This is a genomic window from Hyphomicrobium sp. DMF-1, from assembly GCF_027886585.1.
GTDB lineage: Bacteria > Pseudomonadota > Alphaproteobacteria > Rhizobiales > Hyphomicrobiaceae > Hyphomicrobium_C > Hyphomicrobium_C zavarzinii.
Window position 1 is genome coordinate 1143691 of sequence record NZ_CP115706.1, and the last position, 57509, is coordinate 1201199.

Genomic DNA, 57509 nt, shown 5'->3' on the forward strand with positions numbered 1-57509 from the left:
GATCTGCTCCGGGGGCACGACACCGGCGAGGAGCTGCTCGACCTCGTTGGCGGTCGCGACGAGATCGCCGCCCGTGCGCAGGCTCATCGCGAATTCTTCGATGAGGGCGTCGAGCGTCTGCTTCGAGACCGCGCCGAGATCGGTCGCGGTCTGGGCGATGAGTTTGATGTCGTCTTCGTCGAAGTGCTTCAGAAGGCGCGAGGCGACCTTCTTGTCCATGGAAAGGAGAAGCGCGGCCACCTTCTTGGGGCCGGTCAGCTCGACGTTCTCGACGTCGTCGCCACCTCTGCTGGATCTTCTCTCGGCCTGCACCGGGCTCATCAACCGCTCAAGGGGCCACTGCTGCGGAGCGCGATCGGTTTTTCATCGACCCGCGCTCCAAGTCTTCCGTGAGACCGGTGCATCGCGCTCCGGAGAGGTCCGAAGCGAGCACGGCCTAGGCACCGTTCCTCCACGGGCCGCGTCCGGCCCGCTCCATCGCGGCTTGTAGATCACACAACGCGATCGAGACGTTCTTCGTGCTGGACGGAAGCCTAGCCAAAAGACTTGCTCGATTTGCCTTGAGCGAAGCTTGTGGGGGAGGGTGTGCTACAACTCGAAACGCGTGTTCTGAACGGAGCTGTGGCCCGGTTTCCCGGGCCACGTCAGATCAGCCAAAGCGCTGCCACGTCACGGTGACTTTGGTTCCGACCGGCACGCGCGGGTAAAGATCCAGCACGTCCTCGTTGTACATGCGAATGCATCCCTTGGAGACGGCGGTGCCGATGGTCCAGGGCGCGTCGGTGCCGTGGATGCGGTAGGCGGATGCGCCGAGATAGAGTGCGCGTACACCCAGCGGGTTCTGCGGATGGCCGCCCGGCACCCAGCGAGGCAGGCGCGGGTTCTCGCGCAGCATGGTGGGCGTCGGCGTCCAGCTCGGGTTCACCGCCTTGTTCGAGACACTCGTCACGCCCGACCAGCGGCTCTGCTCACGCGGTACGGCGATCGGGTAGCTGATGGCTTCGCCCCGCTTGTGGATCCAATAGAGCTTCCTGTCGCCGAAGGAGACGATGATCTGGCGCGGCTCATACTTCGAACTGAAGCCAACGACCGAGCGCGATCCGCCATCCCAGAGGAACGAGAACAGGTCCTGGGCGGATGCTTGCGTGGGCGTGAACGAGGATACGGCCAAGGCCATCAAGGCCAGCAAGGCGAAACGCGGTGTCGAGGGCAGGCGCGAACCTCGATCTCTGGAACGCTCGATCGTCATGCGAAAGGTCTCCCCCTTCGGTGTTGCGATGGACCCTCAAATTGCCGTGGCGGGCACGGTTTCCCGTCCGGTGTCCGGCGCGATGTCAGATAGGGTGCCTGGGAGGCGTTGCGGGCGCAAGCCCGTGCTACCCCGTAATCGGCATCACTTCCTGCCGAATGTGTTGCAAATATGCATCGTTGTGAAGCCGTCTATCGCGTCGGCGGAGCCGGGCGGATGTTCGAGTGCTGGTGGGTCAGAGAAGGCGTGGCTGGCGTGGCTCGCGACAGTCACCCGCGTGCTGTCTCAGCCAGTGCTCGATCACCGCGATGACGTGGTCGACTTCGGCGGCACCGAGCGGATGGCCTTGGCCGATGCCGTGCCATTTTTCGAGGCATCCCCGGCAACAGGTGGCTGTTGCGTGCTGGGCGATGAAGACGGGATGGCTTTTAAACGGTGTCTGCTTGCCGTCGTTCTCGGGAAAGGCGGCGGCGAGGCGCTTTCGGATGAAGCCGCGGGCTTGCTCCAGGATGCCTTCGAGGCCATGGGTTTCGAGATAGGCCCGTTCTTCAGCGCGAAGTTTGAACCTCTGTCGAAACGGCGACTTCGACAGACGCGCCAGAATATCCTCGATGTCCTGCATGGGACGCGATCCGACAAGGTGTAAGAGGGAGACTAAGCGCTCTCGGCCGCCTCTCCAAGTCTGCAGCTTCAAGTGGCGGCGGATTGGCACCATTCGCGCCAGCACTGACGGTAGAGCCTTTCCATCGCGCGGGTGAGCCCTTCGACATCGCCGAGCGCCGATCGTTCGCAGCGGGCTCGCAATCCGGCTCTCACTGCGGCGAGACCTTCGAGATCGCGCGCTGCGCGGGCCGCCTTGTCCACGTAGTCCTGGTCGTCGCGTGCGATCCAGCCGTGGAGATCCAGTGCTCCGAGCAGACTCGCTCCGAGGCGTCCGACCGGCGGACGATCGGTGAGCGTCAGCACCGGCACGCCCATCCACAAGGCTTCGAGCGAGGTCGTCCCGGCGTTATGCGGAAAGGGATCGAGCGCGATGTCGATCTCGTTGTAGGCGGCGAGCACGGCGGCATGGATGGGCGTATCACGGAGATCCAAGCGCGCGGCGGGGATGCCGTGCGCGAGAAAACGCCGGCGCACATCCTCCTGCGTTCCGGGGGAACCGAAAGGCTTGTTGTCGAGACGCAGGCGGCTGCCGGGGCAGGCGCGCAGGATGTCCGACCACACGCGCACGACGCGATCGTTGAGGCGGATGGGGCGGCCGAAATATCCGAATGTGACGTGGCCGTTTCGCAAGGCGGGAAGCGGTCCCACGGGAGGCATCGTCGGGGGAGGCTCGTAGGCGACGAACGGGCGATCCAGGTGGCGGGGCCGCTCGCTGATGAAGGCCTCGGAGCCGGCCGGCAAAAGGTCTTTGTCGGCGATGAGGCCATCCATCGCCAAGAGCCCCGTCGTGGTGCCGGTTCCGATCACGTAGGAAAGCTGCACGGGCGCGGGTTTGCGCGCAAACACCAGTTGGCGGTTGCCGGGCGAATGTCCGGCGAGATCCACCAGCACGTCGATCCGGTCCTGCTCGATCTGCGCGGCGACACGCTCGTCGGGCAGGCCCGTGATCTGCACCCAGTTCGAGATTCCCTGGAATTTGCGGCTGGTCTCGTCGACGTGACGCACATCCGCGTAGCAGTAGATGTCGACGGCGTTTCGATCATGCCGGGTCATCAGCGGGAGCATGAACACGGCGACCACATGATTGCAGAGATCCGGCGAGACGTAGCCTACCCGCAGACGGCGCTCGGGCTCCGGCGTGTTGGCATGGCGCGCGAGCGGCCGCGCGACGGGCTTCGCGTAGGCGGTATCATAGGCGGCCGAGGCGGCGCGAAGCGCGGGAGCGCTCATTTCGGGATCGTAAGTGAGGCAGATCAGCAGGCTCGAGTGCAGCTCCGGATCGGGCTGACGCGCGAGGGCCGCGCCGTACACCTGTTTGGCATCGGCAAAGCGGGCAAGATTGGCGAGCGTGCTGCCGAGGTTTCTCACCGCACCGACGTTGTAGCCGATGTCCAGCGCTTTCCTGAACGATTGAGCGGCGGCGATCAGATCGCCTTGCCGAAACTGAGCGTTGCCAAGGGTGACATAAACCTGAAGCGAGGTGGCGCCGTTGGCGATTGCGCGCCGTGCCATGGTCTCAGCGGCCGTGTAGTTGCCCAGATCGACGAGCACGTTCGCGTAGTTCGCGGCCGCATCCACAAAACTGGAATCGATCGCAAGCGCGCTCTCGTAGGCGTTCGCGGCCTCGGTGAGCTTGGCGGTGGCGCGATAGGCGGCGCCGAGGTTGTTCCAGCCAGATGCGGTGGGGTTGAGCGTAATGGCCCGCTGCAGGGCCTCGACGGCGCCGTCGTAATCGCGGCGTTGATAGTGCACGATGCCGAGGGTGAAGTGGGCGAGATCCTGGATGCGCCCTTGCGCGAGGAGGCTTTGCGCAAGCCTCTCCGCTTCGTCGTAGCGCGCGCCGACCAGGAGCGAGGAGAGCTGGACCGCTTCGTTGTCCGTCATGAGGAGGGCCGGGCTTCCTTTGCCGCCAGAAGACGAGACGGCGAGAATCAACCCGCCATCTCATCCTCCTAGTAGAGCACGAACTCCGCGATTGGAATCAAGCCGTCGCGGAGTGTGCTCCGGGCGCCTGGCTGCTCAGGCGTCTCGCGTTCGCGGCAGAGCCCGCTTTGCGAGCGTCGCTGCGTGATTACTCGGCAGGCTTTTCCTCGCTCGCAGGCGCGGCGTCGGGAGCCGGGGTGTCGGTGGAGGTCGTCGCCGAGCTGTCCGCCGGAGCTTCGGCGGCGGGCTGTGCATCATCGGCGAAGGCCGGAGCGCCATAGAGAGCCGCCGTCATGAGCGCGGCGAGTGCAACCGTTAGGACAGTCAGTTTTCTCATAGTCTGTCTCCTGTTCTAGGGTGTCGCCGACTATGTCGCAGCGGGTTTACCCTGGTCTGGAGGCGACCTTACAAATCCCGTAATGTGGATTGCCGTGAGATGATGCGCGGCTCGCTGCGTTACGGTCTTTGCGGAAACGTGATCGAGACCTTGAGGCCCGGGGCGTTGTCGATCAGGTCGATGCTGGCGCCGTGCAGGTCCGCGATGGCGCGCACGAGGCTGAGGCCGAGACCATGGCCGGGGCTCGAGCGCTCGCGTTCCAGCCGGTAGAAGCGCCGGAAGACCTTCTCATGCTCATCGGACGGGATGCCGGGGCCATTGTCGGCCACCGTAAGGTTGGGTTTGCGCGGATTTCCGGAGAGCGACAACTCGATGGTGGTTCCCGAGGGGCAGTGCTGGATCACGTTCTCGATGAGGTTGGCGACGAGCTGGAGAAGAAGCTCGTGGTCTCCGCGAATGGTGAGCGCTGCGGCTTGCTGGGCGTTCCATGCGAGGTTGAAGCCGCTGTCCTCAATGACTGGCGCGTAAGCCTCCGTCGCGTCGTCGAGCACCTTACGCAGGTCAATGTCGACGAAGCGCGCGCGCCGGTCGCCTGCTTCGAGCTGGCCGATGTTCAGAAGCGCTTCGAAGGTGGAGACGATGCTGTCCACCTCCTCGATGGCGCCATCGAGGATGGGCTTGATTTCGGAGTTGGCGGGCTCGGCATCGTAAGCGCTCTCGAGCTGCTGGCGCAGCCGCGTCATGGGGCGCTTGAGATCGTGGGCGATGTCGGTCGAGGATTGGTTGGCGCTTTGCACTAGGCGTTCGAGCTGGGTCAGCATCGCGTTGATGCGCTGGCCCACTTCGTCGAGATCGTGCTGGGACAGCTTGATGGGAACGCGCCGATCGAGCTCGCCGGCGGAGACGGCCGAAAGCGTGTTGGCGATGTCGTCAATGCGCCTTTGCGCGCCGCGCGCGAGGTAGATGCCCGATCCGACGCCCAGAATGACGGTGGCGAGCAGGCCCCATCCCAGGCTGCGCATCAGGATCAGCCGTGCCTGCTGCACCTCGCGGTCGCTGCGGCCGATCAGCAGCATGCCTTTTGAGACCGGGGTCCAGAGAGCGAAGAAGCGATCGCGGCCGGTTCCGTTCCCGGCGATGTCGGGCAGGTGGGAGCGTTCCAGCACCCGCCAACCTTCGAACGGGCGTTCGGTGCGGATGTTGCCGGCGACAATGGCGCCATTGGAGTCCTGGACGGCAAAGATGCTGTCGGCGTCGCGGACGGATTCCGCCTCGTCGACGACGACGCTCACCAATTCGTCGAAGCCGTAACGCCGGTCTATGGCCAGGAGCGCGTCTCGCGTGTGCACGACGCGCGCCCGCACGCTGTCCTCGAGGCCGGCTGCGAGGTGCACGATCAGAACCGCGAACAACGCCGTGACGCTGACCGTGATGATGAGGGTGAACGCGACGGCAGAGCGGACCTGCGTGCGCCGGAACAGATCACGGACTGTCATTGATGGAATAGCCGCTGCCGCGAACGGTGTGGATCAAGGGCTTGGCGAAGGGCCGGTCGATCTTGGCGCGCAGGCGCGAGATGTGCGTTTCCACGACGCTCGTGCGCGGGTCGAAATGGAAGCCCCAGACGCGCTCGAGCAGCATGGTGCGTGTGACGACACGGCCTTTGTTGCGCATGAGCGTTTCCAGGAGCACGAACTCCTTGGGCTGCAAGTCGATGCGCTCTTGGCCCCGTTTCACGACGCGGCTACCGACGTCGAGCTCGAGGTCACCGGCTCTGAGGATGTCTCCCTCCGACCGCATGGGCGCACGCCGTCCGAGGGCGTTGACGCGGGCGAGCAGCTCCGCGAAGGCGAACGGCTTCACGAGATAGTCGTCGCCACCGACGTCGAGACCTTGCACGCGATCGTTCACCCCGCCAAGGGAGGTGAGGAACAGGATCGACACGTGGCTGCCGGCAGTTCGCAACGTGCGGGCCAGCGAGAGGCCGTCGAGGCCCGGCAACATGCGGTCGAGGATCACGATGTCGTAGTTCTCGCGAATCGCGAGCGCGAGGCCGTCCTTGCCGTCGGATACGACGTCGATGGTATGCCCCGCCTGGATGAGCCCCCTCGAAACGTAGCGCGCCGTCTCCTTGTCATCCTCTACGAGAAGCAGACGCATGCCGGAACTCCCTGGGTCGCGACGTGGTCCTGCCATCCCTGTGGCGCGCATGTCCATCGCCTCTTCTTTCCGCGTCTATAGCACCAATCCGGCGGTGCCAAGACCGCATCTGGCCCGGGGTAGCCGCGCGTGCACGACCGGCTTTCCCGGGGTTGGGGGCCGTCCCAAGTATCTGACGGACCCAAGGTTTTCCGCGTCGCCGTGATGGCGGACCAGCGCCATCGAAGTTACGGCATATGAAAAGAGCCCGAACACCTTTTGGGGCGTTCGGGCTCTGACACCCAGCAAGGTTGGGTGCCTATTCCGGGCAGCACTCGAGGGGGGACCAATTTGTTCAGGAGCTGGCTGTGGGCAACACGAGGAAGCCCACACTCAGTGACCGCCCGACCCTGATCCTAGGGGGCCATTCTTACCCCCGTATGTCCCATACTTTACAATTCCCGTAAGCTCACCATTCCGTCTGAGTGCCGTCTTGGTCGTCCGCTAGATTGCCTCCGGTTTTGCTCAAGGGGAGCTTTGCGGTCGGGATATGTGTGGCCTCGATCGCCCCGGCGGGCGACATCATTCTCTCGGTATTTTCAAACATCACAGATGGGGAACAGGGATGAAGTCTCAGGGCGTTGTCCGCGTGCTCAAGCTTGCCGCGGTGGGGTTGGTGGCTGCGGTCAGCTTCGCGAGCGCGAGCGTTGCGCGCGAGTGCAAAACGGAGCCGATCGTGGCTGAAGGCGAGCCGGCCCTCTCGAAGAACCTCGGCGCGTATCAGAACTCGCTCTTTGCGTGGCGCCGCGCGGTGGCCGAGAAGGTGGGGCCCGAGTTCAACTCGTGGCGCTATGCAGACGCGCGTACCGTGGATTGCAACGAGGTGAAGACCCCGAAGGGGCAGCGCTGGGTGTGCAAGCGCAAGGCGATCCCCTGCAAGGATACGCTCTCAACCGTGCTTTCCGGTGAAAAGCTCGAAAAGTTCACCTGTAAGGGCGAGGCAGTCTCCTCCTATGGACGGCGGGAGAAGACGGAGGCGGAAGCCATCAACCAGGCCAAGTGGGCCTGGCGTCTCGATGTCCGCAAGAAGTACGACGAGAGCTGGGCGAAGTGGGATGTCGCCAAGGATGCCGATCACGACTGCCGCAAGATCGGCACGAAGTATCAGTGCATCGGCGTCGCGACACCCTGCAAAGAGAAATAGTCTCAGCCAACACAAGAGGTCCCGCCCGGCAACGGGTGGGACCTTTTCGAGCGCTTAAGCTCTTCGAGGCCGATCACGCCGCGGGAGGCGCGGCGGCCAGATCTCCCTCTGACGGCGTAGAGACGGTCTCCGCGTTCTCCGCGAAGCGCGAGATCACGAAGCCGATCAAGGCCAGCAGCAGAATGAGCGGCAGATTGCGGCCGACGCCCCTAACGATGCTCGGCAGTGCTGCCGGCGCCGCAGAGGCAAGGAACGCTTTCACCTCTGGTGTCAGCAGATCGGAGGCATCGGGTCCGGTGCTCTCGGCCGTGCCTTCGGAGGCGGTCGAGGGTTCCGCAGGCTGGCTCTCAGCCGGGCGTGCACCCGTGTTTATGACGGCCATCGTCACAAGCCCGATCAGGGCGAAGAGCGCCGCCATGATGGCGTAGGCCGTGACGGAGCCGTAGATCTCGACAAGCTTCACGGTGAGGGCGGCGGTGGCGAAGCCGCCTGCAATGACCAGGGGGATGGCGATAGCCGCGCGCCCCACATACTTTGCGACGACCGAGTCGATTGTGGATTCGGCGCGCCTGAAGAGGCCTTGGAACATATCGCGCATCTCCCCGGATTGCTTTCGACGTTATCTTCGTGCGCTTAAGATTTCCAAAGCGCGCCGATGATGAAGCCGAGGCCGGCGGCAACGGCCAGCGTGGTGAGCGGCTGCTCCTTCACCGACTTGTCGACAGCGGTCTTGAAGTTCTCGGCGACGACCTGCACTTGCTCGGTGGCCTGACGGCCTTGGTCGGCGACGTTCTGCACCACGCGCTCGATCTGCTCGCCGGTCTTCTCGGCCAGGTTCGCGGCCTTGTCGGCGAGATCGTCGGCGGCATTGCGGCCGTAATCGCTCGTGGCGCGCGTGCTCGTGCTCGAGGTTGATTGTGCCATGGGGTGGAGCTCCTTGTGTATGTGGGACGGCCTTTGCGGCCTGCGCGTTCAACGCAGATCCCCGTCACTTGGTTTCATGCCGGCAGCTCGGGTGCGTCCTTAGGGAAGAGATGGCGGAACGTGACGGTGGTGGTCATCAGAATGGGCACCGCGACGAAAGCGCCGATCGGTCCCCACATCCAAGTCCAGAAGCCAATGGCGAGAAACACGGCGAAGGGGTTCATGGTCATGCGTTTGCCCATGAGCGTGGGCGTGATGAAATGGCCTTCGACGGTGGTCATGGCGATGTAGATGAGAGGTGCGACTAACGCTTCGGAAATGCTGGGGAAAGTGAACAGCCCTATGAGGAACAGCACGGCCACCATGATCACGGGGCCGACGTAGGGGATGTAGTTGAGGACCGCAGCCAGCACGCCCCAGAGCAACGGGTTCGGGAGGCCGGCAGCATAGGCAAGGATCGTGGTGGCGAGACCTAGGCAGGCGTTCACGATGGTGAACGTGCCGAAATAGACGGTGGTGTTGCGCTCGATGTCAGACAGGATCTTGAGTGCCGTCAGGCGCGCATCGCGGTTCGGCAGGATCAGGACGGAACGTGCTTTGATCTGCTTCTGATAGATCATGTAGAAGATGAGGGCGCCGATGAAGAGGATGCCTTGCGTGACCGCAGGCGTGAGGATGCTCACGATGCCGCCGACGATGTTGGTGCTCTCCTCCACATGAAGGCCGGTGCCCGCCTGGCCGGTGGCCTGACCGATGGCGCCAAGGATCTCTTTCAGGAACTCCAGCGGCTGCGCCATGGACTGAAGCTTTTCCTTGATGAGCGCGCCGAGCTCGGTCGCGCGGCCGAGCCAATAGGTGAGCGGCAGCGACAAGAGGGCCACGATGGTGAGCACGACCGCCACCATGGCAAGCGCCACGATCAGGACGGATGCGCTCCGCGGGAGCCCGCGTTTCTCCATCCAGGCGACGACGGGGAGCAGGATGTTGGCGACGACCCACGCGAGGATGACGGGAACGACCACCTCCTTCATGAGGTAGAGGGCCGCGAGGGTGGCCAGCGCGAACAGGCCCGTCACCGACACGTTCGCAACCAAGGCCCATGTCTCCTCGGTCGTGCGCTCGGCCCGCGCGTCCTCTTCGGCTCGCGCGCGTTCGCGTGTCTCGGATGGTACCTCTGCGATCATCGCCATGGGGCCGCTCCCGTAGTTTTTTCTGTTTTCTGCCGGTCCGCGCTGATCATGGGGGGCGTCCGGAGCGGGCGGGCTCTCTCTTGAAAGAGCCTGCGATGGCGCGGCCCGCGCCGCTGGCCTGGGACCACACGGATTTCCATGTCCATTTGTCCTTGAGATCGTGAAGGCAACGAAGCAGCTGCGCGCGCATGGCTTCGGGGACCGCGTCTGCGATGCGTTGCCAGAGCTGCTCGACGTTGTAGGGCGCGCCGGGATCGAGAAGGCTGACCGGTACGGTTTCGTCTGCTGCAAACCCGAGGTCGGCCGAGGCGGCGGACACCGCGTCGCGGATATTGCGCGCCTTCTCGCGATCGTCGGAGAGAAGCGCATAGGGCGGGTTCCACTCGCCAAAGGGACGCAGCCGGTCGATGTGGGTGGTGACGAGGATAAGAGGTGGCCGCCTGCGGTTCAGGCGCGCTGCAAAGTGAAGCCGCAAGGTTTCGAGCGCCTTTCGATCGATCTCACGGTCGGCGCGATGGGCGGCAACGACCCACAGAACGAGGTCGCAATCGGCTGCCCGCTCCATCAATTCCTCGAGCATCTTGGGATCGGTTCCGATGCCGGGGCTGTCGATCAGAAATGCGGCGGGAAAACCTTCGCGTTCGAGCACATAGGCGGTAAACGCCGAGGTGGCGGGCAGCGTGTCCGTCGCGGCCTTGACCTCGGTGGCGAGGGCGTTGACCAGGCTCGACTTGCCCACTCCCGTCTGGCCAGCAACCAGAATGCGAAGCGGCTCGGCGCGGATCTGGCTCATGGCGGCTTGATCGGCGGCGGTTTCGTCGGAGACGTGGGCGGCGAGCGCTGCCGATGTCACGCGCAGGCGCCCGCCGTAGAGATCGATCGCGGCGCGTCCGATCTCTGCGACGTAGATCTCCATGAGGCGGCGCGTAACCGCGTCCCGCCCCCATTGCATCATGGCCTTGGAAAGCTGCTCGCGCGCCTCCTGGACGGCGGCTGTGGCTGGATTTGCGAGCCTGATCACGCGCCACACATCGTAGACGCGCTCAGCCGTCTCGAGGAGGCCGCGCCGTCTGTAAAGCGCGCGAACCTGGGCGATCGTGAGCCGGTCGCCGAATGGAACGCTTTCCAGCATGAAGACGCGGAGCTTTCGGCTGACACGCTCGATGATGGCGAGCGCTTCCGGTGTCGTGAATTGCCAGAGTGGATCGCTGCGGCCGGGATGAAGGCGTTTCGCCACGGTCTCGATGGCATCCTGTCCGAGCTTGAGAAGGCCGCCGGTGGTGGTGATCCGGGCCGGGTCGGTGCGGCTGGCGAGCGCCTGAACGTCCATCCAGGCTTGCTCCTCGAGCGGGGACCAGCCGGGATCGGGCCGTGTCGCCGCCTCCTCCGCGGCTGCAGTTGCGGGGGTTTCCTCTGCGATTTCCGGTGCCTTCGGAAGCAAGCGGCGCTGGGCCAGATAGACAGCCAGGACAGCGGCCAGCGCGAAGCCGGTCCAGTAGAGCAGATAGCCGTTCTGCCAGAGCCAGATGCTGCCGAGCGGAATGAGCGACAGGGCCGGGATCAGAAGGCCGAACGCGATGAGAATGAGAGAGGCCGTTCGGCGCGCGCTGCGGTTGCCGGAGGGGGTGCTCATGGCTGTGCCCCGCGATCCCGGTCCGCAAGCCGACGCTCCTTCGCCATACGGAAGGCGTCGCGCAGGGCCTGCTGGTAGATGGCGGCAACGCTCTTCGTGTCGGTGTTGCCGAGGCGGCGGCCATGGAGGTAGGCGACGGCGGCTTTGCCGAGTGCGTAAGTGACGGCAAAGCTCGCGGCTGCCGAGGCGGCCGCGCCCGCGGTTTGGCCATAGACCGGCAGGAATTTCGCGAGCTGGCGGACGCCGATTCCCGTTGCGACGCGTGCGAGCGTGCCCGCTCCCAAGGCTGCGGTCAGCTCCGCGTAGGCGCGCCGATCCCACGCGATACCATAGAGGCCGCCGAGCTGGCTCAGCATACGCGCCTGGATGGTGGAGGCGGCAATGGCACCGGCAACCGGGATGGGGACGAGGTCACTTCCGGCGGCGGCCATGGCATGACCCATTACGATTGGATCGGCCGAGCGTGCTTTTGGATCGGCCTCGAAACCGGGCATCGCCGACAACGCAGCGAGCATGCCGGCGGGGGCGACGCCAGCGAGGGCTTCGGTGAGCGCATCGAGCCCGTAGTCGCTGGGCGGGAGCCTGTCGTCGGATCGGGTGAGATCGACGGGGACGAAAAGAAGCGGGCCTTTCCCGGGAAGGTCATCGAAAAGCGTGCGCTGATAGGCGAGGCTGCGCATGAGGTCCGTCGGAATACGCTCGACGGCTTCCCGTGGCGATCCCGCCTCGAAGGGATAGGGGAGGATATGGCCCTCTCCTGGCCGGTAGGCATCGTGAAGGCTCGTCTGCGCAACGACGATGGGCCAGTCCGGATGGCGCGCCCGCACCTTGCGCAGGGTGTCGACCACGGCACCCTGGCTCGGGTCCATGGCCCGCATGGTTGTGAGGATGAGGTGAGCATTGGCCTCGTTGAAGGCCAGATCCTCGGCGGGATCGTAGGCGGATTCGCCGAGGCCGCGGGTGTCGAGGAAGCGCAGGACCGGCGTCTCGGCAGGGAAGGCGTAGATGCGCGAGGTGCGGGTGCACGGGCGGAAGCCATCGCCGATCTCGGCATCCGTGCTTTGGGTGATCGCGCGGATCACGGAGGTCTTGCCGCTCTGAACCTTGCCGAGCAGCCATACCACCGGGGCGTTGAGGCGGGCGGTTTCGGCGAGTGTAGACTCAACCGTTGCGCCGGATGAGGTGCCTGCATGTGCCTTGGCGCCGTTCACGCTGTCCTTGCCTGACGCGCTTTTCTCCTTCGACGAGCCGGGCAGCACGCCCCTCAGCGCCGCAGCCCATCTTGTCATAGGGATGCCTCTCACCCGAAGAGTTGTCCGAGACTGCCGCTTGGTCCGGCAGGCCGCGCGGTGACCGAATGAACGCCCCAGGACGCGAGAAGTTCCCGGGGCGTGGGCCGTCAGGCGGTCTTGGGGTGGAGTCTAAGACTTCGATTTTGTCTTCAGGAAGTCGATGATCAGCTTGCGCTGCTCTGCGTCAGCCACGCCCGCAAACGGCTTCATCGTGGTGTTGGATGCGAGCGCGGTGGGGTCGGTGATGAACTTGTCGAGGGTGGCTTCGTCCCAGGTCATGTCGCTGGTGAGGCTACCCGAATAGTTGGCGAAGCCGTGGACTTGGCCCGCCTTCGCGCCGAAGATGTTGTGCAGGCTCGGACCGAGGCGGTTGTCGCCGGGATTGGTCGAATGACAGTTGCGGCAGTGGGTATTGAACGCAACTTGGCCGGCGTCGTCTCCTGCGCTGCCTGCGGCAAAAACCGGGGCGTACCAAGCGAGACCTACAACCAGGGGGAGGAGTGCCTTGTGCATTCTTGGCTCCTTTTTCTTGGTTATTTTCCCTGAACACCGGCGCGGGGGCATCGGTTCCGCCGTTGGCGGAACTTCACAAACCTACCCGGGCTTTCACGCGGCGCGGCGTCGCCTAAGCATTGCTTAGCGAAAGCACATCTGGGATATGTGCTCGGGCGGAGGCGCAAGGGATCAGGCTCTCGATGACGAACACCGTGTTTCACGTGCTCAAAAATCGTGTGCCTGAAGTCGCTGGCGCGGCTCTGATCCTCATATTTGCGATGACCATCTGGCTAGGGACGCGGTACGTCAACCAGGCCCATTGGGTGCGCCATACGCTCGAGGTCGAGACGCGGATTTCCGAGATCTGGTCGCTTTTGCAGGATGCCGAGATTGGGCAGCGCAGCTTCATCCTGACGGGCGATGACGCGTTTCTCACTCCGTTTCTGGAAGCCAAGGCGAAGCTTCCGGACAAGCTCGCGGACCTTCGCGTGCTCGTGGGAGACAACTCGGACCAGGCCAAAGCCGTGGCGTCGGCGCTTCCGCTCATCGGCAAGCGCATCGAGGTCGCCGACCAGACGATCGAGCTACGCAGGAACAATGGGTTCGAGGCGGCGCTCGCGAAAGTGCTCGACCGGCAGGGCCTCGAACTGATGACCGATCTGCGGGAGCGCTTTCGCAGCATGAGGCGCGAGGAGCAGAACCTGCTCGATGCGCGTGAGGACGCGGCCGATCGGACCATCGCCACCTTACTCGTCGCCATTGCGCTCGGACTTTTCGCAACACTCGGCGCGCTTGCGGCCTGGATCGTCAACACACGCAGGAGTGCTGTCGAGATCGCGAACGCAAATCAACTTCTCAAAGCTTCGATTGCGGAGCGAGAGGCGGCGGAGCTTCAGATCCGCCAGATGCAGAAGGTGGAGGCGATCGGCCAGCTGACGGGTGGCATCGCGCACGACTTCAACAACATGCTGGCCGTGATCGTGAGCGGTGTGGGGCTCGCGCAGAAGCGCCTCGCAAAAGGTGAGGCCGGGGCAGAGGCGTTTCTCGCCGGAGCGCTCGACGGAGCGAACCGGGCCGCGACGCTCGTCAAAAGACTGCTTGCGTTCTCACGCCAGCAACCGCTCGCGCCCAAGCCCATCGACGCCAACAAGTTCGTGGCCGGAATCTCCGAGCTCATCTCGCGTGCGATCGGAGAGGCGATCAGCATGGAGACCATCCTGGGCGGGGGCCTATGGCTGACCCATGCCGATCCCGTGCAGCTCGAAAGCTCGCTTCTCAATTTATGTGTCAATGCGCGCGATGCTATGCCCGAGGGCGGCAAGCTCACCGTGGAGACGGCCAACTGCCACCTCGACGATCGCTATTCGCGCCTCCATCCCGGTGTTCCGGCCGGCCAGTACGTGCTGATCGCGGTCACCGATACAGGCACGGGCATGTCGCCGGAGGTTATGGCGAAAGCCTTTGATCCATTCTTCACCACCAAGGAGCAGAGCAAAGGCACCGGGCTTGGGTTGTCGCAGGTCTACGGCTTCGTGAAGCAGACCGGGGGCCATGTGAAGGTCTACTCGGAGATCGGGCAAGGCACGACCATCAAGATCTATCTGCCTCGCTACTATGCCGGCGAGGCCGAGCGGGCCATCGAGGAGACGTCGGGCGAGCGCCAGATCGGAGGCACGGAGACGATCCTGCTCGTGGAAGACGATGCGCGTGTGCTGGAGCTCACTGCGGCCGGCTTGCGCGAACTCGGCTATACCGTGCTCGAAGCGCGCAATGCGAGTGAGGCGCTGGTCCAGATCGGAAATGGCAAGAGCGTCGATCTTCTTCTGACCGATATCGTCATGCCCGAAATGAATGGCCGGAAGCTCGCCGACCGAGCTCTTGAGTTGCGGCCCGATCTCAAGGTCATGTTCATGACCGGGTTTACGAAGAACGCCGTCGTCCACAATGGCGTTCTGGACGCTGGCGTGCACTTCCTCGCCAAACCGTTCACGCTCGAGGAGCTGTCGAAAAAGATCCGCGAAGCGCTCGAAACCCTGCGAACCTGACGGCGACGACAGGCTTCAGGTGTGGGCGAACATCTTTGCAGGCTGGCACGTGTAGCGCGTGACGTAGAAGTTTGGGTGCGCCTCCACCCATTTCGCGCCTTCTATCTGAGACGCGACGAGGCACCCCATCATTCCGACGTGCTCTTCGAGCTGAATAGGGTTCTCCTGCCTGCATGAGGCTCCGACGAGAACCGAGCATACCGTGAATATCAACTCATACATTGGGGCGCTCTCCAGCCTGTTGCGGCTGGCCGGGTAATCGCGGGCGATCAGCTTTGGTTCCCGTATATGCCAACGGAAGACTGTTCAGCATGGGGCGCGCGCGGAACGGAGTGTGCACGCTGACCGTTCTCTAGGAAGATGCTCACTAGAAGAGGAGTGTACGCTTTGCTGTTGCGCTATCGCAAAACGCGAGCTGATCCTCGGTGGCGCGCTTTTGCCGGATCAATTGCGCTTTGCGCATTCTTCGGCCCTGCCGCCGCGGTCGCTCAACCGTCGCCTTCTGGCGCGCCTGCTTCGCCGCCCGAGGTAATGGAGCCGCCATCCGAAAGCCCGGCACCACCGCCCGATCCAAGCACCGGGGGCGACAAGCCGAAGGAGCCGCTGTCGAAAGAGCTCAAGGAAGGAGAAGGCGTTCTCGAGCCGCCGCGCGGAATCGATCCGAAGATCCAGAAACCCATCCCCGACGACTTCAAAGGCAAGATGCCGGTCATCCCGCCCCCGAGCGATACAGGGGACCCGCCTCCGCCTCTGCCGCGGAAATGAGACAACTCAAAAAACAAAGAAAACCGCGGCTGGTCATCCAGCCGCGGTTTAGTTCCGCCGCGCGTTCGAGGTTTGACGAGGAGTTGCGACCCGGTTGCTATTTGGCGGGTAGCGCTCCTTCGGGTGCGGCCGGTGCCGGTCCGCTGCGGCGGAGATAACGCTCTCCGATGTTCAGAAGGATCGGTGCCGCGATGAAGATCGACGAGCTTGTGGCGAGCACGAGACCGAAGAGAAGCGTCAGCGCGAACTCCCGTAGCGCGGGGCCGCCGAATGCCGCGAGCGGGGCGATCGACAGGAACAGAGCGAGGGATGTCCCGATAGTGCGGGACAGCGTCTCGTTGATGCTCTTATCGACGATCTCGCGAAGCGGCGTGCGCTTGTAGCGGACCAGGTTCTCGCGGACGCGATCGTAGACGACGACCTTGTCGTTGATGGAGAAGCCCATGATGGTGAGGATGGCCGCGATCGAGGTCAGGTTGAACTCGAAGCCCGTGAGGGCAAGAAAGCCAACCGTCTTCGTGAGATCGAGGAACATCGTCACGATCGCGCCCACTGCGAACGGCCACTCGAAGCGGAAGGTGATGTAGGCGAACATGGCCACGGCGGCGAGGCCGAGAGCCCACATTCCATCACTCAGCAGCTCGGCGCCGACCGAGGGGCCGACCACCTCCACGCGGCGGATCTCCGTTCCGGGCGCTGCTTTCTGCACGGTCTCGCGTGCGGTCTGCAAGGCGGCCTGCTGCTGTTCGGGCGTTCCCTGCGGATGCTCGAAGCGCAACAGCACGTCATCCGGGCCGCCGAAGCGCTGGACCTGGACCGGGCCGAGGCCCGCATCGGCTAGCGCGCTTTGCAGCGTGGGTGCATCCGCGGGGGCCGGCGTCTTCGCCTCGATCACCACGCCGCCCGCGAAGTCGATGCCCATCTTGAGGCCGGGGTGGAAGGCCAGCCCCAGAGACGCAAGGCTGATGGCGGCCGATACGATGAGGCCCGTGTAGCGTGCCTTCATGAACTGGATGGTGGTATGATCGGGGAAGAAGCGGAAGCGCGTCCCGATGCTTAAAGACTTCGGGCGCGCGTACTTGATCCACGTTGCGGTGAGCAGGCGGACGAGCACGATGGCCGTGAAGATCGACACGACGATGCCGAGGCTGATGGTGACCGCGAAGCCGCGAATGGCGCCCACGCCCACGACGAACAAAATGAGCATCTTGATGAGCGTGGTGATGTTGGCGTCCATGATGGTGGTGTAGGCGCGACGGAAGCCGGTCTCGATCGAGGAGATCACGCCGTTGCGTTTGGTCAGCTCCTCCCTGGTTCGCTCGTTGATCAGGATGTTGGCGTCGACTGCCATGCCGAGCGCCAGCAGAATGCCCGCCATGCCTGGCAGGGTGAGGGTTGCGCTCATCATCGATAGGCCGGCGATGGTAAGGGCAAGGTTGGCGAAGAGAGCCGTGGCGGCGAACAAGCCGAAGCGCCCGTAGGTGGCGATCATGAAGCCGACGACAAGCGTGAAGCCCGCGATTATCGAGTAGAGACCCGCCCGGATCGCGTCCGCGCCAAGGCTTGGGCCGATGGTGCGCTCCTCGACGATGGTGAGCGGCGCGGGGAGAGCGCCCGCGCGCAGCAGCACGGCGAGATCGTTTGCCTCCTCCACAGTGAAGTGTCCGCTGATCTGGCCTTGTCCGCCGAGGATCGGCTCGCGGATGACCGGGGCGCTGATCACCTTGTTGTCCAGCACGATCGCGAAGGGCTCGCCCACGTGCTTCGTGCTCGTGTCGGCGAAGCGGCGGGTGCCGATGGAATCGAGACCGAAGTCGACCACCCATCCGCCCGCGTTGCGATCCATTGCGGCGTTGGCGCGGGTGAGGTTCATGCCGTCCACCTCCACGTGGCGGCGCACGGGAAGCTTGGCGGTGCCTTCGGCCTTGTTGGCCATCGGCAGCATTTCGATATCGGGACCGGCGGCCGTGCCCTCCGGCGCGACGAGGCGGAAGGTCATTTTCGCCGTCGAGCCCAGCAGGCGCTTGATGCGGTCCGGGTCGGAGACGCCGGGCAGCTCGACGAGGACGCGGTTCTGGCCTTGACGGGCTACGACCGGCTCGTTGACGCCCGTTTCGTCGATACGGCGGCGCACGATGGAAATCGACTGTTGGATGGCTTTGCTCGAGAGATCGAGCACGCCTTGCGGATCGAGCGTCAGGGTGATGATCGCGCCGTCGGTGGTGGTGACGAACACGGGCGCACGCGAGGGGCCGTCCACGCGTTCAGCCAGGATGTCTTTCATGGCTTGTCGAGCGGCGCCCATGTTGGCGGCGTCCGTCAGGGTCACCGTAACGCTATCCTTGCCGGAGACCACCGAGGTGAAGGGGACACGGGCTTTGCGGAGCGCCTCGGCCGTGGAGGAACGCGCGCTTGCGATCCGTTCCTTGATGACGGAGTTCATATCCACCTCGAGCAGCAGATACGAGCCGCCCTGGAGATCGAGGCCGAGGTTGATGCGAGGTTGAGGAACCCAGGAGGGCAAGACGCCGGGCTTTATGAAGTTGGGGATGCTGAGCAGGACGCCGAGCAGGCACACGCCCAGGATCAGCAGTGTTTTGAAGCGCGAGAAATGAAGCATTGTCGCATTCCGATATGGCCGACACCGCCGGGAGGCGTGCTCCGGGCGGTGGGCGGGAAATTGGCTATGTCAGGTAAAAAGGCGCAGCGGGCCGATCAGGCGACCGGCTCAGGCGACAGGCGGTGCGCGGCTGCGCCCATCGCGAACGAGCGCGACGGCGATGGGCAAACGAAACGCGCCGGGCAAGGCCAGACAAGTTTCGCGGGGCCAAGGATCGAAGCTTTCGCTGCGTGAGAGGGCGGCGTCGGGGGATGTGCCGCCGACGCTGGCGTCCGGGTTGGACGCGTCGAGCCGGACGGAGGCCGACTTGCCGGCAGTGCGGGCATCGAGGCCGTGATCCGCAATGGAAATGCCACCCGCCGTGCTGGTGGCAAAGCCGAAGCCGGATGCGAAGCCAGCGAGCGCACCAAGGACAACCGCCAAAATGGCGGCCCAGGGGCTGCGGGTTTTCTGCCGGCTTGCGGGGCTTTGCGTCACGGCCAGGGGTCCAACTTCACGATGCTTCCAACATAGGCCGGTTGCGGGAAATAGCTAGGGAGGGATTGAGCGCAGGGGGATGGCGCTCCTGCAAGTCTCTGGCGGATCAGAGATGTTTGTTGAGCATTGGTGCGTTTGGATGCGCTTTCTGGGTCGCCCGGCCCTCGATGCGAAGGCCGCTTTCTGATGCCCGCAGAGGTGCGTCGATGCAACTCCTGGGCGCGTCTCCGATATCGAGAGTTTGCCGCCGGGGGGCGAGCCAGGAACACCGGCGCTGGTCAACAAGTCCGGACTATTATATTATGTCCATAATTTAATTCGGCTTGTGCCACGCTGATGACGAGTGGCGGACGAGGGGCCTATGATGGACGCCGCACGGGGCGATTTGCAATTCTTGGACACGATGCGAGGGCGCGGGCTGTGATCTCGAACGCGCTTGCGGGTGTGCTGCGCCGCCATGATATCCATTACGGATGGGTGGTGGTGGCCGTTACGTTTCTCACCATGCTGGTCACGGCCGGTGCGGTCGGTGCCCCCGGCGTTTTCATCGAGCCCTTGGAGAAGGAATTCGGCTGGCGACGCGATGAAGTGTCGGCTGCGCTCGCGGTTCGCTTTGCGCTTTTCGGTTTGATGGGGCCGTTCGCCGCCGCGTTCATGAACCGCTTCGGCGTGCGCCGGGTGGTGCTGGCTGCCCTCTCCCTCATCGCCGCTGCGCTCACGGCCTCGCTGGCCATGAGCGAGATTTGGCAGCTCGTCGTGCTCTGGGGCGTCGTTGTCGGCATCGGTACCGGTCTCATGGCGATGGTGCTGGGCGCGACGGTTGCGATGCGCTGGTTCTCGGCTCGCCGCGGCCTGGTGCTCGGTCTGCTGGCGGCAAGCTCGGCGTCGGGGCAACTCGTCTTTCTTCCGCTGCTGGCGCGCCTTACCGAGGCTCTCGGGTGGAGGACGGCGCTGGGCGTGGTGTGCGGTGCCCTGCTGTTGACTGCGCTGGCGGTGCTGGCCCTGATGCGGGATCGCCCTCGGGATGTGGGATTGCCCGCTTATGGCGAGAGCAAACCCGACGAGCGTGAGGTGCCGGTTTCCGGAGGGCTCGGGCAATCTCTTCTCGCGCCGCTCCTAATCCTGCGGGAGGCTGTGCGTGTTCCCGTCTTCTGGGTGCTCTTCGGCACGTTCTACATCTGCGGCGTGAGCACCAACGGGTTGATGCAGACGCACTTCATTCCCTTCTGCGGCGACTTCGGGCTGGTTGCGACGAGTGCGGCCGGTCTGCTCGCGATGATGGGTGTCTTCGATTTTTTCGGAACGCTTGGTTCGGGGTGGTTGTCCGACCGGTTCGACAACCGGTGGCTTCTGTTCTGGTACTATCTCTTGCGCGGGCTCTCGTTGCTCTACCTTCCTTTCAGCGATTTCACGATAGTGGGGCTCACGATATTCGCCTTGTTCTATGGGCTCGACTGGATCGCGACTGTGCCGCCCACGGTGAAGCTCACGGCCGAGCGGTTCGGAGACGGCAAGGCCAACATCGTGTTCGGCTGGATCTTTGCGGGACATCAACTGGGGGCGGCCTCGGCCGCCTATGGCGCGGGTCTTTCGCGCACCGTCTACGACACCTATTTGCCTGCGTTTTTCGTGGCGGGTGGTCTTTGCATCCTCGCCGCACTGGCATTTGCAGCGCTCAGAAACTCCGAGGGGCCGCGCCGAGCGCCTCTCGCAGCCTGACAGGCAATTGATCTCGCGCAGGGCGACGTGCCGCATATATTGGCAGGATCATAAATAGCGTGTGCTATTCGGCGGCGATGATCGCGGCCCAAAAATAAGAGGAGAGGAAGCATGCCCCGCGTTTCCCGCAAGCAGGCGGATCAGCACCGGATCGACGTCATCCGCGCGGCGTCGCGGCTTTTTCCGCAGCATGGCATCGATGGGGTCAGCGTCCCGTCTCTCATGGCGGAGGCCGGGCTTACGCACGGCGCGTTCTATGGTCATTTCCAGTCCAAGGAAGCGCTGGTCGTCGCAGCGTGCGACGAGGCGTTCGAAGCGAAGCGCAAGTACTATGACGATCTCATTGCGCGTCATGGCTCCGACGCCGAGGGGCTGCGGGCAGCATTCATCAAGCGCTACACGCGGCTCAGCCACCGGGACGAGCGGGCGGAAGGCTGTCCGATTGCGGCGCTCTGCGGGGATATAGCCCGCAATGAGCGCAAAGGGCCAATCCGGTCTGCGTTCGCGGCGGGTGTGATGTCGCTGATCGACAGGCTGCCTCAGATCCTGTCGCGGCGAAAAAAGAAGGCTTCGCGGGAGGAGGCGCTCACGACTGCCAGTATGCTGGTCGGAGCGCTGGTGCTGGCGCGCGCGACGGAAGGGCATGCGATCTCCGAGGAGTTCCTGTCCGCCACGCGCAAGGCGCTGCTGGAGAGCTAGGGGCCTGCGTGTGAGGGACCGGCTGTTTTCCTCCTTTGCGGTTTTCCGTCTTGCCTTGGGGATTTCGATTGCGGTTTCCCCGGTTGCAGGTATTTTCATGATGCTGATAATCTTTTAGGGCTCACATTCTGTCGAATGTTCGAGAGATCTATGCTGGGGGCAAGATGATTTTCGGGCTGGAAGGGTTCACGCTTTTTCACGTTGCGCTGAGTCTCGTGGGTATTGCCGCGGGTTTTGTGGTCGTCGGCGGCTTTTTGTCGAACGAGCGGCTTGATGGCGCGACACATGTATTCCTTGCGGCGACGGTGGCGACGAACGTGACAGGCTTTGGATTTCCGTTCGTTCAGCTGCTGCCTTCCCACATCGTAGCGCTCATTTCGCTGGCGGTGCTCGCTGTTGCGGTCTATGCGCGTTACGTCGCTCAGTTGTCGGGTGCGTGGCGCGGGATCTACGTGGTGTCGGCTACGCTCGCGCTCTATCTCAATGTGTTCGTGCTGATCGTGCAGACGTTCCTCAAGAACCCTGCGCTTTCGGCGCTGGCCCCGACGCAATCCGAGCCTCCATTCGCCGCAACTCAAGGGGCGGCGCTCGTTCTGTTCGTGCTGCTCGGGATTGCGTCGCTTCGCAGGTTCCGGGTGTCAGGGGCCTGACAGACAAAGGGGCAGTCAAACCTCGCCGAGGAGGCGCGGCGCCCAGTCTTCGACAGCGTGTTTCTCGATGCGGCGTGTGGCCAGCGCGCGCCATCCGGCGGCGAGCTCTGCAATCTCCGCCATTTTCGCCAGCTCGTCGTAACGGCGCGTGTCGCGGTAGAGCAGCGTGATCAGCCGCGAGAGCGGCCAGGTCTCGTGCATGCGCTCGACAAGCCTTAGCTCGTCTCCGGGATTTGCCTCGCCTTCCTCGATCACGCGATAGTACCAACCGGTGCGGCCGCTCATTTGCGTCAGCATCGACATGTCGCGGCGTGAAAAGCGCGCGTTGAGCTTCCAGCAGGGCTGCCGTCCCTGGCTGACCTGAAGCACGGCTGATCCGAAGCGCACGATGTCGCCGATGTGGACGTTCGATTCCGTCCATCCGGTGGTCGAGAGGTTCTCACCGAATGCGCCGGGCGCGCCGAGAAGGGCGTGCTCGCCGATCTGTGCTTTCCATGCCGCATAGTGATCGAATGGATAGTGATGGACCGCCTTCTCCGGGCCGCCGTGGTTCTTCTGATCGGCCTGCTGGTCGCCAGCGAGGCCTGTCCGTGTCACGCGCCATGGGCCGTCGAGCGGCGTTTTGGCGATGGCGCTCATCCGCTCCCGCTCATCGACGGGCGCGATGCGTCCTGCGAGGACTACGGGCGCAACGGCGGGAAGTTCGGGTATTCTCGTCTCGCTCACGTGCGGCACTCCAATTTCGGACGGTCATCATAAGCCAAAAAGGACCGGCACGCGGGGTGCCGGTCCAAGTTGCTCGCAGGCCTAACCCTTGTTGGAGGAAGCGCTATGGCAGCGAGTAGACGGAGAGTGTTCCGCCAAGAGCCGTGAACTCCTTGAGGCCCGCATAGTTGCCGACCGCGCCGAGGCCGTCGGTGGGCTTGTCGAGACCTGCCGCCAAGCCGATGCCGGCCCAGCCGCCAACGCCCGAGAACACGCCGATGTACTGCTTGCCCTTGTGGCTGTAGGTGAACACGTTGCCGATGATGCCGGACGGGTTGCGGTGCTTGAACAGCTCGTTGCCGTCCTTCTGGTCGCGGCACTTGAGGTAGCCGTCCAGCGTGCCGTGGCAGAAGATGCCGCCGGCAGTGGCCAGTACGCCCGACCACACCGAGAAGCGTTCGTCGTGGCTGTAGACGATCTCACCCTTGCCGGCATCCCATGCGATCACATGGCCCGTGTTGGTCTTGCCTTCGGGCGGGAACATCGAGAGCGTGGCGCCGACGTACGGCTGTCCCGGTGTGTACGAGACCTTGAAGGGCTCGTAGTCCATGCAGACGTTGTTGATCGGGACATAGAAGAGACGCGTCTCCGGCGAGTAGGCAGCCGGCTGCTGATCCTTGAAGCCGAGCGCGGCTGGGCAGATGTTCTTCGTGTTCACGTCCGCGCCGTTGAGGAACGTCGACTTCGAGGCGACGACAGTCGGTCTGCCGTAATTCGGCTTGGACTTGTCCATCTCGACGCCGCTCGACCAGTTGAGGTCGGGATCGTAAGGCTTGGCGACCAGCAACTCACCATTGGTGCGGTCGAGCGTGTAGCCGAAGCCGTTGCGATCGAAGTGGACGAGGGCCTTGTGCGTTTTGCCCGCGACTTCCTGGTCCACGAGGATCATCTCGTTGATGCCGTCGTAATCCCACTCGTCAAACGGGGTCATCTGGTAGGCCCAGGCAGCGACGCCCGTGTCCGGATTGCGGGCGATGATCGACATCGTCCACTTCTGGTCGATCTGCTTTCCATCGGGTCCCGCGCGCTGAGCCGGGTTCCAGGTCGAGGGGTTCGCGGTACCGTAGTAGAAGAGATCGAGCTCCGGATCGTAGGAGAACCATCCCCATACCGAGCCGCCGCCGATCTTCCACTGGTCGCCAGTCCAGGTCTTGAGGGAGCTGTCCTTGCCGACCAGCTTGCCGAGCGAGGTGGTCTTCTGGGGATCGAACAGGATCTGATCGTCGGGACCGACGCTATAGCCGCGCCAGGCCCGCTTGCCGGTCTTGATGTCGTAGGCCGTGATCGAGCCCTGGATGCCGAACTCGGCGCCCGAGATACCGACGATCACCTTGTCCTTGATGACGACGGGTGCGGCAACGCCGGTCTCGCCCTTCTTGGGATCGCCGTTCACGACCTTCCAAGCCTCCTGGCCGGTCTTGGCGTCGAGTGCGACGACTGTGGTGTCGGCCTGGTAGAGGAAGATCTTGCCTTCAGCATAGGCGAGCCCGCGGTTGACGGTGTCGCAGCACATCACGCCGATGACCGAGGGATCCTGCTTCGGAGAGTACTTCCAGATGATCTTGTTCTCGTCGTCGAGGTTCAACGCATAGACGACGTTCGGGAACGGCGAGTGGAGGTACATCGTGCTGCCGATGACCAGCGGCGTTCCCTCGTGACCGCGCAGCACGCCCGTCGAGAAGCTCCACGCGACCTTCAGGTCGCCGACGTTGCTCGTGTTGATCTGATCGAGAGTGGAAAAGCGGTGATTTGCGTAGTCACCGGTTTGCAGGGCCCACTGGTTGGGATCCTTGCTCTGCTTCAACACATCGTCGTTGGCGATGGCTGGCATGGCCAAGGCGGTCGTCAACAGCAGCGCCGCGGCGCCGACTGATCTGGACATGATGTTTCCTCCTAGACGTTTCTCAGGATTTTCTTGTCCTGGTCACGGGCGCTTGGGTGTGGGCGACTATTTTCTTTTGAAATCCGCGAATCCTGCTGGAAGCGGCAATTTTCTTATTTCCGCTTCATTTCCTGTTTCTCGCTCCGCCGTTCCCGAATTTAATTCGGAAATGACCGGACGATGATTTCGCGGCTTCTGCCAAGTGTTCCCACCCATTGTGCCGTGGCGTGGCAACCATAGGCTCGCGGCTTGGCTCTCACCTAGGGCCAGGGAGAAAACGACTGCTGGTGCCATCTCTCCTTGCCCGTGGCCTCTCCGGAGTGTCGCCAACAAGTTTGAAGGCGGAGCGTTATCGTCTGGGCAAAAGACCGATCAAACCGAGAATAAATGTTTCTGTACAGGGTATTATCCCGGGATCTGTGCTGTTCTTACGGCGCAGGCAAGGCGCGGTGGCTCTACCCGCTGCGTGAGGCGTGGCTCTATGGAATTGATGGCCACTCGCACTACTATGGTGCCAATGCGGAACTCGGTTCTGCGATCTGCCGGGGAGCTTTCCAGCCGTGACATTGCCGCTCAGACTTCAGCGTGAGGGCGAAATCAGCCTGCAAATCCAGATTTTTGAGCAGGTACGCGGGATGATTTTGGAAGGGAGGCTTCGCCCTGGAGAGCCGCTGCCTGCTACGCGTATTTTGAGCGAGCAGCTTGGTGTTTCTCGAAACACCATTAGTCTCACCTACGAGCGTTTAATGGCGGAAGGTTATATCGAATCCCGCAAAACGCGCGGGACGTTCGTGTCTTTGCAGATTCCTGAGGATGTTCTCTATACGGCTACGCATGGCGAAGCGCGCTCCGTCTCGCGAAAAGTGCGCCGCCCGTCGAAGGTGATGCAGCGCGAGTTTCGCGCGCAGATGCTCGTCAATCCTCATCGGCGCAAGCTGACGGCCGACTTCTGGGTCGGCCGACCCGATCCGAACTCGTTTCCGCGCAAGGCGTGGGCGACACTCGTCCACCGGCGGCTTCAGTCGGCAGGGTCGGCGCTCACCGAGTACCGGGACGTCGCGGGGCTGATCGACCTGCGTCGCGCGATCGCCGACCGGCTGCGGCCGGCGCGGAGCATTGTCGCGAGCCCGGACCAGATCCTGATCGTGGGCGGAAGCCAGGATGGTCTCAATCTCGTGAGCCGGATGATCCTGGAGCCTGGCAGCACGGCGGTTGTCGAGTCGCCCTGCTACCAGGGTGCTGCGTTTCTGTTCGAGAGCTTCGGCGCGAAGCTTGTGCCCGTCCGGATCGATCATCGCGGGCTCGATTGCAGCCAGCTGCCAAACATCCGGAATGCGATCGCCTACGTGACGCCCTCGCACCAGTATCCGCTCGGCGTTACGCTGTCGCTCGAGCGGCGGCTCGAGTTGCTGGCATGGGCGGCGCAGACCGGCTCCTATATCGTCGAGGACGACTACGATAGCGATTTCCGGTTTCACGGGGCGCCGATCGCGGCTCTCAAGGGGCTCGATCGCGCGGATCGTGTCATTTATCTCGGCACGTTCTCCAAGTGCCTCGGCGCGGGGCTCCGTCTTGGATACGTGGTGGTGCCGAACGATCTTATTTCACGCGCGCGTCAGGTCAAAACGCTCATGAACAACGGGCAGCCGTGGCTCGAGCAGGCTGCGCTTGCCGATTTTATGACCGGCGGCGGGTTCGAACGGCATGTCCGGCGCATCCGCAACCTCTATCTCGCGCGGCGGAACGCGCTCGTCTCCTCGCTACGCCGGCATTTCAACGAGAGCGAGATCATCGGCGACGAAGCAGGCATGCATCTGGCGTGGCGGTTGCCCTCTCATTTGCCTTCGGCCAAGGAGGTCGAGGAGATCGGACTCGCGGCGGGTGTGGGCGTCTACACGCTGGCCTCTGGAGCGGCCATCAATTTCGGGCCAGTGCCGGAGGGAGACCGTTATCTCGTGCTCGGGTTCTCCTCGCTCAGCGAGCGGGAGATCGAGGCCGGCATCGCGAAGCTCGCGGAAGCGCTCTCCTGATACAAAAATGGCCGGGTCATGAGATGACCCGGCCAGTCCGCTAGGTGCTCCGTCTCAGGCTCAAGACGGGAGCTGGAAGTAGTAGTGGCCGAAGAGGACGATGGCAGCGCCCGCGGCGAGTGCCAGGTAGGGCAGGATGCCCGCACGTCTCTCGCCGAGATCCTGGCTCTTGAGATCCAGGTCGATCAGCATGTGATCGGGGAAGCGTCCCTTGTCCTGCACGTAGTGACGGAACAGGAAGACGGGTATGATCAGCAATCCGAACGCCAAACCGTACCAAAGCGCGTTGGGATTGCCCCAGACCTTGGCGCCAACGCCCATGAGGAACAGGTTGAAGAAGCCGAGTCCTGCGTTGACGGCGATCAGCCAGTTCGGTGCCCGGTAGGGGCGGGGAATGTTGGGGCTGTCGATGCGGTGGATCCACGTCGCCTGAAGGTTCAGGAAGATGAAGATCATGTAGCCGACGTTCGAGATGGAGAGGATCAGGTAGTACGCCGTCGCGTCCGAAGCCGCGAACGTAAGAAGACCGAGGTTGAAGATGAGATCGGTCCACATGGCGCGCGTGGGGGCGCCGTGCTCGTTGGTGTGGGCGAGGTACTTCGGCAGCCAGCCATCGACGCCGCCCTGATAGAGCGTGCGGGAGGAGCCGGCCATCGCCATCTGGATCGCGAGGATGAGCGCGAGGATCATCATCATCTCCAGAAGATGGGTGATGATCTGCGAGCCACCGCCGACCATGTGGCCCATGGCAGCCGCAACGCCGGTGCCGTCCACGATACCGGGCTGCGTCATGCCCTCGAGGCCGAGGTATCCCTGAAAGGATGCAGCAACCAGCGTGTAGAGCAGGACGCAGAGAAGACCAGCGGCGATGATCGACTTCTTGGTATCGGAAGCCGGATTCTTGAACTCGCGCGTGTAGCAGACGGCCGTCTCGAAGGCGTAGGTGGACCAGCCGGCGATGAACAGAGCGCCGAGGAAGAACGTCCAGCCGCCGTTGTTCCACTCGCCGTTCGGAGGCACGAGCGGCGTATAGTTCTGGTAGTTCACGCCGCCGTTGAAGTAGGGAACGATGCCGACGATGAGCATCGGGATGACGACGAGAAGGCCGATCGCCATCTGAACGCGCGCGGTGCCGAGCACGCCGCGATGCTGAATGGCGAAGGTGATCAGCATCAGCGCCGCGCCGATGAAGAAGGTCGGGCCGATCTCGATGTTGGCAAGGCCGAAGAACGAGAAGCTCGCAAGCGTCATCGTGCGAAGAGCGGGTGTTGCCGCTTCCGTCACGGCCGCGATGGCGAGCTTTGCAGCTTCCTCGGCGGATTTGCCGTCGATGGCGGCGGCATTGGCTGCGTTCTTGAGCCAGGCGAGAACCTCAGGCGAGTCCGCGCCGAACACGGGGATGGGCGCGATGGCGTTGAGGATGTAGCCGGCGGCGATGGCACAGCCGAGCGATAGCACCGGCGTCCATGCATACCAATTGCACCAGACCGACAGCGGCGCGATGAGCTTGCTATAGCGCAGCCATGCAGCCGAGCCGTAGACGGCGGCGCCGCCCGACTTGTTTTTGAAGAGGCCTGCGATCTCGGCGTAGCTGTAGGCTTGGAGGAAGCCCATCACCACGGAGATCGTCCAGACGAGGAAGGCGAGCTTGCCGGCCGTTGCCCCCATGCCGCCGATTGAAATCAGAACGAGCGCGGGCACACCGCTCGCAATCCAAAACGCACCCTTCCAGTCAATTGTTCGGTGCAACCCGCCGAATTCATCGCCGGCAAAAGCAGTGTTTGCCTCCGGCTTTTTGTTCGCCACGTCCTGCATGAATCGCTCCCTATGCTCCCCTTCAGGAGGAGTTATTGATGAAGTGTTAGTGCGAGGCATACTGCCGCAGAGTTGCCTCTGATGCAATAAATTTGCATACCCTGTATGCAAATTTATTGCCCGTCAGGTAACTGGACTGTGCGCTGCAGCATCGGTTGCCAATCCGGAGCAACGCTGCATTATGGGAGCAGCCCCCTGCTTCGCGCGGCAAAGTTCGTGCGTTTGCAGTACGTTTGACTCATCTCAGGCAAGGCACGACATGGCAAAAACCAAAGTCCGGCGGGCTCCTTCGCGACGTCATAAACTTGCGGAAGGCCAGCCGGCTGCGAAGGCGGACGCGCAGCACGACACGGCGAACGTGCCGTTGGAAAAGCGCATCGGAGAGGTATTCAAGCAGCTTCGGCTGGCTGCGAACCTCACGCTTGCCGATCTCAGCACGGGGGCGGGCATGTCCAGCGCCATGCTGAGCCGGATCGAGAATGGAATGGCGACGGCGAGTCTCGATTCTCTCGAGCGGCTGTGTCACGCGCTCGGCATCGGGCTTTCGGATCTGTTCAAGCAGACCGATAGGAAAGAGGGCACGGCGCAGCTCGTCAAGCGCAGCGAGCAGATGGAAGTCGTGCGGGTCGGTACGAAGTACGGCTACACTTACAAGCTTCTCTCCTACGACAAGGGGCCGAAGAAGCTGTTCGATCCCTTCTTCATCGAGATGGACAAGAAGAGCCAGTCCTATCCGCGCTTTGCCCATCCCGGCACCGAGTTCATCTACATGCTGCAAGGGCGGGTGGAGTACCGGTTCGGCGAGTACACGTATCTGCTCGAGCCGGGAGATGCCTTCACCTTCTCGGGAGACGTGGTGCATGGCCCGGAGAAGCTGCTCGACGAGCGGGCGAAGTTCATCTCCATCATCATCTATGGCGAAGAGTGAGAGGCGCTTCACGCGCTTCCGGAAAAAAATGCCGGGAGTTTTCACTCCCGGCAGTTGGGGGAAATGGCCTGAGAGCTGCTGCACAGCTCAAGCCGTAGCCCCGGGGATCCAAGTGGTGCCTGCCAGCGGAACGCGGGCCATGGCTGCTGCCTCGATGGTGAGTGCCGCCAAGTCCTCCGGCTCCAGGTTGTGGAGATGGTTCTTGCCGCAGGCACGCGCCAGCGTCTGGGCCTCCAGCGTCAAGACCTTGAGGTAGTTGGCGAGCCTGCGGCCAGCGATGACGGGGTCCAGGCGCTTGTAGAGCTCGGGCGTCTGGGTGGTGATGCCTGCGGGGTCGCGTCCCTCGTGCCAATCGTCGTAGCAACCCGGGGCGGAGCCGATCTGCGCGTACTCCTTCTCCCATTTTGGGTCGTTGTCGCCGAGGGCCACGAGCGCTGCCGTGCCGACAGCCACTGCATCGGCGCCAAGCGCGAGCGCCTTCGCCACATCCGCGCCATTGCGAATGCCGCCCGAGACGATGAGCTGCACCTTGCGATGCATGCCGAGGTCCTGGAGGGCCTGCACGGCGGGGCGGATTGCGGAGAGCAGCGGAATGCCGACGTGCTCGATGAACACCTCCTGCGTCGCCGCCGTTCCGCCCTGCATGCCGTCGAGCACGACGACGTCCGCACCGGATTTGACGGCCAGCGCGACGTCGAAGTAGGGGCGGCTCGCGCCGACCTTGAGGTAGATCGGCTTCTCCCAGTCTGTGATCTCACGCAGCTCGTTGATCTTGATCTCGAGATCGTCGGCACCGGTCCAATCGGGATGGCGGCAGGCCGAGCGCTGGTCGATACCCTTCGGAAGCTGGCGCATCTCGGCCACGCGGTCGGAGATCTTCTGGCCGAGCAGCATGCCGCCGCCGCCGGGCTTGGCGCCCTGGCCGATCACGATCTCGATGGCGTCCGCCTTGCGCAGGTCGTCCGGGTTCATGCCGTAGCGCGACGGCAGATACTGGTAGACCAGCGTGGTGGACTGGCCGCGCTCTTCCGGCGTCATGCCGCCGTCGCCCGTGGTCGTGGAGGTGCCCGCGAGGGAGGCGCCGCGTCCGAGGGCTTCCTTGGCATTGGCCGAAAGCGAGCCGAAGCTCATGCCTGCGATGGTGACGGGGATCTTGAGGTGGATCGGCTTCTTGGCGAAGCGCGTGCCGAGAACCACGTCGGTTCCGCATTTCTCACGATAGCCTTCGAGGGGATATCGCGACATGGAGGCGCCGAGCATCACCAAGTCGTCGAAGTTCGGCAGGCGGCGCTTCGAGCCGCCGCCGCGGATGTCGTAGATGCCGGTAGCGGCGGCGCGGCGGATCTCGGAGAGCGAGTAGTCGTCGAAGGTGGCCGACTTGCGCGGAGTGGTCGGCATCCAGTTCCGTTCGTGGCTGGTCATCAGTAGGCTCCGGCGTTGTCGATGTTGAAGTTGTAAAGTTTGCGCGCCGAGCCGTAGCGGCGGAACTCGGCGATATCGATCTTGTGAGCCTCTCCCGCTTCCGTGAGCAGCTCCATCAGCTCGGCCTTGTGCGTGTCGCGCAGCGGTTTCTCGATGCAGTCGGCTCCGAGCCCGGCGACAGGGCCGCGCACATAGAGACGGGCCTCGTAGATCGAGTCTCCGAGAGCTTCTCCCGCCTCGCCGAATACGACGAGACGCCCGTTCTGGCCCATGAAGGCGGAGAGGTGGCCGATGCCGCCCTTCACCACGATGTCGATGCCCTTCATGGAGATGCCGCAGCGGGCTGAGGCGTTTCCGTCCACGATCAGCAGACCGCCGCGTCCGGTGGCGCCAGCGCTCTGGCTCGCGTCGCCCTTCACGTGTATGCGGCCGGACATCATGTTCTCGCCAACGCCCTGGCCGGCGCTGCCGTCGATGACGATATTGGCGTGCTTGTTCATGCCGCCACAGAAATAACCGACGCTGCCCTGCACATTGATGGTGACAGGGGCGTCGACGCCTGCGGCGATCGAGTGCTCTCCGTTAGGGTTGGTGACCGTCCAGAGCGTTTCGTTGGTGTCCGCCTTCAGCTTGTGGAGCGCGGCATTCAGCTCTCGAACGGATGTCTTCGATAGATCGATGCTCGGCATCAGTTGTGCTCCCAGAAGTAGACGGTGGCGGGTTTCGGCTCCCAGACCTTGGCTTTCTCAATTCCGGGGAGGCAGGTGAGGCTCTTGTATTCAGAGGCGAACGCCACATAGCGGTCGGTCTCCGCCATGACGGCAGGCTTGCACGCGATGGGATCGCGCAGCACGCCGAAGCCCTGCTCGGTGCCGACCACGAACGTGAAGAAGCCGTCGAGGTCGTCGAGGCTGGATTGCAGTGCCTCGCCGAGGGTTTGGCCCGCCTGCATCTGCTTGGTGAGGTAGCCGGCCGCCACCTCGCTGTCGTTCTCGGTCTTGATCCGGATGCCTTCACGCTTGAGCTCGCGGCGGAGGGAAGCATGGTTCGAGAGCGACCCATTGTGCACGAGGCACTGATCGGCGCCGGTCGAGAAAGGATGCGCGCCGTTGGTGGTGACGGCCGATTCCGTCGCCATACGCGTGTGGGAAATGCCGTGGCTGCCCGCCATGCCGGCGATGCCGAAGGCCTTCGCCACGTCGTCCGGATAGCCCACCTCTTTATAGATCTCGAGGCTCGTGCCCTCGCTCATCACAGTGACGTCGGGGTGGTTGGCCGTGAGCCATTCCTCCGCCTTAGCCACGTCCTCCGGCCGCAGCGAGACTACGGCATGAGAGTACCGGACCGCGCTTTTCGCGCCGTTGCCGATGAAGGTGGCGAGCTTTTCAGCGACGCCCGCGATGTCGAAGCTCGTGGAGGGACCGGCGATGGTGAGTTTGGAGAGATCGCCCTTGCCCCGGCTGTAGATCGCGAATCCCGCCGAGTCGGGGCCGCGGCTGCACAGCGTCGAGGTCATTTTTGCGAGAAGCGCGCCGAGCTCTGGCTCGAGCTTCGGGTCTTTTATGAAGAGCCCAGCAATTCCACACATGGGAGGTTCATTCCTTCAGGTTTGGTGTTGCGCAGGGCGCGCACCGGCCCTTCGTCGCCGAAGACCGGCGCCGCCCTGCGTTCTGCTGTTGTAATTTTTCTCAGCCGGGCCTGCGGCCGGCCGAGAGCACGCGTCCTAGAAGAAGCTCAGGTAGCGCTTCACTTCCCAATCGGAGACGTGGCGGTGGTAGTCGGTCCATTCGTCGCGTTTCAGCGATACGAACTCATCGATGAACTCGGTTCCCAGCGTCTTGCGGAAGAGCTCGCTCTTGTTCAGAGCCTCGACGGCTTCGCTGAGAGACTGGGGAAGGATGTCGATGTTTCTTGCGGCAATTTCCTGCGGCGAGAGCGCATAGAAATTGACGTTGTGCGGCGGGCCGGGATCGAGCTTGCGGTCCACACCGTCGAGGCCGGCCGCGATCATGGCGGCCTGCGCGAGGTAGGGGTTCATGCCCGAGTCGCCGGTTCTGAGCTCGATGCGTCCGTAAGGAACGCGGACCATTGCCGTGCGGTTGTTGTCGCCATAGGCGACGAAGACCGGAGCCCAGGTCGTGCCAGACGCCGTGCGGCCGACGACGAGTCTCTTGTAGGAGTTCACGCTTGGCGCAAGCAGGGCCGTGAGAGCGGCTGCGTGCTTCAGGATGCCCGCCAGGAAGTGGTAGGCAAGCTGCGACAGGCCCATGCCGTTCTTGTCGGATGCATCGTGGAACAGGTTGCGTCCGGCTGCATCGGCGATCGAGGCGTGGATATGCATGCCGTTGCCGGTGGTGGAGCTCTTCGGCTTCGGCATGAAGGAGCAGATGGCGCCAAGCTCATGAGCGATCTCGGCCGCGGCCATCTTGAACAGAATGATCTGATCGGCCGATGTAAGTGCGTCGGCGTACTTGAAGTTGATCTCGTACTGGCCGTTTCCGTCCTCGTGGTCGATCTGGTAGACGTCGATTCCGAGCGCCTGCAGGCTTTCCGTGACGCGCTCCAGGAAGACGCGGACGCGGGAGAGGCCGCGATAGTCGTAGGCGGGCTTCTGGAGGACGTCCGTCGAATCGAACGGAACGATCGAGCCGTCCGTCGTGCGCTCGAACAGGCTGAACTCAGGCTCGATGCCGGTGTTCAGGGTCCAGCCGCGCTCGGAAAGGCGCGCGATCTGCGTCTTCAGGATGTTGCGGGTGTCGATGGGATGGGGCTTGCCGCACACGGTGCCCGTTCCCATCATGCGGGCATAGCCGGGCGCCCAGGGCGTAAGCGTCATCGTCGAGAGGTCGCCGATCACCATGTACTCGGGCTCGTGAGGCGCGAGCCTCATGCCGAACACGCCGCCGCCCGCGAAGCCCACGCCATCGGTGACGATGTCTTCGAGGTGGTCGACGGGAACGGCCTTGCTCTTCGCGACACCATAGATGTCCACGAACTGAGCCAGTACGTAACGGACCTGATGCTGGGCGAGAAACAGCTTGGCTTTTTGAATATCGAGATCTTGCGGTGCAACAAGTTGCCCTGGCGAATTACGCCAGTTCCAATGTGCCATCGACATGGCATTCCTCCCAATGCGAGCTTGTCTTTGAGCGGTCGACTTTGTCTGCATGCTCGCTGATCATGGCGTACAACAAACTTGCATGAGGTGCAACTTCTTTGTATGCAGTGAAAGCCATGATTTTTCGAATTGGATGAATTTCCGATCAAAAAGGAACGTGCTCGATGACGAGCGAAGAGCCTACTGGTCCAACCGTATCCAGCCTCGCAGAGGGGCGCGTCACGTCGTCTGCCGGGCTTCTCTATCGTCCCTACTGGTGGGAGGCGGCACCGCGGCGAAAATCGGATCGCGCACTTCCCGCGACCGTCGATGTCGTGGTGGTGGGATCCGGCTTCACCGGACTTTCAGCGGCGCTTACGCTTCTGCGCAACGGGCGCTCCGTGGCCGTGCTCGAGCGCAACGATCCCGGGTTCGGTGCTAGCACGCGGAATGGCGGACAGATCGGCAGCGGCAATCAGAAGTTCCGGGTCAAGCGGCTCATTCAGTTGCGCGGGCGAAGGAAAGCCGAAGCGATGCTTCGTGAAGGCGTGGAGATGCTCGACTACATAGAGCACCTGGTCACGACGGAGCAGATTGCGTGTCATTTCCAGCGGTGCGGCCGCTTTCGCGCGGCTATCCAGCCTGAGCACTACGATGCCATGGCGCGTGACATGGAGGATCTGCGGAAGCTGGCCGGCGTCGAGAGTTTCATGGTGCCGCGCTCGGAGCAGCACGCAGAGATCGGATCGGACGTTTTCCATGGCGGCTCTGTGCTGCCGGCTGACGCGTCCCTTCATCCCGGGCTTTATCACGCGGGGCTCGCGCAGCGGATCGAGGAGGCAGGGGGCTTCGTCATCGGCAATGCCGGGGTTGAGGACATCTCATCGCGCGCAGGCGGGTTCGATGTGCGCACCGCGCGCGGCGAAGTGAGCTGCCGCAACGTCATCATCGCCACCAACGGCTATACGGACAACCTTCTGCCGGAGCTTGGACGGCGGATCGTTCCGATCGGCTCCGGCCTGATTGCGACGGATAAGATTCCAGAGGCGATCTTCGCGCCGCTGATGCCGAAGAATCGCGTCTACGGAAACACCAACCGCGTCTTCTATTATTTCCGGGCGGCCCCGGGAGAGCGCCGCGTGATCTGGGGCGGGCGCGTGGGACGTCTCGCCTCCGACACGTCGCCGCTGGCGTTCGGCCACCTCGCGCGCGACATGCTGCGGGTTTTTCCGGCGCTCGCGGACGTGCCCATCACGCACGCGTGGGATGGCCTCATCGGCTACACCTACGACGAGGTCCCGCATCTCGGCCGCACGTCCAAGGGCGTTCACTACGCCATCGGCTACTGCGGGACCGGCGTCTCGCGCGCCACCTATTTCGGGCACAAGATCGCGCTTCAGCTCATCGGAGATACGTCCGGGCGGACCGCGTTCGACGATCTCGTGTTCCCGAGCTACCCGGCTCACCCAATTGCGAAGCGCGTCGTGCCGGTCGTCGAGACCTGGTACCGGCTCCGCGATGCGACCAAACTATAAACAAGCGAAAGGAAGGAAAAGATGACGACTGCCAGCAAGGCCAAGCGCGTGAACGTCTCCTCGGGGGGAGCTTACGAAGGCGTGTTCGGCTATTCGCGCGCGGTGCGGATCGGCAACGACGTGCACGTCTCGGGCACCTGCGCGCCAGTGGGCCATGAGAAGAGCGATGCCTACACGCAGACACGGGCGGCGCTCGCCATCGTCGGCAAGGCGCTCGAGGACGCGGGCGCGAGCTTCAAGGATGTGGTGAGAACCGTCGTCTACGTTCGGGACATCAACGACGCCGACGCCGTCGCCAAGGGACATCTCGAGTCCTTCGATGCCGTGCGTCCGGCCAGCACCCTTGTTCAGGTAACGTCCATGCTGCGCCCCTGGCAGAAGGTCGAAATCGAAGCTTACGCCAAGATCGGTTGATGCGGAGGCGGGAGGGAGCCTCGTGCTCTCTCCCGCTATTTTCTCGGGACGACATTGGGGATGTGTCAGCCGCTTCCGGTCTGTTAGGCTGACTTAACGCAAATCAATGCCGTTCGGGCGGCGCTCGGCTTCATTTCAAGCTAGGCTGATTGTCGGCTTGATCGGGCGAAGGCTGCAGTCGATCGAACGGAAAAAACGCGTTGGGCTCATCCATGAATGTCGCGGCGATTCTTTACGAAGGCGATCAAGGCGAGCTGACGGATGCCTTGCTCACCGATGTGGCCTACCAATTCCGTCATGCGGGCGTGAAGCTCGCAGGCGCCGTGCAGTCCAAGTCTGCGCCGCGCCCCAACCGTTGCGAGATGACGCTCGAGGACCTCGCCACCGGGCAGTGCATCAAGACGTCTGACGATCGGGCTCCGCCGGAGCCGGGATGCCGGCTGGACGCGAACGCGCTCGAGGATTCCGTCGGTCTTGCGGCGTCGTCGCTCGATCCCGCAACAGAGCTCGTTATCATCAACCGGTTCGGGAAGCGGGAGTCGGATGGGAACGGCTTCCGGCCGTTGATCGAAAGTGCGGTTTTCCTTCAGGTGCCGGTGCTGGTCGGCTTGAAGCGCGTCCATTTCGAGGCGTGGCGCGATTTCGTTGGAGACGACCTGGTTTTCCTCCCGCAGCGCCGCGAGGACATACTGGGGTGGTGTGCGGCGGCGATGTCGGAATCGGCCGCAGAGCGCGCGGCTGCATCCTGAGCCGGGCTGCAATCCTTATTCGGTCATCGATGTAAACTGTGCTGTGCGAACGGAAGGTGGTTCGCGCGATTACAGCCTTTGCTTCATGAGCATGGGGCCGTAGAGCGCGGCAAAGCCGCCGAAGGCCAGGATCCAGGCGGCGCCCGAGACCGGAAGCAGGATGGACGTCAATTCCGGGTGGAGCGCCGCGCCGATGCGGGCGCAGGTTGCAATAAGCGCCGTGGCATAGAGCACGACCGTGCTTGCGGGTGCGGTGAGCTTTCGGCCGCTATGGCCTCTCGAAACGCGCGTCATCACCGCGATGATCATGGTGCCGATGGCGCCCGTGGTCCATGCGTGGAGGCCGGCGGACGCAAACTCGAAGTTGTCGTTCAGGACGCCAAGGCCGGACAGCAAGAAGCCGAGGCCCACGAAAACGTACGCCACGTGAAGAATGGCGAGCAGCGGCTCGGCGAAGGTACGGAGCGGTGTCCAGCGGCTTTGGCGGTAGAAATTCGCGGCTGCGGCCGCAATCATGGCCGAGCCCACGATCGGACGAGCCTGAGCGGTCAGGCTTTCCAAAACTGGAAGGCAGGCCCAGCCGAGGAGCGCGGCTCCGCTGAGCACCATGGCAGCCATGTCGTAGCGGCCAAAGAGTTGCGGCAGGGCCCCAGGCCGGTTCTGCTTCAGCCAGTTGGTGGTGAAGAACGGGATGATGCGCCCGGCGATGGTCATCACAAGCAGAAGCGCCACGGCGACGGCCAGCGTCTGCGCATGCTTTAGGCGGCCGAACTCGAAGACCTCGTAGTGAAACAGGGCGTCGGCTCCGGCGAGGCCGATCAGGGCACCGACGATCTTGAGGTTGCGCCAGTTCTTTGCTGCCACGATCTCGCGCCCTATGACAGCCGCCAGCGCGAGGGGGAACGATACGCAAAGTGCCGCCGTGAGCCACGGATCAAGGTGTGCGGACAGCGCGAGGGCGATGCGGCCCGTGAGCCAGAGCAGCACGAGGGCGCCGAGTGACGGCCCCCTCACGGGTGCTCGTCCGGTCCAGTTCGGTACCGCCGTCAGCAGGAAGCCCGCGACGATGGCGGGTACGAAGCCGAACAGCAACTCGTGGGCGTGCCAGGCGGTGGGCGGGAAAGCGCTCGGCACGGAGATGAGGCCCAGGAACCACGGCACCCAGAGCGCGATCAAGACCGCGGCATAGATGGAGCCCAAGAGAAAGAACGGCCGGAATCCGAGACTAAGGATTGCGGGCGGGTTTTTCTGCCGGATGAGATGGGTGGTGGTCACGGGAGCGCCTCAACAGCCGTCGTGTTGGAAGGTGCTACGATCGCGTATGAACGGCCAGTAGACCTTAACCCAAAGCAAGAAGGCTGCGGCCCAGAGTAGCGACACAAGCGCATAGGGCGGGGACGAGAGCAAGTCCGTTGGCCAGATCTCGGGAAGAACCCGCACGACCATGGCTGCCACCAGGAAAAGCATTGCGGCTCTGGTCTGGCGGACAAGGCCGAGCGCCTGTCCCGTGTGCCTCAGCCCGGCAATCGCGAATACGGTGAGGACGCCGAGGCCCAGCCCGCCCATCAGGGCGACGTGCAGCCCGGCACGCTCCGGGATCGGGGCTCCCAGGTGGGTTGCGCCAATCAGGATCAGGCCGATGCCGGCAAATGCGCTCGAGCCTGCGAGCGCCAGGATCTCGGCCCGCACGATTTCCTTGCCGATGAAGGCTTCGGCCACGCGGTCCATGAAGGCGGCGCCAGCGGCAATGAACAGATAACCCGTGGTCTGTTGGGATAGACCGAGGACTTCCGCGCCTATCAGTACGGCGACGAGCCCGGGTGCGAGGTTCATGCGGCCGGGGTGCGGGCGGAACGGCGAGGTCTCCTGGGTGGGATCGAGCACAAGATTGGTCACCGGCACGGTGATGCGCGCCAGCGCGATCCCGAGAATGCCGAGGAAAATGAACCCGGCGAGGTGGCTTGCGCGCTGGGCAAGCTCCATGCGGTTCGCGATGTCGAGGAACGCGTAGCGGGTGACGGCCTCGGCGAGAAACAGGGACGCGATCCAGAACACGAAGCCGATCAAGCGCGTGGACTGTTTCCTGAGCGAGATCTGCACGAGATAGGCGACGAGGAGCGCGAGCCAGGCGAGATCGCAAACAGCGGCGATGGGACCGAGGGATTCCAGGCCGACAAGGCCGGCGATGCGGGGAAAGCCCCAGAGACCTGCAAACACGAACAGTGCGCGCCCGCGAAGCCGCGGCGTGTCGGTCCACTCCGGAACGGCGGTGGTGATGAAGCCGATGAGCGCGGCACCGAACGATCCAATGATCAGCTCGTGGACGTGCCAAAGGCCAGGGGGGATCTCGGTCGCGAGCGGCAGATTGAAACCGTAGATCACCGCCCATAGAAAAGGCCATAGCGCGGCGTGAAGGGCGGCTAGCGGAAAGAAGAGGCGAAACCCCTCGTCGCTGAGAACATCGAGAGTCCCGGACAGAGACTCGAATCGCGCCGACTGAGACGTGCTCATGATGCCCGCCGCTCGTTGGTATCGTGGATATGGGCGAAGAGAGGATCTTCGTTCAAGAAGGCCTGCACGGTCGCGAACACGAAGGCGTCGTCACGCTCTCCCTGAGGCCGGGACAGGAAGCGTTCTCCGGCGATGCCGCGAACGCGCTCGTCCAGCACAACGATCCGGTCGGATACGCGCACGGCTTCCGCGAGATCGTGGGTCACGAAGAGGCCCGCGAAACGCGCCTGGCGCGCCGCGGCGATCACGAGATCCTGCATCTGGCGTTTCAGCGCGACATCGAGTGCGGTGAACGGTTCATCAAAGAACACGAAGTCCGGCTCCACGACAAGCGCGCGAGCGATGGCCGCCCGCTGGCGCATGCCGCCCGACAACTCGACCGGGTACTTCTCGAGATCCCGGCGATCGAGGTGCACGAGGTCGGCGGCCGCCCTGGCTCGCGCACGGCGCGCGTTGCAGCGCACGCCTGCGAGGCGAAGCGGATAAGCGATGTTGTCCTCAGCCGTGGCCCACGGCAGGAGGCGGTGCTCCTGAAAGATCATGCCGTGACGGCGGTAGCCATTGGCGACGCGGCCTCGCTGGGGCTCGATGAGCCCGGCGGCGATGTGGACAAGCGTGCTCTTGCCGCAACCGGAAGGACCGACGAGCGAGACGATCTCTCCGTCGCGTACGTCGAGCTTGACCCGGTCCAGAACGGTCCGGCCGAAATAGGCGTGGGAGACGCCTTCGAGCGCAACGGCTGTCATCTCTTGACCCCCCATGGGCGAGCGGCTTCACGCCAGCGCTCGAGCTCGGCGCGGATGGGCTGCACCACGCCGTACTCCACCATGAAAATCGCGGTGACGATCACCACCACCCAGGCGATCGACTGAGCGACATCGAGATTGGAGCGCGACATGGCGAGCGCGACGCCGATGCCGTCGATGTTGGCAAGAAGCTCGGCCATGACCGCCACTTTGAAGGCCGATCCGAGGGCGACGGCCAATGCCGGAAAATACTGGCCTGCCACATGGCGCATCACGACCGTCCATAGCCTTTGCAGCGGGCCGGCGCCGAAGGCCTTGGCCATCTCCTCCAACGCGCGGTCGCGCGTCGCCACGGCTTCGGCGACGTTGGCGAAAACGAGAGGGAAGCCTGCGACGACGATCGTCGTCAGAACCGTTCCGCTGGTCGATCCGAACCAGATCATGGCGAGCACGATCCAGGCGATCGGCGGCACGCCCATGATGATGGTGAGGAGGGGACGCGCCAGGCGCATGGCCGCGGCGGAGTACCCGACCGCGAGTCCGAGCACGCCGCCGAGAAAGGCGGTCAGCGCGAAGCCCTGGATGGCGCGGGTGGAGGTGGCTCGAGCCAGCCGCCATGTTTCCTCCGCGCGCAATAGCTCTGCCGTGGCGTGGAAGGTGGCGATGGGAGAAGGGAGAATGAAATCGCCATAGGCTTCGTGGCCTATCTGCCAGACGGCGGAGAACAGTGCGAGACCGGCGACGCCCACCCATCCCGACCACAAGAAGCGGCCGAGGCGTCCCATCCTGTCGAGCAAGACCTGTCCCATCGGGGCCTCACAAGTAGAAATCGGCATCCGGCAGCTTGCCGCCGATGTAGCCGGGGTTGACCTCTGCCATGGCCTCCAGAACGCTTTCGACGGCCGTGCGGGCCTCGCGTGCCGGTGTGGCCACGAGATTGCAGTAGGGGATGGACTTCTCGATTACGGGCCACGGCATCTGCAGCGGTCCCGCTGCGTTGTTGGCGGCGCGTGCCGGATGGGCTGCCACGTCGGCTGCGGCTTTGGCGAGGGCGTCCTGAAGCGCCTGGAGAGCAGGACCGTTTGCTTCGCGGAAGCTGTCTGTCACCACGAGACCGGCCTGGGGGACGATGGTCGGCTTTCCGGTCAGGCGCCCCCATTCGGCCTGGAGGTCGATGACCCGGTGGATGACCTTGCCGGCGAGGTTTCCTTTGACGATGGCAGCCGATGCGGCGGGCTCCGGAATGATTGCGGCGTCCACGCGGCCGAGAACCAGGAGCTGCATGGCTTCGAGCGGTGTGGCGCTCGGCACCTGCTCCAGATCCTTCTTGCCGTCCACGCCTGCAAGACGGAACAGGCGCTCAAGGATCAGGCTCGGAAGCTCGTTGGGGAACAGCGTCGCGAGCTTTCGACCACGGAGCTTTTCGAGGCTCGTCAGGTCCGGATCCGCCGACATGACGTAGAGGATGCCGTTCGTCATGACGTTGACGAGCCGCACGCCGAGGCCCTTGTTGTAAAGATTGGCCGCGACCGGGACGGGGGTGATGCCCACGTCGAAGCTTTTCGATGTCAATCCCGCGCGCACCTCGTCGACCTGGCGCCAGACGCGCAGGGTGGGTTTGCGTGCGACGCCGTCGAGCTTTCCCGTGGCGATGGCGTGCAGAACGGTGATCGAAGGTCCCGCAGGCGGCCCCCAGATCTCGAGCTTGTCGAGAGGCGCGGCGAATGCGGGCGATGGCACAAGCGCAGAAACGGCGAAAGCGCCGCCAAGCGACGCTCCGCCTTTCATCAAGGTTCTGCGCGTGATGCCTGTGGGCTCGGCGTAACCGCGCCCCAAGTGCTGTTTTCTAAACATCAGAACTTCGCTTTTACTCCCGCTACGAATGCACGCCCGTCACCCGGCAGGAAGACAGCCTGGTTGGGGCTAGAGACGGAGTCGACGACCAGCGTCGCGGATGCGTACCTTTCGTCGAAGATGTTCGAGACCTCGCCGAAGATCGAGAGGTTGTCGGTTACGGCGTAGCTCGACCGGAGATCGACCAGCGTGAAAGCCTCGTTGTAGAGCTTGTTGGCGTTGTCGACCGGGGTTTCGTCCGGAACCCAGTTGACCTCGGCTTCGACCCATAGACCCGGGATGACCGTGTAGCGCAGAGCTGCGTTCACGATGTGACTCGGGGCGCCGGCCAGGCGATTGTCGCCGTAGTTGCGGTCGCCGTCGAAGCGGAAGTCCTGGTAGGTGTAGGCCGCGCGGCCGCTGAGGTTTGCGGTGAGTGTGACGGCGGCTCCCAGCTCGATGCCGAAGTGGGTTGTCTTGTCTGCGTTGACGGCGCCGAGGGAAACGCCCGATGCGTCACGCAGGTTGAGCAGCTCGTCCTCGACCCAGGAGTAATAGGCAATGGCGGACCATGCGATGGAACTGGTATTGCCCTTCCAGCCGCCTTCGAGCGTAGTTGCGGTCTGTGCATCGAGATCGGGTGTCGAGAACACGGCGGCCAGAGGGTTCGGCGCGGATCCGCCAAATCCGGCGCTGGCATTCGGATTGCCGTTGACGGTGGCGATCAGGTCGTCGTGGGTCGGCGGCTCGAAGCTGCGGCTCACGGCGGTGAAGACAGATTGATCGCGAGCGATGTCGTAGCTGAGCGCGAGGCTCGGGCTCCACTCGGAGTAGGAGCGATCATAGCTCGTGTCCCTGAAGGGGCGCGTGCCCCGCATCGTCGCTGCGGGATTTGGGATTGCGAGGAAGGGGCGCGTCGTCGCGGTATAGATGTCGTCGTTGTCGCGCGTGGCGTAGGAGTACGCGATGGCAGGCGAGACCGTCAGCCGGTCCGTGATGGGGACGTTGAAGCCGGCGTGGATCGAAAGCGTGCTCGAGTCGAGCTCGTTCTCGCCGACAAGGAGATCCTTGTCGCCGCGATTGTTGATGAAGTAGCGGCGGTCGGCGGAGCCGACGACATACTGGCCGGTCAGCTCGAATAGGGGCAGAGCGCGGCTCGGTTCTGGCGCGTAGGCGTAGCGTATGACAGTTGTGAAGTCGCCGCCGTCCGTCTCGCGCACGCCGCCGGAAATCGGGAACGTGAAGCTGTCGTCCGTGTAAGTGTAACCGAACGCGACGTCGAACAGGTTAGCGCCGTAACGCGCGGTCGTGCGCGAGCCGACGCGGAACTGTTCGGCTTCACGGCTCGGATCGTCACGGCCGACGTTCGGACCGAGGCAGTTGGGCGGGCCCGAGCAGATCTGCTTCGGGTTCTGCTCCATCAGCTTGCTGGACAGCGGACCCACGACGTCGAAGGCGAGGTCGGTGTATCCGAAGAACAGGCGTGTGTTGATGTTCTCGTTGATGCGCGCGCCTGCATTGATGTTCAGGTTTGTGCGTTCGGATTCGTTGTGAATACGGTAGCCATCGCGCTCGGCGTAGCTGAGGCTCGCGTGGGCGTCGAGATCACCCTGGCGCGCGCCGGCCTGTGCGCTGGTGGCGAAATGACCGAAGCTTCCGCCTTCGACGCTGACCTCGACGCCGGGGTCCGTGATGCCTGTGGGCGAAACGAAATTGATGGCGCCGCCCAGTACCGTGGCGCCGAGCCGGTTGGCGGTGTAGCCGCGATAAACCTCGACGAACTCGGCGCTCTTCGGATCTGCGAAGCCGACGATATAGGATCCGTCCGCGCGGTTGATGGGCAAGCCGTCCTGAAGCACGAGGGTGCCGCGCTCCGAGGGGTTCTGCTGAAGGCCGGAGCCGCGGATCTGGAGGCGCGGCTGGTCGTTGCTGCCGAAGAAGTTCTGCACGACGACGCCAGGGACGAACGCCAGCATCTCGGAGAGCGACGCGCTGGCCTTGGGCGTGATCTCCTCGCTGGTGACGACGGCGGTGCCGCCGGGGATGGCGTTCAGGGTTCTCGCGGCTTCCTGGCTCGGCGAGCCTTCGCTGGCCGGAGCGGCCTCGGCACCTACGCCCTCGGATGCTTGCGTTGCTCCAGACGCCGCCGAGGTTGCGGCTTTCTTGGATTTCTTTGCGGGCTGGGACGTGGTGCCCTGAACGACGACCGGGGGCAGGTCGACGCTCGCACCCGGTGCGGCCGACTGGCTCGATGCGTCGGTCGGCCACGCGAGAAGCAGGGCGCAAAGGGCCAATCCAGCTTCGAGGCCGCCTGCTTGGCGGCCAGCGATTTCCCCTGCACGGAGCGTCTCATCCGAGGGACGGCGATCTTTCTGACTAAAGTTTCCCGTAAAATACATCTTTTTACAGACCCCGATGCGTTGTTTCTTGACCAACGTATTCCAGTTTGTTCGAAAGCTACTTGCTCTTGGTCAAGTGGTGTCTTGGCATGGAGGGTGTGTGTCCTGTGCGACACGCGGACGTGCGATATTCAGAACTCGTCCTGGTTGACGAAGCGGGCGAGTCTGCTGACGTCGCTCACGACAATTCTTCGTCGTTTCGCTTCTACGCCGATCGCGGCAAGCTCACTTAGCGCGCGCGACAGTGTTGCCGGCGTCATGGACAGGCGTGCTGCGATGTAGCGCTGCTCGACGGGGAGCTCGAAGCGGCAAATGCCGTCATTGTCCCCGCAGATCTTATGCAGGAAGGCCGCGACCCGGCGCTGGGGTGACCACTCCTGATCCTGCTCAATGCGCGCAACGAGACGACGAAGCTTTCCAAAGACCGCGGCGATGATCGACAGCGACAGCTCGGGTGATTGCAGGATGAGGGCGCGGAAGCGCGCCGTGTCTATTCTCGCGAGCCGGAGATCGGTCGCGGCTTCGGCACTGACGGGATAGTGGGCTTCGCGGGCGAGCACGGCCTCGGCGAACGATTCACCCGGGCCGATGAGATGGATCGCCGTCCGCTCGCCGTCCGAGCCTTCGCGGAACAGGGCTGCCCATCCGTCCAGGACGAAATAGAAGGCCGTCGCCACGTCGCCCTGGTGAAACAGGATTTCGCCCGCGGAGAGTGTTACGATGGGTGTCTCGGCAGCGAATTTCTTGAAGTCGCTCTCGGACAGCCCTGACAGAAACAGGGCGCCACGCAACATTTCAAGATCATGACTGTCGCTCGCCATGGCGGCTCCTTTTGTGGCGGCTTCACGGGCGCCGTAGGGCGGTTTCGGTCTGCAGCCTTGAGGGATCTCGCTCAGCACCACAATTTTATTCTATATTATGGCGGTCGTGATTATTGATTCAGATCAAGCCGATGCCCGATGCGTACGGCACGCAAGACCGATATGATCCGGATCTGCAACTCAATTCACTATGTCACTGACCGGGAGATTGGGCATCGCGTGCAAAGGTTGGCCTATATCGCTGTCGGCGGCATTGCAACGCTGCTCGCCATTGCCGGTGCGATCCTGCCTGGCCTGCCGACAACTCCCTTCCTGCTGGTCGCGCTTTGGGCGTTCGCACGCTCGAGCGAGAGATTGCTCGGATGGCTCGACCGGGTGCCGTTGCTCAGGGAGGCCATGGCGGAAGCGCGGCGCTTCGAGGAGCGGCGGGCGATCCGGCGCGAGATCAAATTCACTGCCGTTGCGGTCGCGTGGGGATCCGTTTTGTTCACGGCTGTGGCGTCGGACTTTTCGAAGCCGCTGCTCATCGGCATTGTTGCTGCCGCGGCGACAGCGGGCACCATCGCGATGATCTGGATTCCGACCGACCGATAGGGCTTTTCCCCTATCTGGCGCCGGTATGCCCCGTTAATCCGAAGCATCAACCATATTCTCCGCACATGATGGCGGCGCTTGTCGCCGCGTATTATTTGGTTAGCGGAAACAATGGCTTTGGATTCTCCATGGCCATGGGCCTCAGGATCACGGTTGCATGGGCGCAAGCGTTTCGGCCGCCATCTATGCCTTTGCTGCGCTCGGTCTCGCGATCGTCGTATTGAGAACGGTGCATCTCGATGCGGGCCGCGGGCTTTTCCTGTGGCTCCTCAGCATTCCGGTCGTCTTCCTCGTCGTCGACCCTCTCACGATCCTCCTGACCACGGCCGCGCTGATGCTGGCGCTGGCGCCCCTCTCGGCGGCCCGGCGCGTGGCTTTCTTTCTGATCGCGGTGCCCTCCGTGCCGCACTTCGTTCATGCCGATCTTCCGTTTCCAGGCATCAACTTTCTCGCCGTGGTCTCGAACAGCCGCATCGCGGTCGTCGTCATTCTTCTGCCGCTGCTGTTCTACGCGCGATCGCCGGATCGGCCGAAGCTCGGCTGGTCTCTCGCCGATTTCGCGGTGGTCGCGTTTGCCGCGTATACGGCGGCCATGGTGGCGCAGGCCCTCAACGTGACGAGCGGGTTCCGCTTCTTCGCGGAGCAGTTCATGATCCTCATCGTGCCCTATATGGCGCTGGTGCGCGCCATAGACAGCGATGACGCGCTCGAAACCTGTCTGCGGGGCTTCCTCGCCTGCGCGGTCATTCTCGCGGCCGTGACGTTCATCTCCACGCTCAAGCAGTGGGATTTCTACAGACTGTTCGAGCCGCCTTCCGTGATGGGCATTCCCGATTATCGTGGCGGGCTCCTGCGCATCTCGGCTACGGCGAACACGCATTCGCTCGGGTTCTATCTGGCGGCGGGCATGCTGCTACTCGAATATCTGAAGCATCGCATGTCGCTCGGGTTCATCCGGCTCAACCTGCTTCGGGCGTTTCTGTTCATCGGGCTATTTGCCACCGGCTCGCGCGGGGCGATGGTGGGGCTCGCGCTCGGCTATGGCGTCTATGCGATGTTTGCAATGCGCTCGACGGTGCTGCGGACCACCTACTTCGTGGGGTTGTTGGCCGGCGTTATGGCGGGCAGCGTCTGGCTGTTCGAGACCGATCATTCGGAGATCGATCCTTACGGGACGTTCGATTATCGCAAACAGCTTCTGATCACGTCGCTGGACTATATCCGCAGCCATTTCCTGTTCGGCAACATCGGGTTCATGTCGAGCGGGAAGTTCGATCACCTTGTCCAGGGGCAGGGCATCATCGACATCACGAACCTCTACCTGCAGATCGCGCTCAGCTACGGGTTCGTCGGGTTCGTGCTGTTCTTCTCCATCTTCCTGCAAAGCGTTTACGGCTTGCTGGTCGGGGCCTGGCGCGAGGCGCGCCACGGAGATCGTTCGACGTGTGCCGTGCTGCTGGCGATCCTCGTGGGCTGGCTGACGCTCGTCGCGACGACGAGCGATGTCGCATTGACGGTTCATCTCGGTATCGTATTCGCGGCGCTGGGGCGTGCCGCCTACGGCCTTTCGGCAAAGAGACATGAGGAGGTGGTTCGCGTGCGGCCGCCCTCTCCGGTCTGCGTACCCGCTTGGCAACCCGCTCTGGCGCGGAAGCTCCCTGCCCCTCAGATCTAGGATGGCATCGCCGCGCTGCGATCGCCTGACGAGGCGTCTCAGCCGAGGACGCGGGTGAGGATCGCAATTGCGGTCAATCCGGCGATGTAGCCCGCGGGCCATGCCGGGAGCACCATCAGCTCGTATTTCAGATCCGCAAGACCGAGCTCGCGGGCGAAGACGTAGTGGAAAGGCATCATGACGATGGGATGGAGCGCGATGGCGTACATCGCGCCGTGAAGGCCGTACATGTAGAAGAGGGTCGGCAAGAGAACGGCAACGGCAACCAGTCTCACGAAGCTCAGGATCGCCTGGTACTTCGGCCGTCCAACGGCGAGGTAAGCCATGCTGAAAACGCCGTATCGCGCGAACACGAGAGAGAACGACAGGATCTGGAGTAGGGCGCCCGCATCCTCGTAACGGTGATCGTAGAGCAGCGAGACGAGGCTCGGCGCAACCGCGAACAGAAAGCCGGCAGAGCTCAGATACCAGATGTCGATCGGTGGGCGCAGGCGCATCAATTGCTGGCGCAGCTTCTCGTGGCTCTCACGAGAGGCCTCGCTCAAAGCCGGGAGAACGACATTGTCGAACAGCCGCGAGATCAGCCCGTCGACCGCTCCATGCAGGTTGAGCGCGATGGAGTAGATGCCGAGGGTCGCAGCGCTGACGACGGCGCCGAGGAAGGCGCGATCGATGTTGGTTGCGAACACGAAGGTGATCGATGAAACCAACACCCACTGGCCGAACTTCGATATCTCGGTTAGTGCCTCCCGGTTCCACATGAAGCGGTTCTTGATGCCCGGGAGATACGTGTGACTCATCACGGTCGTGATGAGTGTCGCGACCACGCTGGCAGCGACAAGAGACCAGATCGACCGGGTGAAGTAGCCGAGCGCGATCATCAAGATCAGGCTGCCGATCTGGGCGGCCCCGTCGATGATGATGAGACGGCCGAGTGCAAGGTTGCGGCCGGCCGTCATGTGGTTCGTGGACTGGAAACCACCGATCACGAACACGAATGACGCGGCAATGAGCAGGAGGGGCAGCTCGGGCGCGGTGAAGGCGGTTCCTTCCTTGAAGAGACCGAAGCTGTTGGCGAGATACAACAGCATCGCGATGGCGACGCAGGCGATCCACATGATCACGCCGCGGAGCACCTGCACCGAGAACGCGGTGTTGAGGAGCACGGGATCGTCTCCGCGCTTGCTCTGAATGATGGCGGAGCGAAGTCCGATGTCGGAGAGCAGGCCGAGCGTGACCTGGATCATGATCACGAGGATCATGAGGCCGAACATCTCGGGAGCCAGCAATCGGGTGATGATCAGGTTGCCGCCGAGGCGGATCACCTGGCTCAGAACCTGAGCGCCCATCATCAGGCTGGCGGCCTGGAAAATGCGGCCGTGGATGAAGCGGTCGCGGAGCGCGGAGAAGCTGAGCCGGGAGAGCGCATCAAGCGGTACAAATCGCACGCGATGCTCTCCTCGCATCAAGTTCCGAAAGTGCCCGGTCGGCCTGGGACAGGCCTAATCACCATCGAAGGGGCTGGTTGGCAAGCCATTCACGCATGAGGAGATTAATATCGGGCCAACATGGCGTCCGTGGGCCTTGCGGCGTCGCGCCGGGGTGGCTGGCTCGTGACGAAGATGCATCGGTTTGGGCACGAAAAAGCGGCCGCGCGGCAGGTCATGCCGCACGGCCGCCGGAAGCAATCTCAGTAGTGGCTGCGGCTGCCTGCGTCCGAGGACGAGGAAGACGTGCGGCGGAGGATCGCCGGGGCGTCCACGGCCGCGTCCTCGATCATGCGCTGCGCGGCGTCGGCAGCGTCGATCGCGTTGTCGCTGCCTTCGAGAGACGACTGCTCGCTGGCGGCCTCAGGCTGGGCGTCCTGGCCTTCGGCCACGATCAGCACATCACCCGGCAGGATCTCGGTGAACACGGAGGCGGGAATCGTCTGCACGCCTTCAGCGGTCTCGCGGGCGATGTGATACTTGAGCTTCAGCACATCCTCCTGGTCAGCGGTGCCGGGGCGCACGCCCGAAGCGAGCTCGAGCTGGGCGACCTCACGCTCGAGCGCATCGATACGCTCGCTCAGAGCGGCGCGGCGCTGCTGCGGAACCATCACGAGCTGCTGGTCGATGTTGCTCAGGCGAACGCGTGCACGCTCGACCATGGAGTGCGCCTCTGCGTAACGCACCTCGCTCGAAAGCAGGTCCGACTTCTGGCTCAGATAACGGCTCTTGGAGACGAGCTGCTTGTCCTTGAGGCTCTCGATGTCGGCGAGCTGAGCGCGCGTGATCTCGAGCTGGCCGAGGACGGCCTTCTCCTGGCTCTGGGCGGCGGAGAGCTCACGCTCGGCGGCCTCGCGCTCACGACGAAGGCCGATGAGCTGGGTTTCCATCATGTCGCGCTGCTCGCTCAGCATCGTGTTCTGGCGAGCGACGAGCGTCGTCAGAGCCGTGCGGCTCGATTCCGGAACGCTCTTGATCAGCGTCTTGACGCGCTCGGTCGTTGCGACCGCGTCAGCACCCTCACGCTCGGCCTTTAGGCGCGCGAGCTGTGCGAGAGCGAAGGTCAACTGCGTCCGCGTCTGGCGGTTCGCAACCGTACGAACCTGCGTGCTGCCTCCCTCGACAGACGAACGCATCACACCGCGTGCGAGAGAAATGGCCTGGATCACCTTGAGGCCCGGGCGCCATTCGATGGCACCGGCTTCGGCAACCTGACCCATGATGAAGTAGGGACGGAACTTGGCGACCTCGATGGCCACCGTCACGTCAGTACGCGTCAAGGCGCTGAGCTTCTGGGCCAGCATCTGCTCGAGCTCGGCCGGCGTCATGGTGCCGATCTCGATACGGCCCAGGCGCGGGAAGGAGAGCGAAGAGTCCGGATCGATGGTGTAGTCGCCGCTTACGTCGGCGTTGCCCCACACGCGGATCCGGATGCGCTCGACGTGCGACATGTCGAATGTCGCCCGCTTCTTGGTTTGAGCCTGCGTTTGCGCGGCGGGTACGCTGTACTCGACCTCGCGGATACTCGACGCGTTTGGCGAGAGCGCATGCGCGGGCGATACGGATGCGAGATCCACCGCCGAGGCCGCATGCCTGTCGGCATGGGCCGAGTCTTCTCCAAAGCTGTCGGCAAAAATAGCGCCAGGCAATATGCTTGCTGCGACACACGCGCCCAAAAGCGTCGGAATGCGCACTCGCCGCACGATCGGGCGGCTAACAATTTTACTCGTCACGGACTCCACCCTTCCGCTACGGCGTTCGTCTGCACAAAGATTGCAGGCCAACGACGTGCCCCATGTGAACGACCTAAGTCAGGAGCAAATACGTGCCAAAACGGCACGTCTAGAAATCGAAAAATATGACCTGATACAATCATGTGCAACATAAATATTATGATATTGTTTACCTTGGTTAACCGCTGCCGCCGCGAGCTGTGGATTGTCACACGGAAGGGCGGTGTTTCATCGGATCGTCGCAGTCGAGAACGTGCGGTTTGGGGCCGGTTCGCGACGACGGAACTTGCAGCCGGGCTCCGCGCCGAGGCCTGTGGATGACGCCGCGCGCGAGGCGAGATTTCGCCCCGCTCAACCAAAGTCAGCGGGATTTCTTCCGAAGCTTCGGTGCTGTGATAGTACGAGTGCCGCGCGTCTGAGGCGCAACCGCGTCCGATCGTAGTGGGTGAAATTATGTTTTCTGAGCAGACGGATAAGACAGCTTCGGGTGTCACCGTCGTTGTCGCGCTCGTGAATTATTGCACGCGCGATCTCACGCTGGACGCTCTTCGCTCGCTCGAGCCCGAGATTGCGCAGTATCCCGGCTCTCATGTGGTGGTCGCAGACAACGCCTCGCCGGATGGATCGGGCGCAGAGATCGCGCGCGCCATAGCGGAGAACGGATGGTCCGCGTGGGCGCGGCTGCTGCCGATGCCGATCAACGGCGGCTTCAGCTATGGCAACAACGGCGTGGTTCGCGAGCAGCTCGCGAAGCCGCAGCCCCCTAAGTACATCTGGCTTCTGAATACCGACACCGTCGTGAGGCCGGGCGGGCTCCGCGCGCTCATCTCCTTTCTCGAAACCCATCCCGATGCGGGGATCGCCGGAAGCCGCCTGGAGCACCCCGATGGGGAGCGCCAATGCTCGGCGTTTCGCTTTCATTCGGTCGCGGGCGAGTTCGAATCGAGCCTTCAGATCGGCGTCGTGTCCAAGCTGCTGAAGCCGTGGGTGATCGCGCCTCCTCTCACCGATGAGCCCTCCCGCTACGATTGGCTTTCGGGCGCGAGCATGCTGATCCGCACACGCGTTTTCCAGGACGTGGGGCTGATGGACGAGGACTACTTCCTCTACTACGAGGAGACGGATTTCTGCCGTCGTGCGTTGGATTACGGCTGGTCTTGCTGGTATGTGCCCGAGAGCCGTGTGATCCATCTCGTGGGCAAGAGCACGGGCGTCACCGATGCGGCGGGGCGTGTCAAGCGGCGGGCTCCCTACTGGTTCCAGTCGCGGCGGCGCTACTTCATCAAGCATCATGGCGTGGTCTATGCGGCGCTGGCGGATCTCGCGCTTGCGGCCGGAACCGCACTATCGATGCTCCGCAACGTCGTGCGGGGACGCGCACCCACGAATCCCGAACGGTTTCTCAGCGATCTCGCGCGTCAGAGCGCGATCCTCAATCCGTCTGCCGGCGGGGAGACGCGATGACGGAGGGCGGCCCGGGCGCGGTGGAGCAGCCTCACCAGGACGTCGCGGCAATCGTCATCGGGCGCAACGAGGGCGAGCGGCTTCAGCGTTGCCTGCGCTCGCTCCTCGGGCAGGTTCGCACGATCGTCTACGTGGATTCCGGATCGAGCGACGGCTCGATCGCGTTCGCGGAAGGGCTTGGCGTGCACGTGGTGCCGCTTGACCTCAGCTTGCCCTTCACGGCTGCCCGGGCGCGCAACGCGGGATTTTCCCATCTGGAGAGCCTTGGGGAGCGCCCGGCCTACATTCAGTTTGTGGATGGCGATTGCGAGGTGGAGCGCGGCTGGATCGGGACCGCACGCCGCTTTCTGTCCGAGACGGATGCGGCGGCCGTCGTATTCGGCCGGCGGCGGGAGCGGTTTCCGGAACGCTCTCTCTATAACCGGCTTTGCGATCTCGAATGGAGCGTTCCTGCGGGCGAGGTGAAAAGCTGCGGCGGAGATGCGTTGATGCGCGCAAGCGCGTTCCGCGAGGCCGGCGGTTACCGGCCGGATCTCATTGCGGGCGAGGAGCCCGAGCTGTGCGTTCGCTTGCGTCGGCGGGGGTGGAAGATTTTCTGCCTCGATCACCCGATGACGCTGCATGACGCGGCGATGACGCGTTTCTCCCAGTGGTGGCGCCGCTCCGTGCGCTCCGGCTACGCGTTTGCCCAAGGCGCTCACCTGCATGGCGACCCGCCTGAGCGTCATTGGGTGGCCGAGTCCCGCCGCGCGTGGATCTGGGGTGCCGGCATTCCGGCAGCGATCGCCGCCACGGTGGTGCTTGTGGGGCCTGCGGGCCTTGCGCTCGCGCTGGTCTATCCCGTTCAGGTGCTCCGCCTTTACCTCAAGCGCACGGGGCGTGAGCCGATGCCTCTGGCGTCCTCTTTTCTCCACGTTCTGGGCCGATTTCCCGAGGCCGCCGGACAGATGAAATTTCGGCGAGACCTGCTCACGGGGCGTGCGGGAAAATTAATTGAATACAAGTGATTCCGTCGTCGTGCGATCCCGTCTTGCGGAGGCGGGCACAATGCTTTTCGCTCCGTTAACGCTAGTGCTCTGGGGCGTTTGTTAGGCGCTGCGCGGACGGATAGGATTTGGTTCGGGTTTTTTCGTTTTTTCTGAATGTTGGCAGGGGCGTCTGGGTGGCTGAGGCGTCATGTCGGTCGTGGAAACAGTCGTGGCTGCGATAACGTGACTCATGTCAGTCCCAGAGACCGGCTTCGTGCCCTCTCTCCCAAAGCATCCAAGCTGCGCACCGCCTCGCCGGAGGACCGGGCTCCAGCAGATTTGCGCACTCTCTTTCTGCGTCAATGCAGCCGCCTCGGCGCGACGACGGTCGCCTACGCGCTGCTGGCCGACAATCTCGGCATAGCCTGCCAGATCACTTACGAAGAGCTGCAGCGGCGGGTGTTCACTCTCGCCTATGCCCTGGCCGCGCGTTGCGAGCCGGGGGAGCGTGTGCTTCTCGCGTTCGACAACGGTCTCGAAAGCATCGAGCTGTTCTGGGCGTGCATCGTGGCCGGCGCGGTGCCCATTCCGGCGCCAGCGCCAGCGCCGCGGCAGTTTGCGGAAATCGGATACCGTCGCCTGCAGGGCATCGCGGCCGATGCCGGCGCAAGCCTTGTCGTCACCACCGCAGACCAGCTCGCGAAGCTGCCGCTGCCAGTGCCTGATAATTGGGTGTCTTACGAGGCGCTCGATGGAGGTCTCGCGACGGCACCGCCAGACGTCACGGTTTCGGAAAGCGATCTTGCGTACCTGCAATATACGTCCGGCTCGACCAGCGAACCTCGCGGAGTAGAACTCACGCACGCCAACGTGCTGCATCACTGCGCGGTGATCACACGCACAGCGGATTCGAGCACGGAACCGGTCAGCTCCCTCAATTGGCTCCCCTGGTTTCACGATTTCGGGCTTGTGCAGGGGGTGATCGCGCCGCTCTACAAGGGCGCGACCTCCTATCTTATGCCGACCGTCTCGTTCATGCGCAGGCCGCTTTCGTGGCTCGAGGGAATAGCCAAGTATCGCGTCTCGCATAGCGGTGGGCCGGATACTGCGTACCTGTCTTGCGTGAGAGCTCTAGCCCGCCGTCCGAACTGGACGGCGGATCTCGGCTCCTGGTCTCTTGCGACAAGCGGCGGAGAGCCGGTTCGCGCCGATACCGTCCAGGCTTTCCTGCGCGCTTTCGCTCCGCATGGGTTTCGTAGCGAGGCTTTCGCGCCGGCCTACGGAATGGCGGAGGCCGTTCTCGCCGTAAGCCTCAATTGCGAGGAAACGCCGCCGCGTTTTCTACGCTTGGACAGCGCCGCCCTCGAGCGCAACGAGGTTTGCGAGGCGCCAGGCCATGCCGCCGACGCCAAGACGCTCGTCGGGTGCGGCGCGGTGCTCGATGGGCTCGATCTTCGCATCGTCGACGCGGAAACTGGCGTTGAGCGTGCGCCGAACCGGGTTGGCGAAATCTGGGTGCGCGGGCTGACCATCGGGCAAGGCTACTGGGGGAAGCCGGACGAGAGCCGCGAGGCGTTCGGCGCAGAGCTCGCGGGAAGCGGCGAGCGCTTCCTGCGTACCGGCGATCTCGGCTTTCTGCACGATGGGCAGCTCTATATTTCCGGGCGCCGCAAAGACCTGATCGTCGTGCATGGGCGCAATCTTTATCCGCAGGACATCGAGCATACGGCGGAGGCGGCACATGATGCCGTGCGCGAAGGTGGCGTTATCGCCTTGGGCATCGAACGATCCGTCGGGGAAGCCGTGGTGCTGCTCGCCGAATGTTCGGGGCGGCCTGACGAGGCCGCAATCCGTGACCTGGCCGAGCGTATAAGGCGTGAAGTGAGCGCGGAGCACGGCGTCGAGGTTCACGATGTCGTGGTGTTGAAGCGCGGGGCGTTGCCCCAGACTTCGAGCGGAAAGCCGCAACGTGCTGTCGCGCGCCAGCGCTATCTCGCAGGCGGCTTCGAGGGTGAGAGGCTCAATGGCGGACCGGCCGTGCAGGCCAGCCGGGATCCTGCGGATGCCACCGAACGCGTTGTCGCCGACGCGTGGATGGCTGTGCTGGGTCTCGATCGCTGCAATGTGGACGATGACTTCTTCCTGCAGGGCGGAAACTCCCTCACCGCGACACAGCTCGTCTCGCGCCTGAAAGCTGCCTGCGGCGTGGATCTCGCGATCCGGAGTGTGTTCGAGGCGCCGACCATTGCCGGTCTCGCGCGGAAGCTTCGGGACGAAGCGGGCCGCTCCGTTTCTTCGTGCGTGGATCGAGGGCAAGGCGGCGAGATCGTTTTGGCAGACGCTACGCCGCTGTCCTTCTCGCAGGAACGCATGTGGTTCATTCACCAGCAGGCGCCGGAAAGCCCTGCCTACCACATGCCGCTCGCCTTGCGGCTCAGGGGCACGGTCGATGCGGATGCGATGGAGGCGGCATTCGCCCGCGTCATCGAGCGTCACGATATTCTACGGACGACGTTCGAGACGACTGCGTCCGGAGTCGAGCCGCGCGTTCACCTGGCCATGCACGTTCCGCTTCGCCGTGTTGCGCTTTCGGCCGCCGATCCCGCGGCGCGCGCCGAGGAGCTGGAGCGCCTGCTTGCGCGCCTGACACACGAGACGTTCGATTTTGAGCGCGGCCCGTTGATGCGGACCTACCTCGTCGGACTCGGGGCTGGCGAGGCGGTTCTGCTCATCGTGATGCATCATATCATCGGCGATCAGTGGTCGTTCGCGGTGCTGGCGCGCGAGCTTGCGCACTTCTATCGCGCGGCTCTTGGCGCCGAAGTGGGGCTGCTGCCTCCTTTGGTCGCGCAATATGCGGATTACGCCGCGTGGCAGCGCAGCACGTTTGCCGGCGCGCGGCGTGAGCGTGAGGAAGCGTACTGGGAACAGGAGCTTGCCGATCTTGAGCCGTTTGCGCTCGCTTCCGATGCGCCGCGTCCCAATCATCCGCTCTATCGCGGCGGCCGTGTGCGGGTGCCGCTCGATCCCGGTCTTGTGAAGGAATTGACGGCGCTGGGCGCTCGTCACGGGGCGAGCCTTTCGATGGTGATGATGGCGGCGCTCGACGCGCTGCTGCACCGTCATTCCGGGCGAACGGATATTTCGTTCGGTGTTCCCATTGCCAATCGCAACCATGCGCGCTCGGAAGCGCTCATCGGTACATTCGTCAACATGCTTGTGCTGAGATCCGACGTCGACAGCGGGCAGGATTTCGCGTCGCTCCTGCGGCAGGTTCGCCAGCGCGCGCTCGACGCTTTTGCGCATCAGGACATGCCGTTCGAGCTTCTGGTGCGTGCGCTGAAACATCAGCGAGACGCCAGCCGCGCGCCTCTCTTCAACGTCCTGTTCAACATGATCAACACGCCGGTCGGTAAGCTCGATTTCGGCGGGCTCGAAGTCTCGCGCTTCGATTTCGACCGCGAGGCCACGCAGTTCGATCTCTCGGTGATGGTGGATGCCGAGCACGATTTTTCGATCGGCTTCGAGTATGCGGCGGAGCTGTTCGAGCGGGAGACGATGGAACGTCTCGCCTCTCATTACGAGCGGGTTCTTCGGGCTGTGGCCGCTTCCGAAACGGTGACGATAGGGGCTCTCCCGATGATGGATGCCGAGGAGGCCGCATGGATCTCCTCGTTCGGGCGGGGGCGCGATCTTGCGTTGCGCGCGGAGACGGTTCCTGCGTGGCTGGCGCCTGCGTTCGAGAGAAATGCCGACGAACCCGCGGTCGTGTTCCAAGGGCGCGCGACGAGCTATGGGGAGCTCGGCCGTGCGGCGGACGCGGTTGCACGCGCGTTGCGTGCGCGCGGGATCGGCCGAGGCGACCGCGTCGGGCTCTATGCCGTCAGGTCCGTCGAGATGCTGGTGGCGCAGCTCGGCATTCTGAAGTCCGGCGGCGCTTATGTGCCGCTCGACCCCATCAATCCCGCTGCGCGGCTGCGCTACATGGCGGGCGATGCAGGCCTCGGACTCATTCTCACCCATGCTCCGGAGGGAGCGCTCGTGGATTGGGCATCCGAGACCTCGCGTCTCGACGTCGGCAAGGCGATTTCCGAAGGGGCGGATCTGGCGCGGACCGATGATGCGTGGGACGTGTCGCGTGATGCCGGTCCGGATGATGCCGCCTACATTCTCTACACGTCGGGCTCGACAGGGAACCCGAAAGGCGTGGTGGTCCCTCACCGCCCGGTTGTGAACCTGCTCGCGAGCGTGGAGCAGGAGCCGGGGCTTGCCGCATCCGACCGCATTCTCGCGGTGACCACGCTGAGCTTCGACATTTCCATCACTGAAACGTTGTTGCCGCTCGGCGCCGGGGCGCAGATCGTGCTGGCTGGCGGCGACGAGATCGCGGATGGCGCTGCCTTGTGGCGCCTGATTGACGAGCACGGCGTATCCGTGGTGCAGGCGACGCCGTCGACCTGGTATCTGCTGCTGGCAGCGGGATGGCCCGGCTCACCGTGGCTCAAGACGGCTATCGTAACGGGCGAGCCGCTTCCGCCGGATTTGGCAATGGCCTTGCGGGTGCGTTGCGAGGCGGTCTGGAACATGTATGGGCCGACCGAGACGACGGTCTGGTCC

The 57509-nt window shown here is 63.6% G+C and carries 48 protein-coding genes (2 of these 48 only partly in view); 16 read left to right on the forward strand and 32 right to left on the reverse strand.

The features are described from left to right. From PE058_RS05220 to PE058_RS05250, 7 genes are all read right to left on the reverse strand, one after another. Positions 1-321, reverse strand: partial view of a flagellar motor switch protein FliG gene (locus tag PE058_RS05220; RefSeq protein ID WP_020084297.1) — the 5' portion only. The gene continues 717 nt to the left of window position 1, outside the view; only the first 321 of its 1038 coding nucleotides appear in the window; the start codon lies at positions 319-321; its stop codon lies beyond the left edge, outside the window. A gap of 328 nt (positions 322-649) precedes the next feature. Next, the gene (locus PE058_RS05225) at positions 650-1249 is read right to left on the reverse strand and encodes a L,D-transpeptidase (RefSeq protein WP_271030042.1); all 600 of its coding nucleotides are present in this window, start codon (positions 1247-1249) and stop codon (positions 650-652) included. 235 nt (positions 1250-1484) lie between these two features. Continuing rightward, positions 1485-1871, reverse strand: coding sequence for a DUF4186 domain-containing protein (locus PE058_RS05230; RefSeq protein WP_020084299.1), 387 nt, complete (start codon positions 1869-1871; stop codon positions 1485-1487). A 68-nt stretch (positions 1872-1939) separates the two neighbouring features. Then, complete coding sequence (locus PE058_RS05235; RefSeq protein WP_271030043.1) at positions 1940-3796, reverse strand: O-linked N-acetylglucosamine transferase, SPINDLY family protein; 1857 nt, start codon at positions 3794-3796, stop codon at positions 1940-1942. Between the two features lie 187 nt (positions 3797-3983). Next, the gene (locus PE058_RS05240) at positions 3984-4172 is read right to left on the reverse strand and encodes a hypothetical protein (protein ID WP_020084301.1); all 189 of its coding nucleotides are present in this window, start codon (positions 4170-4172) and stop codon (positions 3984-3986) included. A gap of 119 nt (positions 4173-4291) precedes the next feature. Beyond that, positions 4292-5668 (reverse strand): HAMP domain-containing sensor histidine kinase, encoded by a 1377-nt coding sequence (locus PE058_RS05245; protein WP_271030044.1) that lies wholly within the window; start codon positions 5666-5668, stop codon positions 4292-4294. Next, entirely contained in the window at positions 5655-6332 is a 678-nt protein-coding gene (locus tag PE058_RS05250) for a winged helix-turn-helix domain-containing protein (RefSeq protein ID WP_271030045.1), read from the reverse strand. Before PE058_RS05250 ends, PE058_RS05245 begins: the two co-directional genes overlap by 14 nt. 604 nt (positions 6333-6936) lie before the next feature. Here PE058_RS05250 and PE058_RS05255 point away from each other — a divergent pair. Then, positions 6937-7515 carry a hypothetical protein gene (locus PE058_RS05255; protein ID WP_271030046.1) on the forward strand — a complete coding sequence of 193 codons (579 nt, stop codon included), beginning with the start codon at positions 6937-6939 and terminating at the stop codon, positions 7513-7515. A gap of 73 nt (positions 7516-7588) precedes the next feature. Here the strand turns inward: PE058_RS05255 and PE058_RS05260 are convergent, their stop codons facing one another. The 6 genes from PE058_RS05260 to PE058_RS05285 form a co-directional block, all read right to left on the reverse strand. Then, a complete protein-coding gene (locus tag PE058_RS05260) occupies positions 7589-8104 on the reverse strand; it encodes a hypothetical protein (protein ID WP_156827179.1) in 516 nt (171 codons plus the stop codon). 44 nt (positions 8105-8148) lie between these two features. After that, positions 8149-8439, reverse strand: a complete 291-nt coding sequence (locus tag PE058_RS05265) for a DUF883 C-terminal domain-containing protein (protein WP_020084307.1) — start codon at positions 8437-8439, stop codon at positions 8149-8151. 74 nt (positions 8440-8513) lie between these two features. Next, positions 8514-9629 (reverse strand): AI-2E family transporter, encoded by a 1116-nt coding sequence (locus PE058_RS05270; protein ID WP_271030047.1) that lies wholly within the window; start codon positions 9627-9629, stop codon positions 8514-8516. A 46-nt stretch (positions 9630-9675) separates the two neighbouring features. Beyond that, positions 9676-11262, reverse strand: coding sequence for a GTPase (locus tag PE058_RS05275; RefSeq protein ID WP_271030048.1), 1587 nt, complete (start codon positions 11260-11262; stop codon positions 9676-9678). Continuing rightward, the gene (locus PE058_RS05280) at positions 11259-12551 is read right to left on the reverse strand and encodes a YcjF family protein (RefSeq protein WP_271030049.1); all 1293 of its coding nucleotides are present in this window, start codon (positions 12549-12551) and stop codon (positions 11259-11261) included. The genes PE058_RS05275 and PE058_RS05280 overlap by 4 nt, the downstream gene beginning before the upstream one ends. Positions 12552-12683: 132 nt before the next feature. After that, positions 12684-13067: a c-type cytochrome gene (locus tag PE058_RS05285; RefSeq protein ID WP_020084311.1), complete on the reverse strand. Its 384-nt coding sequence runs from the start codon at positions 13065-13067 to the stop codon at positions 12684-12686. Between the two features lie 182 nt (positions 13068-13249). Here PE058_RS05285 and PE058_RS05290 point away from each other — a divergent pair, with 182 nt between their 5' ends. Continuing rightward, positions 13250-15094, forward strand: coding sequence for a CHASE3 domain-containing protein (locus PE058_RS05290; RefSeq protein WP_271030050.1), 1845 nt, complete (start codon positions 13250-13252; stop codon positions 15092-15094). A gap of 15 nt (positions 15095-15109) precedes the next feature. Here PE058_RS05290 and PE058_RS05295 read toward each other — a convergent pair whose 3' ends face one another. After that, positions 15110-15316: a hypothetical protein gene (locus PE058_RS05295; RefSeq protein ID WP_020084313.1), complete on the reverse strand. Its 207-nt coding sequence runs from the start codon at positions 15314-15316 to the stop codon at positions 15110-15112. A 309-nt stretch (positions 15317-15625) separates the two neighbouring features. Here PE058_RS05295 and PE058_RS05300 point away from each other — a divergent pair, with 309 nt between their 5' ends. Next, entirely contained in the window at positions 15626-15859 is a 234-nt protein-coding gene (locus tag PE058_RS05300; protein ID WP_020084314.1) for a hypothetical protein, read from the forward strand. A gap of 97 nt (positions 15860-15956) precedes the next feature. Here the strand turns inward: PE058_RS05300 and secD are convergent, their stop codons facing one another. Both secD and PE058_RS05310 read right to left on the reverse strand, forming a co-directional pair. Next, positions 15957-18479: a protein translocase subunit SecD gene (secD, locus tag PE058_RS05305; RefSeq protein WP_271030051.1), complete on the reverse strand. Its 2523-nt coding sequence runs from the start codon at positions 18477-18479 to the stop codon at positions 15957-15959. A gap of 108 nt (positions 18480-18587) precedes the next feature. After that, positions 18588-18956, reverse strand: coding sequence for a hypothetical protein (locus PE058_RS05310; RefSeq protein WP_156827180.1), 369 nt, complete (start codon positions 18954-18956; stop codon positions 18588-18590). A 420-nt stretch (positions 18957-19376) separates the two neighbouring features. Between PE058_RS05310 and PE058_RS05315 the strand changes: the two genes are divergently transcribed. From PE058_RS05315 to PE058_RS05325, 3 genes are all read left to right on the forward strand, one after another. After that, positions 19377-20675, forward strand: a complete 1299-nt coding sequence (locus PE058_RS05315; RefSeq protein WP_271030052.1) for an MFS transporter — start codon at positions 19377-19379, stop codon at positions 20673-20675. Between the two features lie 111 nt (positions 20676-20786). Continuing rightward, positions 20787-21374: a TetR/AcrR family transcriptional regulator gene (locus PE058_RS05320; protein ID WP_020084318.1), complete on the forward strand. Its 588-nt coding sequence runs from the start codon at positions 20787-20789 to the stop codon at positions 21372-21374. A 164-nt stretch (positions 21375-21538) separates the two neighbouring features. Further along, on the forward strand, positions 21539-22024 hold the full coding sequence (locus tag PE058_RS05325) for a hypothetical protein (RefSeq protein ID WP_020084319.1): 486 nt from the start codon (positions 21539-21541) through the stop codon (positions 22022-22024). Positions 22025-22039: 15 nt separating this feature from the next. On the opposite strand, the gene PE058_RS05330 is transcribed toward PE058_RS05325, so the two are convergent. Together PE058_RS05330 and PE058_RS05335 are read right to left on the reverse strand one after the other, a co-directional pair. Beyond that, positions 22040-22759 (reverse strand): MOSC domain-containing protein, encoded by a 720-nt coding sequence (locus PE058_RS05330; protein ID WP_271030053.1) that lies wholly within the window; start codon positions 22757-22759, stop codon positions 22040-22042. Positions 22760-22853: 94 nt separating this feature from the next. Continuing rightward, on the reverse strand, positions 22854-24671 hold the full coding sequence (locus PE058_RS05335) for a methanol/ethanol family PQQ-dependent dehydrogenase (RefSeq protein ID WP_271030054.1): 1818 nt from the start codon (positions 24669-24671) through the stop codon (positions 22854-22856). A 560-nt stretch (positions 24672-25231) separates the two neighbouring features. On the opposite strand from PE058_RS05335, the gene pdxR reads away from it, so the two are divergent. Next, complete coding sequence (gene pdxR / locus PE058_RS05340) at positions 25232-26701, forward strand: MocR-like pyridoxine biosynthesis transcription factor PdxR (RefSeq protein ID WP_051113737.1); 1470 nt, start codon at positions 25232-25234, stop codon at positions 26699-26701. Between the two features lie 60 nt (positions 26702-26761). Here the strand turns inward: pdxR and PE058_RS05345 are convergent, their stop codons facing one another. Further along, positions 26762-28516, reverse strand: a complete 1755-nt coding sequence (locus tag PE058_RS05345) for an APC family permease (RefSeq protein ID WP_020084323.1) — start codon at positions 28514-28516, stop codon at positions 26762-26764. A 259-nt stretch (positions 28517-28775) separates the two neighbouring features. Between PE058_RS05345 and PE058_RS05350 the strand changes: the two genes are divergently transcribed. Continuing rightward, positions 28776-29444 carry a helix-turn-helix domain-containing protein gene (locus tag PE058_RS05350; protein ID WP_020084324.1) on the forward strand — a complete coding sequence of 223 codons (669 nt, stop codon included), beginning with the start codon at positions 28776-28778 and terminating at the stop codon, positions 29442-29444. 87 nt (positions 29445-29531) lie between these two features. Here PE058_RS05350 and PE058_RS05355 read toward each other — a convergent pair whose 3' ends face one another. The 4 genes from PE058_RS05355 to glnT form a co-directional block, all read right to left on the reverse strand. Beyond that, positions 29532-30866, reverse strand: coding sequence for an FMN-binding glutamate synthase family protein (locus PE058_RS05355; protein ID WP_020084325.1), 1335 nt, complete (start codon positions 30864-30866; stop codon positions 29532-29534). Further along, the gene (locus tag PE058_RS05360; protein WP_020084326.1) at positions 30866-31555 is read right to left on the reverse strand and encodes a protein glxC; all 690 of its coding nucleotides are present in this window, start codon (positions 31553-31555) and stop codon (positions 30866-30868) included. Before PE058_RS05360 ends, PE058_RS05355 begins: the two co-directional genes overlap by 1 nt. Next, the gene (locus tag PE058_RS05365; protein WP_271030055.1) at positions 31555-32454 is read right to left on the reverse strand and encodes a class II glutamine amidotransferase; all 900 of its coding nucleotides are present in this window, start codon (positions 32452-32454) and stop codon (positions 31555-31557) included. Before PE058_RS05365 ends, PE058_RS05360 begins: the two co-directional genes overlap by 1 nt. A gap of 135 nt (positions 32455-32589) precedes the next feature. Then, positions 32590-33984: a type III glutamate--ammonia ligase gene (gene glnT / locus PE058_RS05370; protein ID WP_271030056.1), complete on the reverse strand. Its 1395-nt coding sequence runs from the start codon at positions 33982-33984 to the stop codon at positions 32590-32592. A 164-nt stretch (positions 33985-34148) separates the two neighbouring features. On the opposite strand from glnT, the gene PE058_RS05375 reads away from it, so the two are divergent. The 3 genes from PE058_RS05375 (at position 34149) to PE058_RS05385 (ending at position 36661) form a co-directional block, all read left to right on the forward strand. Next, positions 34149-35498 carry an NAD(P)/FAD-dependent oxidoreductase gene (locus PE058_RS05375; RefSeq protein ID WP_020084329.1) on the forward strand — a complete coding sequence of 450 codons (1350 nt, stop codon included), beginning with the start codon at positions 34149-34151 and terminating at the stop codon, positions 35496-35498. A 21-nt stretch (positions 35499-35519) separates the two neighbouring features. After that, entirely contained in the window at positions 35520-35912 is a 393-nt protein-coding gene (locus PE058_RS05380) for a Rid family hydrolase (protein WP_020084330.1), read from the forward strand. A gap of 212 nt (positions 35913-36124) precedes the next feature. Continuing rightward, positions 36125-36661 carry a DUF2478 domain-containing protein gene (locus PE058_RS05385; RefSeq protein WP_020084331.1) on the forward strand — a complete coding sequence of 179 codons (537 nt, stop codon included), beginning with the start codon at positions 36125-36127 and terminating at the stop codon, positions 36659-36661. Between the two features lie 69 nt (positions 36662-36730). Here PE058_RS05385 and PE058_RS05390 read toward each other — a convergent pair whose 3' ends face one another. From PE058_RS05390 to PE058_RS05420, 7 genes are all read right to left on the reverse strand, one after another. Continuing rightward, positions 36731-37936 carry an NnrS family protein gene (locus tag PE058_RS05390; RefSeq protein ID WP_271030057.1) on the reverse strand — a complete coding sequence of 402 codons (1206 nt, stop codon included), beginning with the start codon at positions 37934-37936 and terminating at the stop codon, positions 36731-36733. A gap of 9 nt (positions 37937-37945) precedes the next feature. After that, complete coding sequence (locus tag PE058_RS05395) at positions 37946-39172, reverse strand: NnrS family protein (protein ID WP_020084333.1); 1227 nt, start codon at positions 39170-39172, stop codon at positions 37946-37948. Then, the gene (locus PE058_RS05400) at positions 39169-39918 is read right to left on the reverse strand and encodes an ABC transporter ATP-binding protein (protein WP_271030058.1); all 750 of its coding nucleotides are present in this window, start codon (positions 39916-39918) and stop codon (positions 39169-39171) included. The genes PE058_RS05395 and PE058_RS05400 overlap by 4 nt, the downstream gene beginning before the upstream one ends. Beyond that, on the reverse strand, positions 39915-40727 hold the full coding sequence (locus PE058_RS05405) for an ABC transporter permease (RefSeq protein WP_020084335.1): 813 nt from the start codon (positions 40725-40727) through the stop codon (positions 39915-39917). Before PE058_RS05405 ends, PE058_RS05400 begins: the two co-directional genes overlap by 4 nt. Positions 40728-40734: 7 nt before the next feature. Beyond that, positions 40735-41772, reverse strand: a complete 1038-nt coding sequence (locus PE058_RS05410) for an ABC transporter substrate-binding protein (protein WP_051113738.1) — start codon at positions 41770-41772, stop codon at positions 40735-40737. Beyond that, positions 41772-44045 (reverse strand): TonB-dependent receptor family protein, encoded by a 2274-nt coding sequence (locus PE058_RS05415; protein WP_271030059.1) that lies wholly within the window; start codon positions 44043-44045, stop codon positions 41772-41774. Before PE058_RS05415 ends, PE058_RS05410 begins: the two co-directional genes overlap by 1 nt. Positions 44046-44281: 236 nt before the next feature. Beyond that, entirely contained in the window at positions 44282-44971 is a 690-nt protein-coding gene (locus PE058_RS05420; protein ID WP_020084338.1) for a Crp/Fnr family transcriptional regulator, read from the reverse strand. A 219-nt stretch (positions 44972-45190) separates the two neighbouring features. Between PE058_RS05420 and PE058_RS05425 the strand changes: the two genes are divergently transcribed. Next, complete coding sequence (locus PE058_RS05425; protein WP_040497856.1) at positions 45191-45565, forward strand: YbaN family protein; 375 nt, start codon at positions 45191-45193, stop codon at positions 45563-45565. A gap of 157 nt (positions 45566-45722) precedes the next feature. Next, positions 45723-47240 carry an O-antigen ligase family protein gene (locus PE058_RS05430; RefSeq protein ID WP_020084340.1) on the forward strand — a complete coding sequence of 506 codons (1518 nt, stop codon included), beginning with the start codon at positions 45723-45725 and terminating at the stop codon, positions 47238-47240. 38 nt (positions 47241-47278) lie between these two features. On the opposite strand, the gene PE058_RS05435 is transcribed toward PE058_RS05430, so the two are convergent. Further along, positions 47279-48688, reverse strand: coding sequence for an oligosaccharide flippase family protein (locus tag PE058_RS05435; RefSeq protein WP_271030060.1), 1410 nt, complete (start codon positions 48686-48688; stop codon positions 47279-47281). 242 nt (positions 48689-48930) lie between these two features. Then, entirely contained in the window at positions 48931-50376 is a 1446-nt protein-coding gene (locus PE058_RS05440) for a polysaccharide biosynthesis/export family protein (RefSeq protein WP_271030061.1), read from the reverse strand. A 537-nt stretch (positions 50377-50913) separates the two neighbouring features. Between PE058_RS05440 and PE058_RS05445 the strand changes: the two genes are divergently transcribed. The 3 genes from PE058_RS05445 to PE058_RS05455 all read left to right on the forward strand — a co-directional run. Further along, the gene (locus tag PE058_RS05445) at positions 50914-51924 is read left to right on the forward strand and encodes a glycosyltransferase family 2 protein (RefSeq protein ID WP_271030062.1); all 1011 of its coding nucleotides are present in this window, start codon (positions 50914-50916) and stop codon (positions 51922-51924) included. Next, entirely contained in the window at positions 51921-52931 is a 1011-nt protein-coding gene (locus PE058_RS05450; RefSeq protein ID WP_020084345.1) for a glycosyltransferase family 2 protein, read from the forward strand. The genes PE058_RS05445 and PE058_RS05450 overlap by 4 nt, the downstream gene beginning before the upstream one ends. 300 nt (positions 52932-53231) lie before the next feature. Beyond that, on the forward strand, positions 53232-57509 hold the 5' portion of the coding sequence (locus PE058_RS05455; protein WP_271030063.1) for a non-ribosomal peptide synthetase. Its footprint extends 1674 nt past the window's final position; 4278 of the gene's 5952 nt are visible here — the first part of the coding sequence; its start codon is at positions 53232-53234; its stop codon lies beyond the right edge, outside the window.

What these genes read in the sequence shown, in the direction of transcription:
- PE058_RS05225 (WP_271030042.1), bottom strand. Translation starts at nt 1,249, where the DNA reads ATGACGATCGAGCGTTCCAGAGATCGAGGTTCGCGCCTGCCCTCGACA.
- PE058_RS05230 (WP_020084299.1), bottom strand. Translation starts at nt 1,871, where the DNA reads ATGCAGGACATCGAGGATATTCTGGCGCGTCTGTCGAAGTCGCCGTTT.
- PE058_RS05235 (WP_271030043.1), bottom strand. Translation starts at nt 3,796, where the DNA reads ATGACGGACAACGAAGCGGTCCAGCTCTCCTCGCTCCTGGTCGGCGCG.
- PE058_RS05240 (WP_020084301.1), bottom strand. Translation starts at nt 4,172, where the DNA reads ATGAGAAAACTGACTGTCCTAACGGTTGCACTCGCCGCGCTCATGACG.
- PE058_RS05245 (WP_271030044.1), bottom strand. Translation starts at nt 5,668, where the DNA reads ATGACAGTCCGTGATCTGTTCCGGCGCACGCAGGTCCGCTCTGCCGTC.
- PE058_RS05250 (WP_271030045.1), bottom strand. Translation starts at nt 6,332, where the DNA reads ATGCGTCTGCTTCTCGTAGAGGATGACAAGGAGACGGCGCGCTACGTT.
- PE058_RS05255 (WP_271030046.1), top strand. Translation starts at nt 6,937, where the DNA reads ATGAAGTCTCAGGGCGTTGTCCGCGTGCTCAAGCTTGCCGCGGTGGGG.
- PE058_RS05260 (WP_156827179.1), bottom strand. Translation starts at nt 8,104, where the DNA reads ATGTTCCAAGGCCTCTTCAGGCGCGCCGAATCCACAATCGACTCGGTC.
- PE058_RS05265 (WP_020084307.1), bottom strand. Translation starts at nt 8,439, where the DNA reads ATGGCACAATCAACCTCGAGCACGAGCACGCGCGCCACGAGCGATTAC.
- PE058_RS05270 (WP_271030047.1), bottom strand. Translation starts at nt 9,629, where the DNA reads ATGGCGATGATCGCAGAGGTACCATCCGAGACACGCGAACGCGCGCGA.
- PE058_RS05275 (WP_271030048.1), bottom strand. Translation starts at nt 11,262, where the DNA reads ATGAGCACCCCCTCCGGCAACCGCAGCGCGCGCCGAACGGCCTCTCTC.
- PE058_RS05280 (WP_271030049.1), bottom strand. Translation starts at nt 12,551, where the DNA reads ATGACAAGATGGGCTGCGGCGCTGAGGGGCGTGCTGCCCGGCTCGTCG.
- PE058_RS05285 (WP_020084311.1), bottom strand. Translation starts at nt 13,067, where the DNA reads ATGCACAAGGCACTCCTCCCCCTGGTTGTAGGTCTCGCTTGGTACGCC.
- PE058_RS05290 (WP_271030050.1), top strand. Translation starts at nt 13,250, where the DNA reads ATGACGAACACCGTGTTTCACGTGCTCAAAAATCGTGTGCCTGAAGTC.
- PE058_RS05295 (WP_020084313.1), bottom strand. Translation starts at nt 15,316, where the DNA reads ATGTATGAGTTGATATTCACGGTATGCTCGGTTCTCGTCGGAGCCTCA.
- PE058_RS05300 (WP_020084314.1), top strand. Translation starts at nt 15,626, where the DNA reads ATGGAGCCGCCATCCGAAAGCCCGGCACCACCGCCCGATCCAAGCACC.
- secD (WP_271030051.1), bottom strand. Translation starts at nt 18,479, where the DNA reads ATGCTTCATTTCTCGCGCTTCAAAACACTGCTGATCCTGGGCGTGTGC.
- PE058_RS05320 (WP_020084318.1), top strand. Translation starts at nt 20,787, where the DNA reads ATGCCCCGCGTTTCCCGCAAGCAGGCGGATCAGCACCGGATCGACGTC.
- PE058_RS05325 (WP_020084319.1), top strand. Translation starts at nt 21,539, where the DNA reads ATGATTTTCGGGCTGGAAGGGTTCACGCTTTTTCACGTTGCGCTGAGT.
- PE058_RS05335 (WP_271030054.1), bottom strand. Translation starts at nt 24,671, where the DNA reads ATGTCCAGATCAGTCGGCGCCGCGGCGCTGCTGTTGACGACCGCCTTG.
- PE058_RS05345 (WP_020084323.1), bottom strand. Translation starts at nt 28,516, where the DNA reads ATGCAGGACGTGGCGAACAAAAAGCCGGAGGCAAACACTGCTTTTGCC.
- PE058_RS05350 (WP_020084324.1), top strand. Translation starts at nt 28,776, where the DNA reads ATGGCAAAAACCAAAGTCCGGCGGGCTCCTTCGCGACGTCATAAACTT.
- PE058_RS05355 (WP_020084325.1), bottom strand. Translation starts at nt 30,866, where the DNA reads ATGACCAGCCACGAACGGAACTGGATGCCGACCACTCCGCGCAAGTCG.
- PE058_RS05360 (WP_020084326.1), bottom strand. Translation starts at nt 31,555, where the DNA reads ATGCCGAGCATCGATCTATCGAAGACATCCGTTCGAGAGCTGAATGCC.
- PE058_RS05365 (WP_271030055.1), bottom strand. Translation starts at nt 32,454, where the DNA reads ATGTGTGGAATTGCTGGGCTCTTCATAAAAGACCCGAAGCTCGAGCCA.
- glnT (WP_271030056.1), bottom strand. Translation starts at nt 33,984, where the DNA reads ATGTCGATGGCACATTGGAACTGGCGTAATTCGCCAGGGCAACTTGTT.
- PE058_RS05375 (WP_020084329.1), top strand. Translation starts at nt 34,149, where the DNA reads ATGACGAGCGAAGAGCCTACTGGTCCAACCGTATCCAGCCTCGCAGAG.
- PE058_RS05380 (WP_020084330.1), top strand. Translation starts at nt 35,520, where the DNA reads ATGACGACTGCCAGCAAGGCCAAGCGCGTGAACGTCTCCTCGGGGGGA.
- PE058_RS05385 (WP_020084331.1), top strand. Translation starts at nt 36,125, where the DNA reads ATGAATGTCGCGGCGATTCTTTACGAAGGCGATCAAGGCGAGCTGACG.
- PE058_RS05395 (WP_020084333.1), bottom strand. Translation starts at nt 39,172, where the DNA reads ATGAGCACGTCTCAGTCGGCGCGATTCGAGTCTCTGTCCGGGACTCTC.
- PE058_RS05400 (WP_271030058.1), bottom strand. Translation starts at nt 39,918, where the DNA reads ATGACAGCCGTTGCGCTCGAAGGCGTCTCCCACGCCTATTTCGGCCGG.
- PE058_RS05405 (WP_020084335.1), bottom strand. Translation starts at nt 40,727, where the DNA reads ATGGGACAGGTCTTGCTCGACAGGATGGGACGCCTCGGCCGCTTCTTG.
- PE058_RS05410 (WP_051113738.1), bottom strand. Translation starts at nt 41,772, where the DNA reads ATGTTTAGAAAACAGCACTTGGGGCGCGGTTACGCCGAGCCCACAGGC.
- PE058_RS05420 (WP_020084338.1), bottom strand. Translation starts at nt 44,971, where the DNA reads ATGGCGAGCGACAGTCATGATCTTGAAATGTTGCGTGGCGCCCTGTTT.
- PE058_RS05430 (WP_020084340.1), top strand. Translation starts at nt 45,723, where the DNA reads ATGGGCGCAAGCGTTTCGGCCGCCATCTATGCCTTTGCTGCGCTCGGT.
- PE058_RS05445 (WP_271030062.1), top strand. Translation starts at nt 50,914, where the DNA reads ATGTTTTCTGAGCAGACGGATAAGACAGCTTCGGGTGTCACCGTCGTT.
- PE058_RS05450 (WP_020084345.1), top strand. Translation starts at nt 51,921, where the DNA reads ATGACGGAGGGCGGCCCGGGCGCGGTGGAGCAGCCTCACCAGGACGTC.